At 60.0% G+C, this 57671-nt stretch carries 50 protein-coding genes (1 of these 50 running past the window's edge); 21 read left to right on the forward strand and 29 right to left on the reverse strand.

What is annotated here, in order from left to right:
• On the forward strand, nt 1–318 hold a 318-nt coding region (locus CFB10_RS24145), incomplete at its 5' end, for a hypothetical protein (protein WP_210190111.1).
• Between the two features lie 314 nt (nt 319–632).
• Nucleotides 633–2579 (forward strand): M23 family metallopeptidase, encoded by a 1947-nt coding sequence (locus tag CFB10_RS18125; RefSeq protein ID WP_020009930.1) that lies wholly within the window; start codon nt 633–635, stop codon nt 2577–2579.
• A gap of 68 nt (nt 2580–2647) precedes the next feature.
• Here CFB10_RS18125 and clpB read toward each other — a convergent pair whose 3' ends face one another.
• The 6 genes from clpB to CFB10_RS18160 all read right to left on the reverse strand — a co-directional run bounded on the left by clpB (nt 2648) and on the right by CFB10_RS18160 (nt 12524).
• Nucleotides 2648–5272, reverse strand: a complete 2625-nt coding sequence (clpB, locus tag CFB10_RS18130; RefSeq protein WP_020009931.1) for an ATP-dependent chaperone ClpB — start codon at nt 5270–5272, stop codon at nt 2648–2650.
• Between the two features lie 367 nt (nt 5273–5639).
• The gene (locus CFB10_RS18140) at nt 5640–6431 is read right to left on the reverse strand and encodes a DUF4167 domain-containing protein (protein ID WP_020009933.1); all 792 of its coding nucleotides are present in this window, start codon (nt 6429–6431) and stop codon (nt 5640–5642) included.
• Between the two features lie 397 nt (nt 6432–6828).
• Complete coding sequence (prmC, locus tag CFB10_RS18145) at nt 6829–7698, reverse strand: peptide chain release factor N(5)-glutamine methyltransferase (protein ID WP_020009934.1); 870 nt, start codon at nt 7696–7698, stop codon at nt 6829–6831.
• The gene (gene prfA / locus CFB10_RS18150; RefSeq protein WP_020009935.1) at nt 7695–8774 is read right to left on the reverse strand and encodes a peptide chain release factor 1; all 1080 of its coding nucleotides are present in this window, start codon (nt 8772–8774) and stop codon (nt 7695–7697) included. Before prfA ends, prmC begins: the two co-directional genes overlap by 4 nt.
• 29 nt (nt 8775–8803) lie before the next feature.
• Entirely contained in the window at nt 8804–11071 is a 2268-nt protein-coding gene (ptsP, locus tag CFB10_RS18155; RefSeq protein ID WP_020009936.1) for a phosphoenolpyruvate--protein phosphotransferase, read from the reverse strand.
• 175 nt (nt 11072–11246) lie between these two features.
• The gene (locus CFB10_RS18160; RefSeq protein WP_003508761.1) at nt 11247–12524 is read right to left on the reverse strand and encodes an aspartate kinase; all 1278 of its coding nucleotides are present in this window, start codon (nt 12522–12524) and stop codon (nt 11247–11249) included.
• Nucleotides 12525–12914: 390 nt separating this feature from the next.
• Here CFB10_RS18160 and CFB10_RS18170 point away from each other — a divergent pair, with 390 nt between their 5' ends.
• Nucleotides 12915–14762, forward strand: coding sequence for a DEAD/DEAH box helicase (locus CFB10_RS18170; protein ID WP_020009938.1), 1848 nt, complete (start codon nt 12915–12917; stop codon nt 14760–14762).
• 97 nt (nt 14763–14859) lie between these two features.
• Here the strand turns inward: CFB10_RS18170 and CFB10_RS18175 are convergent, their stop codons facing one another.
• The gene (locus CFB10_RS18175; RefSeq protein ID WP_020009939.1) at nt 14860–15309 is read right to left on the reverse strand and encodes a hypothetical protein; all 450 of its coding nucleotides are present in this window, start codon (nt 15307–15309) and stop codon (nt 14860–14862) included.
• A gap of 103 nt (nt 15310–15412) precedes the next feature.
• Between CFB10_RS18175 and CFB10_RS18180 the strand changes: the two genes are divergently transcribed.
• Nucleotides 15413–16054 carry a TetR/AcrR family transcriptional regulator gene (locus CFB10_RS18180; RefSeq protein ID WP_020009940.1) on the forward strand — a complete coding sequence of 214 codons (642 nt, stop codon included), beginning with the start codon at nt 15413–15415 and terminating at the stop codon, nt 16052–16054.
• A 66-nt stretch (nt 16055–16120) separates the two neighbouring features.
• On the opposite strand, the gene CFB10_RS18185 is transcribed toward CFB10_RS18180, so the two are convergent.
• Nucleotides 16121–17359 carry a saccharopine dehydrogenase family protein gene (locus tag CFB10_RS18185; protein ID WP_020009941.1) on the reverse strand — a complete coding sequence of 413 codons (1239 nt, stop codon included), beginning with the start codon at nt 17357–17359 and terminating at the stop codon, nt 16121–16123.
• 59 nt (nt 17360–17418) lie between these two features.
• Nucleotides 17419–18516 carry a carboxynorspermidine decarboxylase gene (gene nspC, locus CFB10_RS18190; protein WP_020009942.1) on the reverse strand — a complete coding sequence of 366 codons (1098 nt, stop codon included), beginning with the start codon at nt 18514–18516 and terminating at the stop codon, nt 17419–17421.
• Nucleotides 18517–18798: 282 nt separating this feature from the next.
• On the opposite strand from nspC, the gene CFB10_RS18195 reads away from it, so the two are divergent.
• From CFB10_RS18195 to galE, 3 genes are all read left to right on the forward strand, one after another.
• The gene (locus tag CFB10_RS18195) at nt 18799–19143 is read left to right on the forward strand and encodes a YqjD family protein (protein WP_020009943.1); all 345 of its coding nucleotides are present in this window, start codon (nt 18799–18801) and stop codon (nt 19141–19143) included.
• Nucleotides 19144–19153: 10 nt separating this feature from the next.
• Nucleotides 19154–19591: a hypothetical protein gene (locus tag CFB10_RS18200; protein ID WP_020009944.1), complete on the forward strand. Its 438-nt coding sequence runs from the start codon at nt 19154–19156 to the stop codon at nt 19589–19591.
• A 181-nt stretch (nt 19592–19772) separates the two neighbouring features.
• Nucleotides 19773–20756, forward strand: a complete 984-nt coding sequence (gene galE / locus CFB10_RS18205) for a UDP-glucose 4-epimerase GalE (protein ID WP_020009945.1) — start codon at nt 19773–19775, stop codon at nt 20754–20756.
• Between the two features lie 104 nt (nt 20757–20860).
• Here galE and CFB10_RS18210 read toward each other — a convergent pair whose 3' ends face one another.
• Nucleotides 20861–21433 carry a PRC-barrel domain-containing protein gene (locus tag CFB10_RS18210; protein ID WP_026363557.1) on the reverse strand — a complete coding sequence of 191 codons (573 nt, stop codon included), beginning with the start codon at nt 21431–21433 and terminating at the stop codon, nt 20861–20863.
• A 236-nt stretch (nt 21434–21669) separates the two neighbouring features.
• Here CFB10_RS18210 and CFB10_RS18215 point away from each other — a divergent pair, with 236 nt between their 5' ends.
• A complete protein-coding gene (locus CFB10_RS18215) occupies nt 21670–23394 on the forward strand; it encodes a sensor histidine kinase (protein ID WP_026363558.1) in 1725 nt (574 codons plus the stop codon).
• Nucleotides 23395–23691: 297 nt separating this feature from the next.
• Here CFB10_RS18215 and CFB10_RS18220 read toward each other — a convergent pair whose 3' ends face one another.
• Both CFB10_RS18220 and CFB10_RS18225 read right to left on the reverse strand, forming a co-directional pair.
• A complete protein-coding gene (locus tag CFB10_RS18220) occupies nt 23692–24681 on the reverse strand; it encodes a sensor histidine kinase (RefSeq protein WP_020009948.1) in 990 nt (329 codons plus the stop codon).
• Between the two features lie 94 nt (nt 24682–24775).
• Nucleotides 24776–25570, reverse strand: coding sequence for a response regulator (locus CFB10_RS18225; RefSeq protein ID WP_003508747.1), 795 nt, complete (start codon nt 25568–25570; stop codon nt 24776–24778).
• A 138-nt stretch (nt 25571–25708) separates the two neighbouring features.
• On the opposite strand from CFB10_RS18225, the gene CFB10_RS18230 reads away from it, so the two are divergent.
• A complete protein-coding gene (locus tag CFB10_RS18230) occupies nt 25709–25915 on the forward strand; it encodes a NepR family anti-sigma factor (protein WP_003508746.1) in 207 nt (68 codons plus the stop codon).
• On the forward strand, nt 25915–26481 hold the full coding sequence (locus CFB10_RS18235; RefSeq protein ID WP_003508744.1) for an RNA polymerase sigma factor: 567 nt from the start codon (nt 25915–25917) through the stop codon (nt 26479–26481). Before CFB10_RS18230 ends, CFB10_RS18235 begins: the two co-directional genes overlap by 1 nt.
• A 61-nt stretch (nt 26482–26542) precedes the next feature.
• On the opposite strand, the gene CFB10_RS18240 is transcribed toward CFB10_RS18235, so the two are convergent.
• Nucleotides 26543–27013: an Lrp/AsnC family transcriptional regulator gene (locus CFB10_RS18240; RefSeq protein ID WP_003508741.1), complete on the reverse strand. Its 471-nt coding sequence runs from the start codon at nt 27011–27013 to the stop codon at nt 26543–26545.
• A gap of 175 nt (nt 27014–27188) precedes the next feature.
• On the opposite strand from CFB10_RS18240, the gene putA reads away from it, so the two are divergent.
• Nucleotides 27189–30863, forward strand: coding sequence for a trifunctional transcriptional regulator/proline dehydrogenase/L-glutamate gamma-semialdehyde dehydrogenase (gene putA / locus CFB10_RS18250; RefSeq protein WP_020009951.1), 3675 nt, complete (start codon nt 27189–27191; stop codon nt 30861–30863).
• A gap of 45 nt (nt 30864–30908) precedes the next feature.
• Here the strand turns inward: putA and CFB10_RS18255 are convergent, their stop codons facing one another.
• The 4 genes from CFB10_RS18255 to CFB10_RS18270 form a co-directional block, all read right to left on the reverse strand.
• Nucleotides 30909–31733 carry an ABC transporter ATP-binding protein gene (locus tag CFB10_RS18255; RefSeq protein ID WP_020009952.1) on the reverse strand — a complete coding sequence of 275 codons (825 nt, stop codon included), beginning with the start codon at nt 31731–31733 and terminating at the stop codon, nt 30909–30911.
• Between the two features lie 8 nt (nt 31734–31741).
• Complete coding sequence (locus CFB10_RS18260; protein ID WP_020009953.1) at nt 31742–32521, reverse strand: ABC transporter permease subunit; 780 nt, start codon at nt 32519–32521, stop codon at nt 31742–31744.
• A gap of 15 nt (nt 32522–32536) precedes the next feature.
• On the reverse strand, nt 32537–33490 hold the full coding sequence (locus CFB10_RS18265) for a sulfonate ABC transporter substrate-binding protein (RefSeq protein ID WP_020009954.1): 954 nt from the start codon (nt 33488–33490) through the stop codon (nt 32537–32539).
• A gap of 254 nt (nt 33491–33744) precedes the next feature.
• On the reverse strand, nt 33745–35274 hold the full coding sequence (locus tag CFB10_RS18270; protein WP_026363559.1) for an aldehyde dehydrogenase family protein: 1530 nt from the start codon (nt 35272–35274) through the stop codon (nt 33745–33747).
• Nucleotides 35275–35475: 201 nt separating this feature from the next.
• Here CFB10_RS18270 and CFB10_RS18275 point away from each other — a divergent pair, with 201 nt between their 5' ends.
• On the forward strand, nt 35476–36378 hold the full coding sequence (locus CFB10_RS18275) for a LysR family transcriptional regulator (RefSeq protein ID WP_020009956.1): 903 nt from the start codon (nt 35476–35478) through the stop codon (nt 36376–36378).
• Between the two features lie 17 nt (nt 36379–36395).
• On the opposite strand, the gene CFB10_RS18280 is transcribed toward CFB10_RS18275, so the two are convergent.
• A complete protein-coding gene (locus tag CFB10_RS18280) occupies nt 36396–37364 on the reverse strand; it encodes a glutathione S-transferase family protein (RefSeq protein WP_020009957.1) in 969 nt (322 codons plus the stop codon).
• A 105-nt stretch (nt 37365–37469) separates the two neighbouring features.
• Nucleotides 37470–38357: a DMT family transporter gene (locus CFB10_RS18285; protein WP_020009958.1), complete on the reverse strand. Its 888-nt coding sequence runs from the start codon at nt 38355–38357 to the stop codon at nt 37470–37472.
• Nucleotides 38358–38739: 382 nt separating this feature from the next.
• Between CFB10_RS18285 and CFB10_RS18290 the strand changes: the two genes are divergently transcribed.
• Nucleotides 38740–40056 carry a UDP-glucose/GDP-mannose dehydrogenase family protein gene (locus CFB10_RS18290; protein ID WP_003508722.1) on the forward strand — a complete coding sequence of 439 codons (1317 nt, stop codon included), beginning with the start codon at nt 38740–38742 and terminating at the stop codon, nt 40054–40056.
• A gap of 85 nt (nt 40057–40141) precedes the next feature.
• Nucleotides 40142–41164 (forward strand): NAD-dependent epimerase, encoded by a 1023-nt coding sequence (locus CFB10_RS18295; protein WP_020009959.1) that lies wholly within the window; start codon nt 40142–40144, stop codon nt 41162–41164.
• A 2-nt stretch (nt 41165–41166) separates the two neighbouring features.
• Here the strand turns inward: CFB10_RS18295 and CFB10_RS18300 are convergent, their stop codons facing one another.
• Genes CFB10_RS18300 through CFB10_RS18310 form a run of 3 tightly spaced genes read right to left on the reverse strand, consistent with a single transcriptional unit; the run spans nt 41167 to nt 44928 of the window.
• Nucleotides 41167–42213 carry a glutathione synthase gene (locus tag CFB10_RS18300; protein WP_020009960.1) on the reverse strand — a complete coding sequence of 349 codons (1047 nt, stop codon included), beginning with the start codon at nt 42211–42213 and terminating at the stop codon, nt 41167–41169.
• Between the two features lie 10 nt (nt 42214–42223).
• The gene (locus tag CFB10_RS18305; RefSeq protein WP_026363560.1) at nt 42224–44101 is read right to left on the reverse strand and encodes a flavohemoglobin expression-modulating QEGLA motif protein; all 1878 of its coding nucleotides are present in this window, start codon (nt 44099–44101) and stop codon (nt 42224–42226) included.
• Nucleotides 44098–44928 (reverse strand): N-formylglutamate amidohydrolase, encoded by an 831-nt coding sequence (locus tag CFB10_RS18310; protein WP_020009962.1) that lies wholly within the window; start codon nt 44926–44928, stop codon nt 44098–44100. Before CFB10_RS18310 ends, CFB10_RS18305 begins: the two co-directional genes overlap by 4 nt.
• 290 nt (nt 44929–45218) lie before the next feature.
• On the opposite strand from CFB10_RS18310, the gene CFB10_RS18320 reads away from it, so the two are divergent.
• From CFB10_RS18320 to CFB10_RS18345, 6 genes are all read left to right on the forward strand, one after another.
• Nucleotides 45219–45440, forward strand: a complete 222-nt coding sequence (locus CFB10_RS18320; protein ID WP_020009963.1) for a hypothetical protein — start codon at nt 45219–45221, stop codon at nt 45438–45440.
• 18 nt (nt 45441–45458) lie between these two features.
• Nucleotides 45459–46019 carry a type 1 glutamine amidotransferase domain-containing protein gene (locus CFB10_RS18325; protein ID WP_020009964.1) on the forward strand — a complete coding sequence of 187 codons (561 nt, stop codon included), beginning with the start codon at nt 45459–45461 and terminating at the stop codon, nt 46017–46019.
• Nucleotides 46020–46080: 61 nt separating this feature from the next.
• Nucleotides 46081–46521, forward strand: a complete 441-nt coding sequence (locus tag CFB10_RS18330; RefSeq protein WP_020009965.1) for a PPC domain-containing DNA-binding protein — start codon at nt 46081–46083, stop codon at nt 46519–46521.
• A 54-nt stretch (nt 46522–46575) separates the two neighbouring features.
• Nucleotides 46576–47436 (forward strand): TIGR02587 family membrane protein, encoded by an 861-nt coding sequence (locus CFB10_RS18335; RefSeq protein WP_020009966.1) that lies wholly within the window; start codon nt 46576–46578, stop codon nt 47434–47436.
• Between the two features lie 7 nt (nt 47437–47443).
• Nucleotides 47444–47854, forward strand: coding sequence for a TIGR02588 family protein (locus CFB10_RS18340; RefSeq protein ID WP_020009967.1), 411 nt, complete (start codon nt 47444–47446; stop codon nt 47852–47854).
• A gap of 18 nt (nt 47855–47872) precedes the next feature.
• Nucleotides 47873–49099, forward strand: a complete 1227-nt coding sequence (locus CFB10_RS18345) for an FAD-binding oxidoreductase (RefSeq protein WP_020009968.1) — start codon at nt 47873–47875, stop codon at nt 49097–49099.
• Nucleotides 49100–49105: 6 nt separating this feature from the next.
• Here the strand turns inward: CFB10_RS18345 and CFB10_RS18350 are convergent, their stop codons facing one another.
• Nucleotides 49106–49591: an MgtC/SapB family protein gene (locus tag CFB10_RS18350; RefSeq protein WP_003508703.1), complete on the reverse strand. Its 486-nt coding sequence runs from the start codon at nt 49589–49591 to the stop codon at nt 49106–49108.
• 172 nt (nt 49592–49763) lie between these two features.
• Between CFB10_RS18350 and CFB10_RS18355 the strand changes: the two genes are divergently transcribed.
• Entirely contained in the window at nt 49764–50264 is a 501-nt protein-coding gene (locus CFB10_RS18355; RefSeq protein WP_020009970.1) for a ferritin-like domain-containing protein, read from the forward strand.
• 69 nt (nt 50265–50333) lie between these two features.
• Here the strand turns inward: CFB10_RS18355 and CFB10_RS18360 are convergent, their stop codons facing one another.
• The 6 genes from CFB10_RS18360 to mmsB form a co-directional block, all read right to left on the reverse strand.
• On the reverse strand, nt 50334–52670 hold the full coding sequence (locus CFB10_RS18360; protein ID WP_020009971.1) for a glucose/quinate/shikimate family membrane-bound PQQ-dependent dehydrogenase: 2337 nt from the start codon (nt 52668–52670) through the stop codon (nt 50334–50336).
• A gap of 103 nt (nt 52671–52773) precedes the next feature.
• The gene (locus CFB10_RS18365; protein ID WP_020009972.1) at nt 52774–53115 is read right to left on the reverse strand and encodes a hypothetical protein; all 342 of its coding nucleotides are present in this window, start codon (nt 53113–53115) and stop codon (nt 52774–52776) included.
• A gap of 489 nt (nt 53116–53604) precedes the next feature.
• On the reverse strand, nt 53605–54648 hold the full coding sequence (locus tag CFB10_RS18375) for a helix-turn-helix domain-containing protein (protein ID WP_020009974.1): 1044 nt from the start codon (nt 54646–54648) through the stop codon (nt 53605–53607).
• A 118-nt stretch (nt 54649–54766) separates the two neighbouring features.
• Nucleotides 54767–55552 carry a 3-hydroxybutyrate dehydrogenase gene (locus tag CFB10_RS18380; RefSeq protein ID WP_020009975.1) on the reverse strand — a complete coding sequence of 262 codons (786 nt, stop codon included), beginning with the start codon at nt 55550–55552 and terminating at the stop codon, nt 54767–54769.
• Between the two features lie 5 nt (nt 55553–55557).
• Entirely contained in the window at nt 55558–57513 is a 1956-nt protein-coding gene (locus CFB10_RS18385) for an acetoacetate--CoA ligase (protein WP_020009976.1), read from the reverse strand.
• A protein-coding gene (mmsB, locus tag CFB10_RS18390) for a 3-hydroxyisobutyrate dehydrogenase (RefSeq protein WP_020009977.1) crosses the window boundary here: on the reverse strand, nt 57510–57671 show its final stretch. It continues 723 nt past the right edge of the window; 162 of the gene's 885 nt are visible here — the last part of the coding sequence; its start codon lies off the right edge, out of view; it ends in the stop codon at nt 57510–57512. Before mmsB ends, CFB10_RS18385 begins: the two co-directional genes overlap by 4 nt.

Here is a 57671-nt window from a genome sequence, read left to right on the forward strand (position 1 = left end):
CTTGTTCAAAACGTGACCGTCAAAGTCTATTCACTAGGGTCCAAATCTCTCCAGACCCCGCAAGCTTCGCCGCCCACGTTTCTCTTTCTTCTCATATTCAATTGTCAAAAAACAGACCGCATCAAACAGTCACAAAATCAAACCCCAAAAGCATCAAGCCATTGGAAACAAACAAGCATTCAGCTCATCATCCTGATTTCTTTAGAACGAAAGTCGTCGTCGCCAGCAGCGCCGCCGCCCTCGTTCAGTGAGCGGACTTATAAATCCACACCCTCAAACAAGTCAACACAGCAATATCAAAAAAATCAAGAAATGTGACAGATTACTGATTCTAAAAGGGAATTTCGTTTTCACCGGCCGATCAACATAAAACCGCCCCACCGCGCCTGTGGTTTTGCACAGGAGAACAGGGGCCCGGGCGGCAAGGCGCGTCTTGCGCCTTCTTTTAGCCCCCTTCCTCGCTAATTGCTTTGCCAACGAAACGTTAATACGAGACACGCCTGCGCGTGTCCTTATATGGGCTGTTGCGTCATATCCGCCGGTGCGTCGACCGATTTGACTCACGGCTTTGAAAGTTGCACACCTTCGCCTGAAGTTTCTGGAGAGCGCATGACCGACGGGGCACAGCTGGTATGACTGCGGATCGCAATGTGATCCGGTCGCTAGGCACAGAACCGCCAATTCTGGCGGAAGGACGCCGTGCACCCGATCGCCGCGAAATTTCACTGCGATGGCTTTCCGGCACGTTCCTAACCGGCATTACCTCTTCCATATTGATGGGCGTGGCGCTGTTTGCCGCTCTCGACGGCCGCCAGCAGCTTGCCATTCCCGCCGAAGCCTTCGCCAAGGCGGATATGGGCAACAACGCCACGGAAGCCGCCCGTCGGGGCACACGCCTCATCGCACCGAATATCGCGGCCCGGCCATCCGACCGGTCGATCATGGAAGTCTCCACCGTTATCAATGAAGGCGACAAGGAGGTGGTCCGCAAGGTCCCCTTCTCCCACGTCAAGATTCCGCTGGCGGCAAATTACGCCAAGCAAGACGATTATCCCGCCTTCGATCCCCTGAATATTTTCGCGAGCAACGAGGACAAGGACGCATCGGCGCCCGCACCAAGCCGGACTGGAACGATCTACGGCTCCGAGGTCGAATCCGAAGTCAGCCTGAAGACGGTCGCCTTCCCCGTTCAGCACTCCAAATACCCCTTCGCCGGCTCCCTGAGCTTCGACGAGGTTGAGGAAGCGGTACGTTCGAACGGCTCGATCCTGACGGATGGCAACGAACAGCTGGCCGCGCTCTATTACATCGACCCCCGCCGTTTCGATAATGATGAAGGCGATGTCGATATCACCGCCGGCCTCGCGGCCCGCGTCGTTGAACAGAACATGTCGGTTTCGACCCCGCAGTCAGCCTCGGTGCCCGTCAAGGAATATGCCGACGACGTGATCCCTGCCCGCCAGACCGAGACCATCGAGGCCGCCCTGTTCGGCGCTGGTTATTCGAAGGCGCAATCGTCGGAAATCGCAGGCCTGCTCTCGCCGCAACTACAGTCGAACAATGTCGAAAGCGGCGATGTGCTGCGCGTCGGCATTATTCAGGAAGACGACAAGAGCGACATCGTGCGCGTGAGCCTTTACCGCAAGGGTCGCCACATGGTCACCATGGCCATTGATGACCACAAGCGTTTCATCAAGGCCAGCGAACCGCCGAAGCTCGACGCGGTGGCGACCGCCTTCGACAGCACCCCGGCACCTGCCGCAGGTCGCGATCTGCCGAGCGTTTATGACGGGGTCTACCGTGCGGCCCTGGCTTACGGCATGAACCAGAGCATGGTTTCCCAGCTCATCAAGCTTCTGGCCAGCAGCGTCGATTTTCAGGCGCAGCTCAAGCCGGCCGATACGCTGGAAGCCTTCTTCTCCGTGGAAGACGCGGATGGCAAGGCGACGGACAAGTCGGAACTGCTCTATGTCAACGCCAAGTTCGGCGACAACGAGACACGTTTTTACCGGTTCCAGAATCCTGATGACAACAGCATCGATTATTTCGACGAGAACGGCAAAAGCATCCGGCAGTTCCTGTTGCGCAACCCCGTTCCAAACGGCCGCATGACGTCAGGTTTCGGAATGCGCCGCCACCCGGTTTTGAAATTCAGCCGCATGCACACCGGCACCGACTGGGCCGCCGCCCGCGGTACGCCGATCATCGCGACGGGTAACGGCACCGTCGAGAAGGCCGGATGGGCCTCGGGTTACGGCAACCAGACGCTGATCCGCCACGCCAATGGCTACGTCTCTTCCTATAACCACCAGAGCGCCATCGCCAAGGGTGTCACCGAAGGCTCAAAGGTCCGGCAGGGCCAGGTCATCGGTTATGTGGGATCGACCGGCCTTTCGACCGGCGCACATCTGCATTACGAGCTGATCGTCAACGGCACCAAGGTGGACGCGATGAAGGTGCGCCTGCCGGGCGGCAAGTCGCTTTCCGGCGACGCGCTCGCGCGGTTCTCCGACGAGAGAAAACGTATCGACAATCTGCTGAATATTGACGAAAAGCCCAATCAGGTGGCGAGCCGGTAATTCGCCGGACCTTTACGGCCCGAAAAGCTACCAAATGAAAAGGGCTCCGTTTCCGGAGCCCTTTCGTTTTATGCTGCATCGGCCGTTTCAGCTTCGGTCTCACCCTTTGCGGGTTTGACCTTGAACAGCAGCCGATCGGTGCCCGAGGTTACCTTGACCCGTGAACCGTCAGGAACTTCGCCGCCGAGGATCATTTCGGCAAGCCTGTCCTGAACAGCCTTCTGGATCACCCGCTTCAGCGGACGCGCGCCATAAGCCGGATCGTAACCCTTATTGGCAAGCCAGTTGCGGGCATCCTCATCCAGCTCGAGCGAAATCTTGCGATCGCCAAGCAGCGAGATGAGCCGCTTCAGCTGGATTTCGACGATGGCACCCATCTCATCCCGCCTCAGGCGGTGGAAGAGGATGATATCGTCGATACGATTGAGGAATTCCGGCCGGAAATGCGACCGGACCCGCTCCATCACCAGATCACGAACCGAATCAACATCGTCATTGTCGCCCATCTGCGTCATGAATTCCGAACCGAGGTTCGAGGTCATGATGATGATGGTGTTCTTGAAATCGACGGTGCGGCCTTGGCCGTCCGTCAGGCGGCCATCGTCCAGCACCTGCAAGAGGACGTTGAACACATCCGGATGCGCTTTTTCGATCTCGTCGAACAGCACGACCTGGTAGGGCCGGCGGCGAACCGCTTCCGTCAGGGCGCCGCCCTCTTCGTAACCGACATAGCCGGGAGGTGCGCCGATCAGCCGGGCAACGGAGTGTTTCTCCATATATTCCGACATGTCGAGGCGAACCATCGCGGTTTCGTCGTCGAACAGGAAGCGGGCCAAGGACTTGGTCAGCTCGGTCTTGCCGACACCCGTCGGGCCGAGGAAGATGAACGAACCGATCGGCCGGTTGGGATCCTGAAGGCCGGCGCGCGAACGACGCACCGCTTTCGACACCGCCTGAACGGCCTCGCCCTGCCCGACAACGGACTTGGCAAGCTCGTCTTCCATGCGCAGCAGTTTTTCGCGCTGACCTTCCAGCATCTTGTCGACCGGAATGCCCGTCCAGCGGGAAACGACATGGGCGATGTTATCGGCCGTGACAACCTCCTGAACCATCGAACCGACACCGCTGCTGTCGCGGGCTTCCGCCGCAGCCAGTTCCTTTTCGAGGCCGGGAATGATGCCATAGGTCAGCTCGCCGGCGCGCTGGAACTGGCCGTTGCGCTGGGCGATCGCCAGTTCGTTGCGGGCTTCGTCCAGCCGCTTCTTCAGGTCTGCGGCGTGACCGAGCTTCTGCTTTTCCGCCTGCCAGCGGGCCGTCAGCGCATCCGCCTTTTCTTCCGTATCGGCCAACTCGTCCTCGAGCTTCTTGAGGCGGTCGGCGGAGGACTGGTCCGTCTCCTGCTTCAAGGCTTCGCGTTCGATCTTCAGCTGAATGATGCGGCGATCCAACTCGTCCAGTTCTTCCGGCTTGGAATCCACCTGCATGCGAAGACGCGAAGCGGCTTCGTCCATCAGGTCGATTGCCTTGTCGGGCAGGAAGCGGTCAGTGATGTAACGGTTGGAAAGCGTCGCAGCCGCAACCAGGGCCGAATCCGAGATACGGACCTTGTGGTGCTGTTCGTATTTTTCCTTCAACCCGCGCAGGATCGAGATCGTGTCCTCAACGGTCGGCTCATCCACCAGCACAGGCTGGAAACGGCGGGCAAGGGCCGGATCCTTTTCCACATGCTTGCGGTATTCATCGAGCGTGGTGGCGCCGACGCAGTGCAGCTCACCGCGGGCAAGCGCAGGCTTCAAGAGGTTGGACGCATCCATCGCGCCATCGGCCTTGCCGGCGCCGACCAGCGTGTGCATCTCATCGATGAACAGGATGATGCCGCCGTTTTCGGCCTGCACCTCATTGAGCACAGCCTTCAGACGTTCTTCAAACTCACCGCGATATTTCGCACCGGCAATCAGCGCGCCCATATCGAGCGCCATCAACTTCTTGTCCTTCAGGCTTTCGGGCACATCGCCGTTGACGATGCGCAGCGCAAGACCTTCGGCAATCGCCGTTTTACCGACGCCCGGTTCCCCGATCAGCACGGGGTTATTCTTGGTACGGCGCGACAGGACCTGGATAGTGCGACGGATTTCGTCGTCACGACCGATCACCGGATCGAGCTTGCCTTCGCGGGCTTCTTCCGTCAGGTCGCGCGCAAACTTCTTCAGCGCGTCAAAGCCCTGTTCGGCATTGGCGCTGTCAGCCGTGCGGCCCTTTCGGATATCATTGATGACCTGATTGAGCGCCTGCGCCGTCGCACCCGCCTTCTTCAGGGAAGCCGAGGTGGAAGCGGAGCTTTCAATCGCAAGCGCCTGCAGAAGACGCTCGACGGTGACAAAACTGTCGCCGGCCTTCTTGGCAATATCTTCCGCGGTCGAGAACACTTTGGCGAGCGGCGCGGTGAGCGAAAGGCCGCCATTTCCGCCGGAAACCTTGGGCAATTTCGCAAGCGCCGCATCATTGGCAAGACGCGCTTCCTTGGCGCTGCCGCCGGCGCGCTCGATCAGCGATGCCGCCATGCCCTGCTCGTCATCGAGCAGAACCTTCAGAACGTGTTCGGGCGAAAACTGCTGATGATTTTCGGCAAGCGCAAAAGTCTGCGCCGATTGCAGAAAACCACGAACGCGCTCGGAGTATTTTTCAATATTCATAGTCAAACCTCCATAGACCGGCCCGCCCGCTTTCGGCACGGCTCCGGGTGTTAGGGTTGAGGCTCCCTCAAAAGGCAAGCCCCGCTACGACAGCCGTGTTCAAAGGATTTCACGATCGCCGCCTCTTGAAGGTCGGTTGCCGGCGAATGCGGCTTCCGTCCTTCCTGCACGAATATGGGAGGCATTTTCATCGGTTTAAAGGGGAGAAAATCCACCGTCCGGGAAATTTTCATACGAACTGACAGGCGTCAATTCGCCGCGTGAAATCCACGCCGTCTGCCAGCGGAATGTTCATAGCCAATCGGCAAAAACAAAAAACTCCGGCAAGCCGGAGTTTTTCGATCGCAGAGTGGTTTGCAGAAGCTGCTTATTCGGCAGCGTTCTCAAGCGTGGCAGGTGCAGCGTCGTCACCGGCCGGCGCATCTTCGCCTTCGGCGCCTTCCGCAGCGGCGGTGCGGCGCGGGCGGCGCGGGCGCGGGCCAGTTGCACGGCGCGTCTTCGGTGCGCGTTCAGCCGCCGGAGCTTCCGCCTGCTGCTGCTCTTCCTCGACGGCTACTTCCATGGGAGTGCCTTCGATGACCGGCTGCGGCGCCTGGCTGGCGTCGTAAACCGGCGGCTGCTGTTCGGCGGCCACCTGCGGCTGGCGCGGCTGACGTTCCTGCCGCTCGCGGCGGTCCGGACGCTCACGACGCTCCTGGCGCGGTTCGTTCCGCTCAGTACGCTCCTGACGTTCGGGCTGCTGCGCGCGCTCGACCTGTTCGGCCTGCTGCTGCGGTGCAGCGACGCCTTCATCGCCGTCATTCACATCCATATCGTCGCCATCGGCAGCGCTATATTCGCCGCGGTCGTCGCGCTGGAAGCGTTCCTGCATCTGGGCCTGAGCCGAAGCGATGATGCGGTTATAATGTTCAGCGTGCTGCAGATAGTTCTCAGCGATCACGCGGTCGCCGGAACTCTGCGCGTCACGCGCCAGAGCCGCGTATTTTTCCGCTATGTGCTGGGCTGTGCCACGGATTTTAACATCGGGGCCGGAGCTGTCATAAGTCCTGGTGAGCGGGTTGCCGCCCTTGCGGTTGAAGTTGTTGTTGTTACCGCCACCATTGTTATTGTTGTTGCTTCCACGCCCCCGGCCGCGCTTGTTTTGCTGTCCTGGCCTCATCAATTGCTCACCTGAATTCTGTTTTGCTGACAATCTGGTTGTTTTCATGCAATTCCGGGCGGAAAACCGCTGGAAATTTTTCCTGAAATTGCTCCATCACGCGCCTTGCCGAAGATAACCCCGGGACAAGACCTCGCGTATGACGACCGGCTGCGCAAATGCTGCACCGAGCCGCCTGCGAACAAAGTTTACTGATTCACATGCCGGAAACGCCCAGCCTTTCAGGGCTCTCAAAAAGAACCCGCTTCGGGACTGACCCATACCCTGACGAATCTGTGTTCGTCCTCAGCCACCCGGCATGTGGCCGCAAACTATCCCGCTTCCTGCGGAAATCCAAGCCTTTTCTTTTGCTGTGCAAAATATCCTTGCAAAAAATCCGCAGACATATCGCGAACAACTATCTTCGGAACGTCAAAACTCTGTCGTTACCGCCATAATCCTTCACGGCGTCCAGAAGAGAGAAGCCGTGGGAAGCAAATATAGCGGAAACATCAAGCCTTTGATCGAAACCGATCTCCACACCGACAATCCCGTTTTCCACAAGAAAGCGGCCTGCATCGGCAGCGATGAGGCGGTACGGTGCAAGGCCGTCCTGACCTCCGTCCAGCGCCGCCATCGGATCGTGGTTACGAACCTCTTGGTCAAGCGTTGCTACGATATCAGTTCTTATATAAGGCGGATTCGACACAATTATGTCAAAGCTGCCGGAGATTTTTTCAAACCAGTTGCTGCGTATGGTCTCAAAGCGCGCGCCAAGGTCATTTCGGGCCGCATTCCTGGCCGCCGTTTCCAGCGCATCGGCGGAAATATCGCTGCCGATGCCGGTGGCGTCGGGGCATTCTTTCAACAGCGCCAGACAGATCGCGCCCGTGCCGGTGCCCATGTCGAGAATGCGGGCGCTGCCCTTGGCGGAGATGGCTTTCTTCAGCGCCGGCAACAGCGTGTCGACCAGAACTTCCGTATCCGGCCGGGGTTCGAGCGTCTCCTTTGACAGAAGAAGATCGAGGCCATGAAATTCCCGGTGGCCGAGAATGCGGTGAACGGGTTCGCCATTTGCCCGCCTTCCGATCATGGCGGCGATACGGGCGCTTTCTTCCGGCGTAACGGCGCGATCAGGCTTCATCACGAAATCGGTCAATGAAAAATCGATGACCTCCGCAATCAGGAGCCGTGCATCGAGAAGCGGGTCTTCGATCCCTGCCGCCTGCAGCCTTTTGCGGGCGGCGGCAAGCACGCTTGCAACGCTCGCTTCGCCCGCCGTGCTCAAAGCTGCTCGCCGAGCTGGGCAAGCTGACCGGCCTGATAATCGGCGATCAGCGCGTCCACAAGTTCATCGATTTCGCCCTCGATCATCCGGTCAAGCTTGTAGAGCGTGAGGTTGATGCGGTGATCGGTGACGCGGCCCTGCGGGAAATTATAGGTACGGATGCGCTCGGAGCGGTCGCCGGAACCCACTTGGCTCTTGCGGTCGGCCGAACGTTCGCTCTCCACTTTCTGGCGTTCGATATCGTAAAGCCGCGAGCGCAGAACCTGCATGGCCTTGGCGCGGTTCTGATGCTGGGATTTCTCCGAACTGGTGACGATAAGCCCCGTCGGCAGATGGGTGATACGAACGGCGGAGTCGGTGGTGTTGACGTGCTGGCCGCCGGCGCCCGAAGCGCGCATCGTATCGATGCGAATGTCTTCCGGGCGAATTTCGACATCGATGTCTTCCGCTTCCGGCAGCACGGCAACCGTGGCGGCCGAGGTATGGATACGGCCGCTCGCTTCCGTTTCCGGCACACGCTGCACCCGGTGTACGCCGGATTCGAATTTCAGCTTGGAAAATACCCCTCGCCCGCTGATCGTGGCGATGATTTCCTTGTAGCCGCCCGCTTCACCCTCGCTGGCGGAAAGCACTTCCACCTTCCAGCCCTTGGTCGATGCGAAGCGCTCATACATGCGGAAGAGATCACCGGCGAAAAGTGCGGCCTCGGACCCTCCCGTACCGGCGCGGATTTCAAGGATCGCGCTTTTTTCGTCCGCCGCATCCTTCGGCAGCAGCAGAACCTGCATGTCCTTTTCAAGTTCGCCGATTCGGGTCTCGATTTCCGGCAGCTCCATTTCCGCCAGGTCGCGCATATCCTTGTCCGTCGTCTTGTCAGCAAGCAACGCCTCGAGATCGGCGGCCTCGGAAACCGCCTTCTCGTATTCGCGGATTTTCTTCACCACCGGCTCGAGTTCGGAATATTCCGAAGCCAGCTTCACATAAACATCCGCTGCAGGCCCGGCCGACATACGCGCTTCGATCTCGCCGAAACGTCTTTCCAACTCGCGCATTTTTTCGACGGGAAGCTTCGCCACCAGTCACTCCAATATTGAAACAGGTCTTTTTAAATGGGAATGGAATGCGTCGCCGCAAAGCGTAACAACACCTCGCGCGCGCTTTCCAGCGAATTGTGATCGTCCAGCGCCGCATTCAGCTCATCGGCAAGGCGCGCGGCATCAAGCCCGAGCAGCATGGCCTTCACGGGGCCGATCGCCGTCGGCGACATCGAAACCGAACGGAAACCAAGACCAATCAACGCCATGGCCGAAAGCGGCTTGCTCGCCATTTCACCGCACAGCGTCACCGAAGTGTGGTGCCTTTCGCCAGCGCGCACGATATCGCGCAGAATGCGCAGGAACGGCTTGCCCAGATTATCGAAACGATCCGAAACACGCGCATTGCCGCGATCGACCGCCATCGAGAACTGGAACAGATCGTTCGAACCGACGGAGACGAAATCCACCTCCTGCATCAGCTCATCGAGCTGCCACATCAGCGAGGGCACTTCCAGCATGGCGCCGAATTGCAGCTTTTTCGGCAGCGCGTGGCTGAACTTCGAAAGATGCTGCACTTCTTTCTGCAGAAGATCACGCGCGGCGCGGATTTCGGACACTTCCGTCACCATCGGCAGCATCATGCGCAATTCAGCACCGGAGGCGGCGCGCAGCAGCGCGCGCATCTGCGTGCGCATCAGGCCCGGCCTGTCGAGCGACAGGCGGATCGCCCGCCAGCCAAGCGCCGGGTTTTCCTCTTCCTGGCCGCGCATATAGGAAACGACCTTGTCGCCGCCGATATCCAGCGTGCGGAAGGTGACGCTTTTTCCCTTCGCCTGCCGCAGAACGGAGCGGTAAAAAGCCTCCTGCTCCTCGCCCTTCGGCATGTTGGAGGCGATCATGAATTGCAGCTCGGTGCGGAAAAGGCCGATGCCATCGGCACCGGATTCCTCCAGCTGCGGCAGGTCCACGAGAAGGCCCGCATTCATCTTCAAGTTGACCTTCTGGCCATCCTTGGTGATCGGCTCGACATTACGAAGCGCGCGGAACTGCTCCTGCCGCTTGGCGCGCAGGCGAACTTTTTCCTCATAGGCGCGCTGCAAATCCGACATCGGACGCAGATGCACCTGACCGTCATCACCATCGATGATGATGGGGTCGTTATTTTCAGCAAGTGCGACGATGCCCGTCGCCTGCCCGATGATCGGAATGCCCATGGCGCGCGCCACGATGACGACATGGCTCGTCACCGCGCCGTCCTCAAGCACAAGACCGCGCAATTTCTCACGCGGATAATCCAAGAGTTCGGCGGCACCCATGGCGCGGGCAAGCACGATGGCGTCGAGCGGGAAATCCTGCTCGGGACCACGCCCGCCGAAACCGATCAGCTGGCGCAGCAGCCGGTTGGCGAGATCGTCGAAATCATGCATGCGCTCGCGAAGATAGGGATCGGTGAGCCGCATCATGCGCGCCTTGGTGTCGCTCTGCACCTTCTCGACCGCCGCTTCCGCCGTCAGGCCGTTGCGGATCGCCTCTTCCATGCGCCGCACCCAGCCCTGATCGTGGGCGAACATGCGATAGGTTTCGAGAACCTCGCGGTGCTCCCCTTCGGTCGGCACGTCGCGGCGTTGCAACATGTCGTCGATCGACAGGCGAAGCGAACCGATGGCATCGGCAAGACGCCGGATTTCCGTATCCGCATCCTCGTTCAAAAGATTGGTGACGACGATTCGCGGATCGTGCAGCACGACATGGCCGAGGCCGATGCCTTCGCCATAAGCGTCGCCATCGATGGAAACGGCGCGCGTCAGGTCCAGCTCGACGCCGGGACGGGTGATCTTTTTCAACTCGCCGCTCGCCACTATTTCGGCAATGAGCATCGCGGTTGTCTCAAGCGCTTCCACTTCATCCTCCCGGTATGTTCGGCTGGCCTTGTTCTGGACCACAAGAACGCCAAGAGTGCGACCGGAGCGCAAAATCGGCACGCCGAGGAAGGAATGATAAATTTCCTCACCGGTTTCAGGAAGATAGCGGAAAGCGGGATGCGCCTGCGCATCGGAAAGATTGAGAGGTTGGGCAGAAGCGGCAATGGTGCCGACAAGACCCTGCCCCATTTTCAGCTGGGCAAGATGCACGGCATCCTTGTTGAGACCTTCTGTCGCGTACAACTCCAGCACGCTGTCGGAGCGCAGCACATAGACCGAGCAAACCTCCGCCACCATGTTGCTGGCAATCTGGCGAACGATCTGGTCCAGGCGGTCCTGCGGCTCAAGGTGCTCCGCCATCATTTCGCGCAGCCGCTTGAGCAGGACGCGTGGACCTGCGGAAAGGTCTCTCATCGCGTTTGCTCCCCGACGCTTCCGATCCGAATGTCATAATATTCGGGAATCAAAACGTCATTTAAAAATTTATAGCGAGAGAAGCGCGTCCCGCAAGGGACACGCTTTCATGAAACGCCACATCGGAAGAACGCAACTCCGAAGAATCGGAGCATCGGGAACCGATGTCTCGGGTTCAAGCCTTATCGAGACCGTAGGCGGAATGCAAAGTGCGAACGGCAAGTTCGGCATAGGCGCCGTCGATCAGGATCGAAATCTTGATTTCGGAAGTGGTGATGGCCTTGATGTTGATGTTCTTCTCGGCGAGCGCCTTGAAGGCGCTGGCGGCCACGCCCGCATGGCTGCGCATGCCGATACCGATGACAGACACCTTGGCGAGACCCGTTTCGTTCTGCGCGACGTCAAAGCCGATCTGGGCCTTGTTGTCATCCAGAACCTTCAGAGCCTTGGCGACATCGCCCGAGGGAACGGTGAAGGTCATGTCGGTGCGCGAACCGTCTTCGGAGATGTTCTGCACGATCATGTCGACGTTGATATGCGCTTCGGCGAGCGGCCCGAAGATCGCGGCCGAGACGCCCGGACGGTCGGCCACGCGGCGCAGCGAGATCTGTGCTTCATCCTTGGCATAGGCGATGCCGGTTACGACTTCCTGTTCCACGATTTCATCCTCGTCACAAATCAAAGTACCGGGCGGGTTGATGAGGTCGCCCATGCCCGGCGCATCGGGATCCTCGAAACTGGAGCGAACGAAGGTGCGCACCTTGTGTACCATGGCAAGCTCGACCGAGCGAACCTGCAGAACCTTCGCGCCGAGAGACGCCATTTCGAGCATTTCCTCGAAGGCGATCTTCTTCATGCGGCGAGCCTTCGGCTCGATGCGCGGATCGGTGGTGTAAACGCCATCGACGTCAGTGTAGATGTCGCAGCGATCCGCCTTGACGGCGGCGGCGATTGCAACGGCTGATGTGTCCGAGCCGCCGCGGCCGAGCGTCGCGATGCGGTTGTCCGGACCGATGCCCTGGAAGCCGGCAACGACGGCAACCTGGCCTTCGCCCATGCGGTGGACGATATCCGAACCGTCGATCTCGAGAATGCGGGCGGCGCCATGCGCATTGTCGGTGCGGATCGGGATCTGCCAGCCCTGCCAGGAGCGCGCATTGATGCCCATGGATTGCAGCGTGATAGCCAGAAGACCCGATGTCACCTGTTCGCCGGATGCGACGACCGCGTCATATTCGCGCGCGTCGAAAAAGGAGGCGGCGTTGGCGCCGGCGACCTTGGCTGCGTTCTGCACCCAGTCCACCAGCTCATTGGTTTTGCCGGACATGGCGGAAACGACCACGGCCACTTCATGGCCGGCATCCACTTCGCGTTTCACATGCCGTGCGACATTGTGAATGCGTTCGAGGTTCGCGACGGACGTGCCGCCGAATTTCATGACAATGCGAGCCATAGCCTTGACCAGTACCATCCCATTTTCCCGCCGCCTCCTTCAGGAGACGGACGGACAAGAACAAACCCAGTCGGCCCTTCCTGACAAAGAGCCTCAAGTTGCGGGTCTCTTAGCGAAAAGGCGGGGGGCACGCAATGCCGTTTATGAACCATGCGGTACGCCTTTTTCGGGAGCGTGAGCATCGGACAATAGCGGGATGAAGCGCCGGCGGGATAAAGCACCCACAAAAGAGCGTACCGCAGTGCACTGTACAAACGGGCCCATTCGCAGTATGAGCGCGGCAATGCAACCGGCCAGATGGCCGAAATGGCCTGTATCGGCTGCCCCGGAGACTTTAGGACCTATTGGTTTCGGGCGGATGCGGGCAGCTTCATATCCGAAAGACGGTAGATGACAGACACCCAGGGTATCGCCCCGGCGATCGCGCAGGCGTTGGAAAAACGCGGCTACAAAGACTTGACCCCCGTGCAGCAGGCGATGCTGTCGCCGGAACTCGCCGACAAGGACGCGCTGGTTTCCGCCCAGACCGGTTCCGGCAAGACGGTCGCCTTCGGCATCGCGCTCGCGACCACGCTGCTTTCGGAAAACACCCGTTTCGGTCAGGCTTCCGCACCGCTGGCGCTTGCCATTGCACCGACCCGCGAACTGGCCATGCAGGTCAAGCGCGAGCTGGAATGGCTTTATGAGTTTGCCGGTGTTTCCATTGCCTCCTGCGTTGGCGGCATGGACATCCGCAATGAGCGGCGGGCGCTGGAGCGCGGCGCGCACATCGTCGTCGGCACGCCCGGTCGTCTCTGCGACCACATCAAGCGCAATGCACTTGATCTGTCCTCCATCCGTGCGGTTGTGCTTGACGAAGCCGACGAGATGCTCGACCTCGGTTTCCGCGAAGATCTGGAATTCATTCTGGAAGAATCGCCCGACGATCGCCGCACGCTGATGTTCTCGGCCACCGTTCCGCGCAGCATCGCCAAGCTTGCCGAAAGTTACCAGAAAAATGCCGTGCGCATCGCCACCGCTTCCGAACAGAAGCAGCATGTAGATATCGAATATCGCGCCCTGCTGGTGACGGGTGCGGACCGCGAGAACGCCATCATCAACGCGCTGCGTTTTTACGAAGCCCGCAACGCCATCGTATTCTGCTCCACCCGCGCTGCCGTCAACCATCTGACGGCCCGCTTGAACAATCGCGGCTTTTCGGTCGTGGCGCTCTCCGGTGAGCTCACCCAGAACGAGCGCACCCACGCGCTGCAGGCCATGCGTGACGGCCGCGCCCGTGTTTGCGTGGCGACCGACGTTGCCGCACGCGGCATCGACCTGCCGGGTCTCGAACTCGTCATCCACGCCGACCTGCCGACCAATTCGGAAACGCTTCTCCACCGTTCCGGCCGCACCGGCCGTGCCGGACAGAAGGGCGTCAGCGCCGTCGTGGTGCCGATCAACCAGCGCCGCAAGGCAGAACGCCTTCTCGAAGGCGCCAAGGTCAGCGCGGCATGGGTTCGCCCGCCGTCCGTTGAAGAAATCGTCGAGCGCGACGGCGCCCGTCTTCTGGCCGATCCTTCGCTGACCGAGGCCGTCGCCGAGGACGAACGCGATTTCGTCACCCAGCTGCTCGAGCAGCACGGTGCGGAGAAAGTCGCCGCCGCCTTCGTGCGTCTTTACCATGCCGGACGCTCCGCTCCGGAGGACATCACGGAAGTCGCGCTGGACAATACCCGCAAACCGCGCCGCGACAGTTTCGAACCGGTCGAAAACAATGCGCCGCGCCGCGAACGGTCGGACTTCTCCGACAGCGCATGGTTTTCGCTGTCCGTCGGCCGCAAGCAGAGCGCCGAGCCGCGCTGGCTCATCCCCATGCTCTGCCGTTTCGGCAAGATCACCCGTCAGGATATCGGCGCCATCCGCATGCAGCAGACGGAGACCTTCGTGGAACTGGCGGCCGATGCCGTCGACCGTTTCACCTCCGCCATCGGCAAGGACATGATGCTTGAGAAGGGCATTCGCCTGAAGGCGCTCGAAGGCAAGCCGGAAATGACCGGCAATGTCCGCGAAGACACCCGCCCGGCCAAGGCCCAGCGCAAATTCTCCAAATCGGACAATGCAGGCGCGCCGCGCGATGACCGCAAGGCTGAAGACAAGCCCTGGAAAAAGAAAAAGGCCTTCGGCGACAAGCCGAAATTCGAAGGCAAGAAAGACAGACCTTTCGAAAAGCGTGGGCCGAAGCCGACAAAGGGTTGAAGACTCACCCGCTTTCAGAATTTTCAAGACAAAGGTCCCGTTTGCACGGGACCTTTTTTATTGTGCCAAGCTGCGGTGTGGACACCGCTCCCACGGATCAGTCTTTTGTCGTCACTTCGACAAGCGCCGTCACGGGCTTGCCGTCTAGCAGAACGGGCTGATGGTGATCATTGGCCAGCAGAATGCCGATGACATGCCGCCCGGTCGGGCTTGGGCAATGTCCAAAACGGGCCTTGATGAGATCGCCGCCGAAGTCGCTGTTCATGCTGTTATAGGCGCGGCCGGGAATGTTGCATGTATCGCCCGAAGGGTCGATTTTCATGTGCACATGGCCGCATTGGCCGTTTCCTCCGCACTGCCCGCCGGGAAGCAGCTTGAAGTTGCTTTTCACGACGACGCCGATCGCGCCTTCCGGATCATCGCCCAATTCGATGACATCGCCTGCCTTCGGCCAGACGATTTCCAGCTTCGGGCTTTCCTCGGCCTGGGCGGCGGCGATCGGAAGGAATGAAAATACGAGAGTGATTCTTAAAAACAAATGCAGCATTGAAATCTCCATAGCTCAATGTAATCGATGCTTACATAAGATTCACTTCGACACAAGAAAATAAACAGTGCTTACATCTGGGTTCGGTGCTAACCAAAGACCTATGGAAAAGCGCCAGGATAAAAAGACGGGGCCAGCCAGGCCCTACCACCACGGAAATCTTGTCGATGAACTTGTCGCAGCGACGATCGCCATCATCGAGGAGCGGGGTGCTGAAAACGTCTCCGTGCGCGAGGCGGCCAAGCGCGCGGGCGTCTCCCCAGGAGCACCATTCAGGCATTTCCGTTCGAAAACGGCACTGATGACAGCTGTCGCGGAGCAGGCCATGAACCGGCTGACCGAATCCGTCGAAACCGCGAGAGCGCAGGCGGGCGACGAGACCCCACTTGTCATCTTTGAGGCTATTGGCCACGGTTATTTACGCTGGGCGCTGGCCAACCCGACGCATTTCGAGGTCATAAGTTCCCGAACGCTGATCGACTTCAGTTCTTCCGATATTTTGCGTGAGCAGAATGACGCCATCCGGCGACTGATGATCAGCCTGCTGACGCAGGCGCGCGAAAACGGCCAGCTGTCCCCAAGCCTCGACCTCAACCAGCTCGTACTGGGCGCTCGCGCACTGGTCTATGGCCTTGCCCGGATGGCAATCGATGGACATTTTCCGGAATGGCATGGCGCAGAACCCCCTTCGGAGGCAATGCATAAAACGCTGCATCTCTTCATAAGGCAGCTCACCAAAAGCTGAGGTCGCCATTAAAAAAGCCCCGCTTTCGCGGGGCTTTTTTGTCTCGACAGATCAGAACGCCATCGATCAGAACGTCAGCGCGCGGTCGCCGTTTTCGTCCTTGATGCGGTTCGGAAGACCGATCTTGTTCAGAAGGTTGAGGAACGGCTTCGGCGGCAGTTCTTCAACGTTCGCCATCTGCTTCACGTCCCATTCGCCTGTTGCAATCAGCATGGCGGCGGCGACCGGGGGAACGCCGGCGGTGTAGGAAATGCCCTGCGAGCCGACTTCCTCATAGGCTTCCTTGTGGTCAGCCACGTTATAGATGAAGACTTCGCGTTCCTTGCCGTCCTTGATACCCTTGACGATATCGCCAATGCAGGTCTTGCCGACATAATCGGGCGCCAGCGAAGACGGATCGGGTAGCACGGCCTTCACCACCTTCAACGGCACGACTTCAAGGCCTTCAGCCGTCTTGACCGGCTTCTCCGACAGGAGGCCGAGGTTCTTCAGCACGGTGAAGACATTGATGTAGTGATCGCCGAAACCCATCCAGAAGCGCACATCGGCGCCGTCCATGTTCTTGGACAGCGAATGGACTTCGTCGTGGCCGGTCATATAGGCCTTCTGCTTGCCGACGACAGGCAGGTCGAATTCCTGGCCGACTTCGAACATCTGGTTCGTCTGCCACTCGCCATTCTGCCAGGAATAAACGACACCGGTGAATTCGCGGAAGTTGATTTCCGGATCGAAGTTGGTCGAGAACCAGCGGCCGTGGCTGCCGGCATTGATGTCGACGATATCGACCGAGGTGACCTTGTCGAAATAGTCATCCTTGGCAAGACGCGCATAGGCGTTGACCACGCCGGGGTCGAAACCAACGCCGAGAATGGCGGTCACGCCCTTTTCCTTGCATTCTGCGGCACGCTTCCACTCGTAGTTTCCGTACCACGGCGGCGCTTCGCAAATCTTGGTCGGATCCTCGTGGATCGCCGTATCCATATAGGCAACACCCGTGTCCATGCAGGCACGAAGAACGGACATGTTGACGAAAGCCGAACCGACATTGATGACGATTTCCACGCCGGTTTTTTTGATCAAGGCTTTCGTCGCCTCGATATCCATCGCGTCAAGCGCATGGGCCTCAAGTTTCACATCTGTCTTGAGACTCTTCTTTTCGCGTACGGACTCGACAATCTTGCGGCACTTTTCCAAAGTCCGTGACGCAATATGAATGTCTCCCAATACATCGCTGTTCTGGGCGCATTTATGCGCCACGACCTGTGCTACGCCACCGGCGCCGATGATCAGAACGTTCTTCTTCATTTCAGGTGATGCCTCCTTTTCCCCGCAGGGATGAGCTTCGTTGGATGTTGAAACAGGGTTTAAGACAGGCTTTGCTCGAAATCGGCAAAGTCGAATTCACGAACGGCGCGCACGGTGCCGTCGAGTTCCTTGATGGCGATCGCCGGCATCTTCACGCCGTTGAACCAGTTCTTCTTGACCATGGTGTAACCGGCCGCATCCTGGAAGGAGATGCGATCGCCAACCTTCAGCTCCTTGGCGAAGCGGAAGTCGCCGAAAATATCGCCGGCGAGGCAGGACTTGCCGCAGACCATATAGGGATGCTCGCCCTCGTTCGGAGAAACCTTGGCGGTTTCGCGGTAGATCAGCAGATCAAGCATATGCGCTTCGATCGAGCTGTCGACGATGGCGAGGTTCTTGCCGTTGAACAGCGTGTCGAGAACCGTCACTTCCAGCGTCGTGCTCTTGGTGATCGAGGCTTCGCCCGGCTCCAGATAGACCTGCACACCGTATTTTTCCGAGAAGGCGCGCAAACGGTCGCAGAACTGGTCGAGCGGATAATTGTCGCCTGTAAAATGAATGCCGCCGCCGAGGCTGACCCATTCCGCACGCGACAACAGCGATCCGAATTTTTCCTCGATCTGCGTCAACATGCGGTCGAACAGCGAGAAATCACCGTTTTCGCAATTGTTGTGGATCATGAAACCGGAAATACGGTCCATGACCTTGTCGACCTTGGCGACATCCCATTCGCCGAGGCGGCTGAAGGGACGGGCGGGATCGGCGAGATCGAAGCTCGAGGAGCTGACCTGCGGGTTGAGGCGCAGACCGCGCGTGATGCCGGAAGCCTTGTCCGCGAAACGCTCGAGCTGACCGATCGAATTGAAGATGATCTTGTCGGCATTGGCAATCACCTCGTCGATTTCATAATCGGCATAGGCGACGGAATAGGCATGGGTCTCGCCGCCGAATTTCTCGCGGCCGAGACGGACTTCATAAAGCGACGACGAGGTCGTGCCGTCCATATATTTCGACATGAAATCGAACACCGACCATGTGGCGAAGCACTTCAGCGCCAAGAGCGCCTTGGCGCCGGATTTTTCCCGCACATAGGCAATCTTCTCCATATTGCGAAGAAGTTTTGTCTTGTCGATGAGGTAATAGGGCGTCTGGAGCATGTCGTTTCACATATTGATTGAAGTCAAGGTACGTCTCGATGATGGGCCTTATATGATGCTTGTGACAGGAAAACAAATGTCCGGCACCGAATTCCCGGAAATTTGCCCCCGAGCCGAAATGCTTGTGAAGAAAACACCTTCCCTTGCGGAACCAAGCCGGCATGGGCGCGTTTGAATGGCGGACAGGCGGGTGTTTCGGCCGCCGTAACGAAGGTTCGTGAGCGGTGGCAGTCTGTAACATGCCGCCATTCGCATAAACGATGTTCAGGAAGGACTTCACCTATGGCAAGCGTGCGTAGCAGCGTAAATGACAAGATCCAGCAATCCCTCGAAAACGGTGATGCAGCCGACGTGGCGGCGCAGCTCGCTCAGCTTCGCGAAGATCTGGCAAATCTTGCCAAGAGCGTGAAGGCGCTCGGCGTCGGAGCATCGCACGAACTGAAGGCGCAGGCAGCCCGTGTAGCCGATGACGCGCTGACCGCGTCCGGCGAAATGGCCGACAGCGTCCGCAGCGAAATCTCCACGCTGAACGACAATCTGACCGACCACGTCCAGAAGAACCCGCTGCAATCGCTCGGCATCGCCGTCGGCGTCGGTTTCGTGCTCGCCCTTCTGACGCGTCGATAAGGTCGAGCTCATGCTTGAGGCATTGCTGGTCTATCTGGGGGAGACCCAGCGCGAAGGCCGCGTCGTCACAAGGCGATTGCGCGCGACCATAATCCTGTCGGTTCTGACCGGGATATTCTTTCTGATCGCCTTCATCGCCGCGGTGGTGGCGGGGTCCATCTATCTTGCCCGGCATGTAGGCGCAGGCCCCGCAGCGCTGGTCGTCGCCGGCACGGCATTCCTGCTCAGCGTCATCATGCTGGTGGCGCTGGCGATCGTCAAACGCCCGAGGGTCTATGCCGCACGGCCGGCCGTCGCACCTTTGACGGCGCCGCCGCTTGCCGCAGCACCGCTGGCCCTGCAATCGCTGCTGACGCTGGCGATCCAGGCACGCCCCTATGCCACGCTCGCCGTCGCTGTCGCGGCCGGTTTTCTGGCCACCAGGGTCAATACGAAAAAGTCCAAGTAATTTCTTGGCGACACGGCAAGACAAACCGCGCATCCAGACCATGGATGCGCGGTTTTTTTTATGTTACCCGCGAAGGATAGACTGGTTGATGGCGTCCTGCGCCACGCCGCCCTTATTTGAACAAAGTGACATACAGTCTCGGGCAGTCTCGGCGCGTCCGTAATTTTCTGAAAGGCGATTGATGAAGAAGAAAGTCCTTGTTGTCGGCGGTGCCGGCTATATCGGTTCGCACACCTGCCTTCTCCTGTCTGAGCGAGGATATGAACCTGTCGTTTTCGACAATCTGTCCAACGGCCATGAGGAATTCGTCCGCTGGGGACCCTTCGAACAGGGCGATATTCGCGACCGGGCGCGGCTGGACGAAGTCTTCGCCAAACACCGGCCGGAAGCCGTTCTCCACTTCGCCGCCCTGATCGAAGTCGGTGAATCGGTCAAGCAGCCCGTGGCTTTCTACGACAACAACGTCATCGGCTCGCTCAACCTGCTCTCCGCCGCCATTGATGCCGGTGTCACGTCATTCGTTTTCTCCTCCACCTGCGCCACCTACGGTTTGCCGGAACAGGTGCCGATCGACGAGACGCACCGGCAGGCGCCGATTAACCCCTATGGCCGCACCAAATGGGTGGTGGAGCAGGCGCTGAAGGATTACAGCACCTATAAGGGGCTGCGCTCCGTCATGCTGCGCTACTTCAATGCCGCAGGCGCGGATTTCGAGGGCCGCATCGGCGAGTGGCACAAGCCGGAAACCCATGCGATCCCGTTGGCCATCGAGGCGGCGCTCGGCAGGCGTCAGGGCTTCAAGGTGTTCGGCACGGATTACGACACGCGCGACGGCACCTGCGTGCGCGACTACATTCACATTCTCGACCTTGCCGATGCGCATGTGCGGGCCGTGGATTATCTGCTGGATGGCGGAGAAACCGTCGAACTCAACCTCGGGACCGGCACCGGAACGACAGTGAAGGAACTGCTGACGGCGATTTCGGAAGTTTCCGGCCGCCCCTTCCCCGTTGAATATACAGGACGTCGCGACGGCGATTCCACGACGCTTGTCGCCAATAATGACAAGGCTAAAGAGGTTCTGGGCTGGGAACCGCGTTATTCCCTGTCCGATATCATCAGATCCGCCTGGGCGTGGCATTCCTCCCGCAATGCCGGTGACTGAATAATCAGCGGCCAGATACAAAAAAGACACCGGCCTTCTGGCCGGTGCCTCCCGCGGGACGGCTCATCAAAGCCGGTCCCGCTCCTGCCTCCCAGGTATGGGGATCAGGGCTTTGTGGCGGACGTCGTCGTGCTGTCGGGAGCCGCCGGTACTGCCGCATTCTTTTCGCTGGCCTTCTGTTCCAGCGTCTTGAATTCGGGAGCGGCCTTCAGCGTTTCCGCCGTTTCCGTCGTCGTCAGGCGGATCGTGCCGTCCTGCGCATTACGCGTCATCGTTACCTTGTCCATGGGAACGGCAACGTCCTTTGCGCCGATGCCCAGAAAGCCGCCGACGCCAATCACAGCCGCAACGAGACCACCATCTTCTTCCATGATCAGGTTGGTGACGTTACCGATGCTTTCATCGGCCGCTGTATAGACCGACTTGCCGATATAGTCGTTGGCGCTGACCTGCGTTTCGCCCTGTTCGGTCAGATAGGCGCCGCCCGTCGTTGCAGCCGCGCTGTCATTGGCCGCAGGAGCCGCAGGCGTCATCGGCGTGGCAGGAGCTGCCGGCTCAGTCTGCGCGCTCGGATTTGCCGGCGCAGGCTGGGTGGCGCCCTGAGCGATGGCCAGCGGCGCGAAAGCCGTCGTGCCCATCAGGGCGGCGGTGACGAGTATCGTAAGTTTCTTAGCCATTTCGTACCTTCCTTTCATCGTTCTCGACTGGCCGGCGGGGATGAATTTCATGTCCGCTTCTCGGCCGGTTCGTCTGGCAAACGGGTTGGTCGTTGAAATAGTTCCGATTTTTTCAATCACGCCGACGCAATTGTGGCCTGCCGCAACAACCGAAGGTAAAAATCAGGCATTGCTAAAGGGGGACGGCACGGTATTATCCGTGTCGTAACAATGCCATAACTGCCGGAGTTTTTTGTATGCCTCGACCCGGCGACAGACTGAAAGACATGATCTCGGCTTTGCGTCGGCGCAGTGCGAATTTTTTTCCGACCGCCTCCATCGGCACCTATCTGGTGGTGATGGCGACCGTCATCACGCTCCCGCTCATTCTTTTCGGCGGCTATCTGATGCTCCGCCTCGAGGCGGAAAAACGTGACGACCTGCAAAGGGAAACCATCGAGGATGTGCGGGTGGTCTCCCGCAACATCGACCGCCGCCTGCAGGAAATAGCCACCTCGCTCAATCTCCTGTCACAATTCCCGGAACTTGAGAGCGGCAACCTTGCTGCATTTCAGGGACGCGTCGCAGACAGCCTGAAGCGGGAAGGCCTCTACGCCATTCTCGCCACCAAGGACGGCCAGCAGCGTCTCAACACCCGGGTGCCCTATGGCCAGCCGCTCAGCAAGGTGCCGGAGGAAGCCAATCTCGCCAGGGCGGTCGACTCCCGTCGCATCACCGTCTCGGACATGTTTTTCGGCGCGACCAGCAAGGAATGGGTGTTCAACGTTACCATGCCGCTTGGCCCGGAACTGGATTCAGCCGGGGATGCCCTGATCCTGACGCAGAACGCCAGCGACCTCCGCCGGCTGATCTCCACGGAAAACCTGCCGCGCAACTGGGCGGTCGCCATTATCGACGGGACCAATCGCGTCGTCGTTTCCAGCGCGCAGGAGGAGGCGGAAGTGGGCAAACCCTTCGTCAATCCTGACGTACTCTCGGAAATGCAGGCCTTCAGCGGCAATTTTTTTGACGGCAAAGGTAATCTCTACGCCTATGCCCAATTGCCGGGATGGCAATGGAAGACCGTGATGTGGGGGCCGCTTGCAGCAAGCCAGGCCGTGCTGGTGGACACATGGCGACAGATGATGATCGGCAGCCTTGTGCTGGTGCTGATCGCCATTGGCGGCGCCTATCTGGTCGGCCGGCAATTGCGCAGCTCCATTCGTGACCTGACGCTGATGGCCGAGCGCATCGGCGAAGGCGAAATCGTCGCTCCTGTCGATACCAAGATAAAGGAAGCCAACCAGGTCGCCATCGCACTCTCCAACGCTTCCTTCGACAGAAGCCAGTCGGAAGAGCGGCTGCAATTGCTGCTGCACGAACTGGTGCACCGTTCCAAGAACATTCTGACGCTGGTTCAGGCGATGATACGGCAATTGGGACGCGAGAATAAAAGCATTCCGGAATTCCAGAAGGAGGTGGATCACCGCCTGCGTGGTCTTGGAATGTCGATCCGGGCGTTGGCGGAGGTTCAATGGCAGGGCCTGCCTATCCGCAAGCTGATCGAGACCCACCTCGATGTTTTCGGCACCGTGGCGCAGCGCGTCGTGCTGGTGGGAGATGATTTCATGCTTTCCCCGGAAGCGGCGCAGAATTTCGGCCTGGTGGTCCACGAGCTGACAACGAACTCCATCAAATATGGTGCATTGTCGGCTCCATCAGGAAAAATCACGGTGCGCTGGCAGTCACTTGAAAAGGACGGTCGGCAGATGATCCATCTCGTCTGGACTGAAACGGGCGGACCACCGGCGAGAGAGCCAAGCCGCAAGGGCTTCGGCACCACGGTCATCAAAAGGCATGCGGAAGGCGCATTCGGCGGGCAGGTGGTGACGGAATATCGCGAATCCGGCTTCGAGTGGTCTCTGGAAGCGCCGATCCGTTATTTCACGCCCAAACGATCGGAACAGACGGGCACGCATTGAGGCCGCCCGTTGGCGAACCGTCTCCGCCATGCGGACAGCAAAAAGCAGCGCAAAATGGCTGATATCTTGCGTAATGTTAAAAAAACGCATTTTTCGGGAACCGAATCCGGCCATGCGTGTTTTTACTGCAGGCCAAGCAATTCCCCCGTCCCCGCCTGAAGCTTGGCTGAAAATAAACAGGTTTCACCCCTGAAAACCTGTCATAAAAATAGCACGGCTCTTTCATGGGCCGTGCTTTTTGCTTTTTATCTTCACGAAATGGAAGTTAGACCCGGCTCTTCGAGGAGCAGGCGGATTTCAGGCGTCCGCGCTATCGCCGGAGGGAAATCTCAGCCGGTAGACGATCCGTTCGGGCGTCAACTGATACTCGGCGCTTCCCCCCAATGCGGACGGAACCACCTTTTCCAGCACGACGCTGCCGAAGCTGCCGCGCCGGGCCTCCGTCGGCTCTTTCGACGGCATCATCGGCTCATTCCATTCGACGACATAAAAATCACCCTCCTGGCGACATTGCAGGGTTATGGGCGGGTGGTAGGCAAGATTGCCGCTATGGCTGACGGTGTTGACAACCAGCTCATGGAAGGCAAGTCCGATATAGAGCGCACCATTCGGGTTGAGGAGAAGGTTCTCCCCTTCCATATGGATGAGGTTCGGATATTCCGGCACGTAAAGATCAAATTGCTGGCGCAGCAGCTCGAATATACGCGCACCCCGCCAGTCCGAATCCGTGATGAGATCCTGACTTTGGGCAAGAGCGTGCAGCCGCCCCCGGAACTTGCGCAGGAAATCATCCTTGGTGAGGCTGAAGCGGGCTGTCTGCCCGGCAAGGCTCTGGATGATCGCGAGCAGGTTCTTGGAGCGGTGGCTGACTTCACGCAACAGCGAGCGAAGAAGCTGCTCGCGCCGCCTTTCCGCCGTCACCTCGCGAATGGTGGTTTTCATCACCACCTGGTCCGTTTGGTTGAAGGTGGAATGGACCTGAAACTGGAAGACGCGATCATTGCCGGCATTGACTTCCAGCATGCCGCGGCTGCCCACGGTGTGCATGTCCTTCTTGAGTTCGGCAAGCCGCGCTGACAGATCGTTGCCAAACAGATTTTCATCTGTCGGGTGGGAATCTGCCGGAAGTTTCCAGACATCAGGCAGATTGGCCACGAATATATAGTCGCGGTTCCAGTCCTGAAGCATGACTGTCTCACCCGAATCGAGCAAGGCGAGGACGAGCGAGTCGTGAAGTTCGCTTTCGTTCCTCTCCGCGTTATGCCATGCCAGCCGATGCAAATTCATCTCCTTGCAGAAAGCCGTGGGCAGCCCCACGACCGTAACCGCCAACGTCCGGGCACCAGACTGGTTCCCGGTCAGTCCGCGGTTTCGGCAAAATTCACGCCGCCACGCGTGAGCTTTCGTTGAAAAACAGAGCCTGGCTGATGAGCGCTTTCACCATGTCCGGATTAAACGGCTTCGTCACAAGGAAGGTCGGCTCCGGCCGCTCGCCCGTCAGAAGACGTTCGGGGAAAGCCGTGATGAAGATCACCGGGAGGGTGGTCATCTGCAGGATGTCCTTCATCGCGTCGAGACCGGAGCTGCCATCGGCGAGCTGAATATCGGCGAGGATCATCTTCGGCTGGGTGCGATGGAAGAGCTCGAGAGCTTCCGTGTGGGTGCGGGCAATGCCCGTGACACGGTGGCCGAGATCGGTGACCATCTGCTCGATATCCATGGCGATCAGAGGCTCGTCCTCGATGATCATGATATCGGTCGCCACCTGCCGGGCGATTTCAGACGCCGCCTCGTCGATCAGCTTGCCGACCTGATCTTCGGAGACCTTCAGGACCTCTGCGGTTTCCGATGGCGTGAATTCTTCGACCGTCGTCAAGAGGAAAGCCTGACGGGCCAGCGCTGGCACGGCGGAGAGGTTGGCCGAGGCGCGTTTTTCCCATCCGGACAGGTTTTCATCGGTCTTAATATTGATCGTGACGGAACTAAAGATCGATACGAACAATTGATAGAGCGAAACGCGATCGCCGCTTGTCTGCGGAAAAATGCTGATATCGGCGATCAGAGCTTCGAGTGTTGCCGCAACATAGGCATCGCCCGTTGATTGTGAGCCGCAAACGGCACGCGCGAACCTGCGCAGATATGGCAGGTGCGGTGCGATGCGTGTAGAAACTGACATGGAATTCTCCCCTTTCATGCGGTCTGCAGCGCAAACCCACGATAGCAACGTGCGCATCGCAAAAATAGTTCCGGATCGCCGGAACTATTTTTTTTACCGCGCATTATTTGCCACGACACAAAAGGAATACCGGACGTTATGAACATATTTCAATCGGACCAAGAATCTCCGGACAATCCAGCCGCCCCCCAGGTCCCGCACTCCGGGCGGGCGGTGATTTCCCGTAAGCTCAGGGAGCTCTACGATGCCGTTCAGGAAGAGGGCATCCCTGACAAATTCCTCGATCTTCTCGAGAAACTCGATGAAGCCGAAAATAAAGCCAAAGCCAAGGCTTCGGAGGAATGATGGCGAAAGAGCCAGAGCAGACAGAATACAATTTCAAGCGGGAAATGCTGGCGGCGCTGCCAAACCTGCGGGCATTCGCTATATCGCTCATCCGCTCGAGGGATCGTGCTGACGACCTCGTGCAGGACACGATCATGAAGGCCTGGGCCAAACAGGACAGCTACCAGCCGGGCACCAACATGCGCGCATGGCTGGTGACGATCCTGCGCAACGAGTTCTATAGCCAGATCCGCAAATCCGGCCGTGAGGTGCAGGATACGGACGGGGTCTATACCTCGCGCCTGTCAGTCCCGCCCGAACAGCATGGTTCGGTGGATCTTCAGGATTTCCGGGCAGCACTCGCAAAGTTGCCGGATGACCAGCGTGAAGCCATCCTGCTGATCGGCGCCTCGGGTTTTGCCTATGAGGAAGCCGCCGAAATCTGCGGCTGCCCGGTCGGCACGATCAAGAGCCGTGTCAGCCGTGCAAGACTGCGCCTGCAGGAATTGCTGGGCATTGAAAACGAAAACGAGTTTGGTCCGGACGCGCAGATGAGCGCGGTCACCGCCGCAGCCACGGCGCGCTGAGAAAACCGAACAGCCAAAACGGGCAGGCAGTCGCCTGCCCGTTTTTTTTTATGTCCGCTTTTCAGATGCCGGTTTCCTTCACCGATTGCATGACCACGAATGTCGAGGTGTTGGAGACGGATGGCAGGCTGGAGATCTTCTCACCGAGTACCCTTCGGTATTTGCGGATATCGCTGGTGCGCACCTTCAGAAGATAATCGAAGGCGCCGGCGATCATGTGGCACTCCTCCACTTCCTTGATCTTGCGCACCGCCGTGTTGAACTCCTCCAGCGCCTTTTCCCGCGTATCGGAGAGTTTCACCTCAGCGAAGGCGATGTGATCGACGCCGAGCTTCTCCGGGTTGAGCATGGCGCGGAAGCCGAGAATATAGCCCTCATCCACCAGCCGCTTCAGCCGCGTCTGGCAGGGCGTCTTGGAAAGGCCTACCCTTTTCGACAATTGCAGAACGGACATGCGCCCATCCTCGCTGAGCGCCTCGAGAATCTTGAGATCGAAGTGGTCCAGACCGTCTGTTTTCTGACTGTTTGCCATGTGATTTCACGCCAAATCTGAAAAATAAAAGTTCATATTGCCTGTTTTATCCTGAAAATAGGGCCATAGCAATTTCTGCGATGATGATATTGTCTGCGACAGGATGACAAGCGGCGGGCGGAGGACACGCTGCCGCCGACGGTCTGTCTTCAACAGCTTTTTCAGGATTTTCAGAATGGCCGATGGTGCAAGCAACGCCGGTGTAATGGCGAACGGTATCTTCCAGAATTTTGCACCGCCGGTGCGCGAACAGAGCCTGCTACGCAAGGCAATCACCGCCGCCTATCGCCGCCCCGAAGAAGAATGCCTTGCGCCACTGCTCGACGCGGCAACGGTGACGGCTGAAGAGGCGAAAGCCATTCGCGACACTGCCCGAAAACTGATCGAGGCATTGCGTGCCAAGACCAAGGGCACCGGCGTCGAGGGGCTTGTGCAGGAATATTCGCTTTCCAGCCATGAGGGCGTGGCGCTGATGTGCCTTGCCGAAGCGCTGCTGCGCATTCCCGACACCGCCACCCGCGACGCGCTGATCCGCGACAAGATCGCGCGCGGTGACTGGAAATCCCATATTGGCGGCGGGCGCTCGCTCTTCGTCAATGCCGCAACCTGGGGGCTCGTCATCACCGGCAAGCTGACCTCGACGGTCAATGACAGCGGCCTTTCGGCGGCGCTCACCAAGCTGATCGCCCGGGCCGGCGAACCCGTCATCCGCCGCGGCGTCGACATGGCCATGCGCATGATGGGCGAGCAGTTCGTGACCGGCGAAACGATCGGCGAAGCCATCAAGCGTTCGAAGCCGCTGGAAGAACAGGGCTTCCAATATTCCTACGACATGCTGGGCGAAGCCGCGACCACCGCGAAGGATGCGGAGCGTTATTACAAGGATTACGAAAACGCCATCCACGCCATAGGCAAGGCCTCAGCCGGCCGTGGCATCTATGGTGGCCCCGGTATTTCCATCAAGCTTTCGGCGCTGCATCCGCGTTACGCCCGCGCCCAGGCCGAGCGGGTGATGGCGGAGCTTTTGCCGCGCGTCAAATCGCTGATGCTGCTCAGCAAGAAATATGACATCGGCCTCAACATCGATGCCGAAGAAGCCGACCGGCTGGAACTGTCGCTAGATCTTCTGGAGGAACTGGCGCTCGACAAGGACCTCGCCGGCTGGAACGGCCTCGGTTTCGTCGTGCAGGCCTATGGCCGCCGCTGCCCCTTCGTTCTGGATTACATCATTGATCTCGCCCGCCGTTCGGGACGCCGCATCATGGTGCGCCTCGTCAAGGGCGCTTACTGGGACGCGGAGATCAAGCGCGCGCAGGTGGAAGGGCTGGAAGATTTCCCGGTCTTCACCCGCAAGGTCCACACTGACGTCTCCTACATCGCCTGCGCCCGCAAGCTGCTCGCCGCGCGCGATCTGGTCTTCCCGCAATTTGCGACCCATAACGCGCAGTCCATGGCGACGATCTACCATCTCGCCGGTCCTGACTTCAAACTCGGCGACTACGAGTTCCAGTGCCTGCATGGCATGGGCGAACCGCTTTATAGCGAAGTCGTCGGCAAGAAGAAGCTCGACCGGCCCTGCCGTTTTTATGCCCCCGTCGGCACCCATGAGACACTGCTGGCCTATCTCGTCCGCCGCCTGCTGGAAAACGGCGCGAACTCCTCTTTCGTCAACCGCATTGCCGATCCCGCTGTACCGGTGGGCTCCCTGCTGGAAGACCCGGTCGCGGTGGTCAAGGCCTATGCCGTTCCCGGCGCACGGCATGACCGCATCGCCGCGCCCGCCGACCTGTTCGGCCCGGAACGTAAAAACTCCGCCGGCCTCGATCTTTCCAGTGAAACGACGCTCTCTGCACTGGACAATACCCTGAAAGCAGGTGCTGCGACCGAATGGAAAGCCACAGCGCCACAGGCAGGTGGCAACACGCGCCCGGTTCTCAATCCCGGCGACCACAATGATATCGTCGGCCATGTGACCGAGCCGACGCAGGCCGATGTCGAAGCCGCGATGCAGCGGGCGGCAGCCTCGAACTGGCCTTCCACCCCGGTGGAAGAACGCGCCGCCTGCCTGGAGCGCGCCGCCGACGCCATGCAGGCCGAAATGCCCGCCCTGCTCGGCCTCATCATGCGCGAGGCGGGAAAATCCATGCCGAACGCCATTGCCGAGGTGCGCGAGGCCATCGACTTCCTGCGTTATTATGCGGCGGAAGCCCGCAGAAACTTCAAATCAGGCGAAACGCCGCTCGGCCCGGTCGTCTGCATCAGCCCGTGGAACTTCCCGCTCGCCATCTTCATCGGCCAGGTCACGGCAGCACTGGTTGCGGGCAATCCGGTTCTGGCAAAGCCCGCCGAAGAAACGCCGCTGATTGCGGCCCAGGGCGTGCGCCTGCTGCACGAGGCCGGCGTTCCGCAGGATGCCGTGCAGCTTCTGCCGGGTGACGGCAAGACGGGGGCCGCACTCGTCGGCTCCCCGCTGACGGCGGGCGTGATGTTCACCGGCTCGACGGAAGTGGCGCGGCTCATTCAGGGCCAGCTTGCCGGCCGGGTTCTGGCCAATGGCCAGCCGGTTCCGCTGATTGCCGAGACTGGCGGCCAGAACGCCATGATCGTCGATTCCTCGGCGCTTGCCGAGCAGGTCGTCGCCGATGTCATCGCGTCTGCCTTCGACAGCGCCGGCCAGCGCTGCTCGGCGCTGCGCATTCTCTGCCTGCAGGAAGATGTGGCGGATCGCACGCTGACCATGCTGAAGGGCGCGCTGCATGAGCTGCGCATCGGCCGTACCGACCGGCTTTCCGTCGATGTCGGCCCTGTCATCACCGCCGAGGCGAAGGGCATCATCGAAAAGCACATCGAGGGCATGCGCGGGCTCGGCCACCGGATCGAACAGATCGAGCTTGCTGGCGAAACCGGCAAGGGCACCTTCGTGCCGCCGACCATCATCGAGATGAAGTCGCTCGCCGATCTGAAGCGCGAAGTCTTCGGGCCGGTGCTGCATGTCATCCGCTTCAAGCGTGACAATCTCGACCGGCTGATCGACGAGATCAACGCCACCGGCTATGGCCTGACCTTCGGCCTGCATACACGTCTTGACGATACGATCCAGCACGTCCTGTCGCGTGTCGCTGCCGGCAATCTTTATGTGAACCGCAACATCATCGGCGCGGTGGTCGGCGTACAGCCCTTTGGCGGACGCGGCCTTTCCGGCACCGGCCCCAAGGCTGGCGGCCCGCTCTATCTCGGTCGCATGACGCAGGAAGCGCCGAGGATCGACCGCGTTGCGAGCCAGCAGGATCAGGCAGCCGTCGATCTCGCCCGCTGGCTGGACGAAAACGGCGAAACCGTCGCGGCCGAAGCCGCACGGCAGGCGGCAGCACTTTCCGGCCTTGGCTTCGAAACCGAACTCGCGGGTCCTGTCGGCGAACGCAACGTCTATGCGCTGCATCCACGCGGCAAAATCCTGCTGGTGCCGGCCACTGAACAGGGGCTTTACCGCCAGCTTGCCGCGGCGCTTTCCACAGGTAACTCGGTTGTCATCGACAATGCGTCGGGGCTGGAAAAATCCATTTACGGACTGCCCGCAACCGTGACCTCACGGATTGTCTGGGCGGATGACTGGGCAAAGTCCGGTCCCTTCGCCGGCGCACTGGTCGAGGGCGATGCGGAGCGTATCGTGGCGGTCAACAAAAAGATCGCCGCCCTGCCCGGCCCGCTGGTTCTCGTTCAGGCCGCAACAACGGAAGCGCTTACCAGTGAAAGCCAGCCCTATAATCTCGACTGGCTGGTCGAAGAAGTCTCCGTCAGCGTCAACACCACAGCCGCCGGCGGCAATGCCAGCCTGATGAGCATTGGCTGATGATATTGTCCGGCGGGGCCTTCGGCCCTGCCGGTTCATCCTTTATCAGCTGACATCACCACGGCCGAAGAGCTGGTTCAGAACCTGCTCTTCCAGTCTCGCAAATTCCGCCGTGCCGTGGCGGCGCGGGCGCGGCAGTTTCACATCGAGATCGAGCGCGATGCGCCCCTCATCGATGACGACGATGCGATCCGCGAGCGCGACAGCTTCCGAAACGTCATGGGTGACGAGGACGGCGGTGAATTTCTGCTTGCGCCAGATGCGCTCCAGCAGAAGCTGCATTTCGATGCGGGTAAGTGCATCGAGCGCGCCAAGCGGCTCATCCAGCGCCAGGATCTGCGGATGGGCGACAAGAGCGCGCGCCAGCGCCACGCGCTGCTTCTGGCCGCCCGAGAGCACATAGGGCCATTCGCCCGCCCGGTCCTTCAGGCCCACCTCATCGAGAATGGCAAGGGCCTGCTCCTTTGCCGCCTCTCCTTTGGCGATGCCGGTCAGCCCCACGGACACGTTATTCGCGATACGCTCCCACGGCAGAAGACGCGGCTCCTGAAACATCATACGGGTGCGGCTCGATGGGTCTTTCGAGACGGTTCCGGTCGTCGGCGTGTCGAGACCGGCCAGAATACGCAGGAGCGTGCTCTTGCCGCAGCCGCTTTTGCCGATGACGGCCAGAAACTCGCCTTCCCGCACATCGAGATCGATGCCGCGCAGAACCGGCTTGTCACCAAAGCTCTTCGTGACGTTGCGGAAGCTGAAGGCGACCTTGCCATCGGTCGATTTCGTGCGGTGTTCGGTCTTCGCCTCCGTTTCAGGCGGAATGGGTGGCCGGGCATCGGGGCGTCTCAGCGTCGTCACATTACCGGTCGACATGGGTTACCTCAGACTTTCTTGAAGGCTGGATGCCATTGCAGGAAGATGCTTTCGAGGAAGCGGGCGAAACTGTCGGCCAGCTTGCCGAGAAGCGCATAGATGAGGATCGACAGCACGACGACATCGATCAGCAGGAACTCGCGCGCCTGCATGGCCATGTAGCCGAGGCCGGAGGAGGAAGAGATGGTTTCGGCCACGATCAGCGTCAGCCACATGATGCCGAGCGCGTAACGCAGGCCGGTGAAGATGGCGGGCAGTGCGCCGGGCAGAATGACCCGGCGAAACAGCGTGAAGGGCGACATGCCATAAGTGCGGCCCATCTCCACCAGTTGCGGATCGACACCCTGAATGCCGAGCAGCGTGTTGATGTAGATCGGGAAAAACACTCCCAGCGCAACGAGAAAGAGCTTCGCCTCCTCATCGATGCCGAACCACAGGATGACGAGCGGAATGAGCGCCAGATGCGGAATGTTGCGGATCATCTGCAGCGTCGTATCGGTGAAGCTGCGGGAGAATTTGGAGAGGCCATTGGCCAGCCCGAAAATGAAGCCGATGGAACCGCCGATGGCGAAACCGGCGAGTGCGCGGGCGGAACTGACGCCAATATTGGCGACAAGCTCACCCGAGAGCAAAAGCCGCCAGAAGGCTTCCGCGACAGCGGAAGGGGCCGGAAGCACATTGGCGGAAATCAGACCGGCGCGCGCCGCCGCCTCCCAGCCTGCAAGAATGAGTGCGGGGAGCAGCCAGCCTGTGATTCCGCCAATCTCGATACGCTTTCCGGTGCTCACGGCGTTTCCTCCGGCTCAGTTCGTCGCGCCCGACCAGACGGCATCCTTGATGCTGATCTGTTTCGGGATCAGGCCGAGACGATAAAAGCGGTCGGCGGTTTCCTGCTGGCTGGCGACGATCTTGTCGTCGATCTTTGTAATGCCGAATTCCGAGCGGTTCGCGGCCAGCGTCTGCGCCTCCAGCGGAACGCCCGTCACCTCATGCAGGGCGGCAGCAACCTTGTCGCGATTGGCGGCGGACCATTTCGCCGCCTCGCCCAGCGCATCAATGGTGGTGTTGATGGTGTCCGCATGGGATTTCGCATAATCACGATTGGCGAGGAAATAGGTGCTGACCGCAAGCACATCGCTGGTGCGGGCAAGCGTCACCGGCTTGTAGCGGGTTTCTGCGATCGCGTAGAACGGATCCCAGACGGCCCAGGCCTCGATCTTGTCGCTGGCGAAAGCGGCCGCGGCATCGGCCGGGCTGAGATAAACCACCTCGATATCGCTGAACTTCAGGCCGTTCTTCTCCAGCGCCGCGACCAGCAGATTGTGCGCGCTGGTGCCTTTGCCGACGCCGACCTTCCTGCCCTTCAAATCGGCGACCGACTTGATGCCGCTTTCGGGCTTGGTGAAGATCGCCTCGCCCTTGCCGTTAGAGGGAAGAGCCGCGACATAAACGATGGCCGAACCCGCCGCCTGCCCGAAGATCGGCGGCGCATCGCCCGTCCAGCCGACATTGATGGAGCCGACATTCAAAGCCTCCACCAGCGGCGGGCCTGCGGTGAATTCGACCCAGGAAACCTTCACGCCCTTGGCCTCGAGCGCCTTTTCGATGACGCCCTGCTGGCGGGCGATAACCGGCAGGCCGGTTTTCTGGTAACCGATCTTCAGCTCTTCCGCCGCCTGCGCCTGCAGCGGCAGGACGGAGAATGCGGCTGCAACAAAAAGGCTGGCGGAAAGCGCACGGCGGGTGATGGCTGGCATTTCATCTCCTTGTCACCAGCCCCTCTGGCCGGTTCACGATATGGAGCAATGCTAGGGTTTTCCACTAAAACGATAGAGAGACGATAATTCAATATGAGCGATATTGCGGGAATAAAATTCCGCGCAAATGCTTCTTTTCCGCAAATTGTCGCGGACGTTCCCGTCTGCCCCTTCAAATGGAAATGCCGGCGCGGATGACGCCGCGCCGGCATGGTGGATCAATTTCTCTATCGCCGATGCGATTGGAGGGTCGATTATTCGATATCGAAGGAAACGCCCTGCGCCAGCGGCAGCGCCTTGGAGTAGTTGATGGTGTTGGTGGCGCGGCGCATATAGGCCTTCCACGCATCCGAACCGGATTCACGGCCGCCGCCGGTTTCCTTCTCACCGCCGAAGGCGCCGCCGATTTCCGCACCCGAGGTGCCGATATTGACATTGGCAATGCCGCAATCGGAGCCTTCCGACGACAGGAACCGTTCCGATTCCTGCATATCGCGGGTGAAGATCGATGAGGAAAGACCAGCCGCGACGGCGTTATGGTCGTCAATCGCCTGGTCGAGATCGCTGTATTTCATGACGTAAAGAATCGGCGCGAAGGTCTCTTCCAGCACCGGTCCCGCCTGCTTCGGCATTTCGACAAGTGCCGGCTTGACGTAATAGGCATCCGGCGCACCCGTATCCACACGGCCGCCGCCATTTACCACGCCATCATGGGCTTTCGCCGCTTCGAGCGCCTTCTGCATGCCGTCGAAAGCCGCCTTGTCGACCAGCGGGCCGACGAGTGCGGAGGTTTCCAGCGGGTTGCCGACAGAAACGGAGGCATAAGCCTTTTTCAGACGCGGCACGAGCTGGTCATAAACGCTGTCATGCACGAAGAGACGGCGAAGCGTGGTGCAGCGCTGACCGGCCGTACCCATGGCGCCGAAGGCGATGGCGCGCAGCGCCATGTCGAGATCGGCGGACGGGCAGACGATACCGGCATTGTTGCCGCCAAGCTCCAGAATGGCGCGGGCGAAGCGTTTTGCCAGACGCGGGCCGACATCACGGCCCATGCGGGTGGAGCCGGTGGCCGAAACGAGCGGCACCTTGGGATTGTCCACCAATGCCTCACCCACGGCGCGGTCGCCCATCAGCAGCTGGGACAGGCCTTCCGGCGCATCACCGAAACGAGCGGCGGCACGCTCGAAGATGCCCTGAACCGCCAGCGCCGTGAGCGGCGTCTTCTCCGAAGGCTTCCAGACAACCGAATTGCCGCAGACGATGGCAAGCGCCGCATTCCACGACCACACCGCGACCGGGAAGTTGAAGGCGGAGATGACACCGACGACGCCGAGCGGATGCCAGGTTTCCATCATGCGGTGGCCAGGGCGTTCGGTGGCGATGGTGAGGCCATAAAGCTGGCGGGAAAGGCCGACCGCGAAATCGCAGATATCGATCATTTCCTGTACTTCGCCGAGACCCTCGGAGGGAACCTTGCCTGCTTCCAGCGAGACGAGACGTCCGAGATCGGCTTTAAAAGCGCGCAGCTCTTCGCCGAGCAGCCGGATCAGCTCGCCACGGCGTGGCGCCGGCACATTACGCCATGTCTTGAAGGCGGCATCGGCCCGGTCGATCACGGCGGCGACACCTTCGACCGAGATGGTCTTGAGGCTCGCGACCTGTTCACCCGTCACCGGGCTGAAGGAGGCCATATCGCCGCCGGTATAGAGATCGCGGGCAACGCCCATCCTGTCGAGCAGGGCCGCGGCTTCCTGTTTCACGTCGAGCTTCGTGGTCGCATCCATGTCCATCGTCCTTTTGGCTAAAAGGGGAGGAAAGGCCGTTTTGATACGGCGCTTTCAACTCCCGTCACTCGTCTTTCCCCGAATTTGTCATTCGTTCTTTGAAACTGGCGTTTTGCACCGTTCCATTCTTTCCCGTAATCATATATGGCCATAATGACCCTTTTCCAATGAGGAAAGCGGGTAAGTTGATGCGAGAATGGAATGGATCCGCGCAGAAGACTGGTCCCTGACATCGTCACCCTGCAGGCGTTCGAATGCGCGGCACGGCACGGCAATTTTACGCGTGCTGCGGAAGAACTCAACCTCACGCAGAGCGCGGTGAGCCGGCAGATCGGTGAACTGGAAGCGCAGACGGGAATGCAGCTGTTCGAGCGCATCCGCAGGCGGGTCGTGCTTTCGGAGGCGGGGCGCAAATTCCTGCCCGATGTGCGGCGCCTGTTGCAGCAATCCGAACAGCTGATGGTGCGCGCGGTCTCGGCCGGAACATCACACGCATCGCTTTCCGTCGCGACGCTGCCGACATTCGGCAGCCGCTGGCTGATGCCGCGCCTCTCCCGCTTCATCGACACCAATCCGGACATGACGATCACGATCGGCTCACGATCGCACCCCTTCGATTTCGATGAGGAAGGGTTCGATCTCGCCATTCATTATGGCCAGCCGGTCTGGGCGCGTGGCACCTGCACATTTTTATGCAATGAGGTGATCGTACCGGTCGCCAGCCCCGCCCTGCTGCGCCGCACCGGCGTGAACCGGCCGCAGGACCTGACCGGGCAACCGCTCCTGCACGTGACGACGCGGCCGAAACTATGGACGGAATGGCTGGAGATGAACGGGGTGACGGCTGATAATGCCTATCAGGGCAGCCGTTTCGACCAGTTCTCGATGATCATCGAGGCTGCGGCGAGCGGCATCGGTTTTGCCCTTCTGCCGAAATATCTCATCGAGGCGGAGATCGCCTCCGGCCGCCTCGAAATCGTCTTCGACATTCCCCTGCAGACCGACAAGAGTTATTACGTGGCCCTGCCCGAGGGACGGCAGGACAATGCGCTGGCCCGCGCCTTTCAGGCCTGGCTGCTCGATCAGGTCGGCAAACCGGTCTAGTCCGTTATCCGTTCACCTCACAGGGAAACGTCATCCAGCCCCGGAAGATCAGGACCGACAGGCACGATGCGGGTCGGGTTGAGCGCCTTGATGGAATAATAACCGCGCTTGATATGGTCGATATTGACCGTGTCACGCACGCCCGGAACGTTCAGCACCCGCATCATATAGGCCTGCAGGGCGGGATAATCGGCGATGCGGCGAAGATTGCATTTAAACAGGCCGTAATAGGCGGTATCAAAACGCACAAGCGTCACAAAAAGCCGGACATCCGTTTCGGTCAGGAAATCGCCGAAAAGGAAAGGTCCGCCTGAGACGAGACGGCTTTCGAGCTCCTGAAGCGTCGCAAACACATCGGCGAAGGCCTCCTCATAAGCGACCTGCGTGGTGGCGAAACCGGTTCTGTAGACACCGTTGTTGAGGCGCGGATAAATGTGGTCATTGAGAGCATTGATCTCGTCCCGCAGATCTTCCGGATAGAGGTCCACGCCATTATCGGCCAGATCACCGAAACCGGAATTCAGCATGCGCAGAATATCGGCGGATTCGTTGTTGACGATGGTTTTTGTCTTTTTGTCCCAAAGCACGGGCACGGTGGCGCGGCCGGTATAGTGCGGATCCGCGCTGGTATAGGCTTCGTGCATATAGGCGAAGCCGTTGAGCGTATCGCGGTCCGAACCCGGATAGTCGCCGAATTTCCAGCCCTCGTCGGAGAGCGCAGGCTCGACGACGGAGACCGAAATCGCCTCTTCCAGCTTCTTCAGCTTTCGGCCAATCAGCGTGCGCGATGCCCAGGGGCAAATCAGCGCGACGTAAAGATGATAGCGACCGGCCTCGGCCGCAAAACCGCCCTCACCCGTCGGCCCCGCCGAACCGTCAGGTGTCACCCAGTTGCGGAAGCCGGAGGTCTGGCGGACAAAGCCGCCTTTTTTGTCTGTCGCCTGCACCGGATGCCAGTCGGCGGTCCATTTTCCATCCACGAGCATTTGCGGCTCCCCGTTCATCTAAAGATGAAAGCCTTATGGGCCGGGTCGCCGCCGCTTCACAAGCCGCGCTTCGGTTGACGCACTGTTTCCGATCGGCGGATGGGCTCAAAGGCGATTGCGGAAAAACGGGTTCCAGCGCACGGTGCCGAGCCTTACCTTTTCGCGGATCATCGTCAGCAGCCCCGATGCGGCGATGACGCTCAATCCCAGCACCGCCATGGCGTCAGGATATTCGTGGAAGAAGGCCATGCCGATCGCCACGGCCCAGAGGATTTGCGAATAATGCGACGGCGCGATCTGGCTCGCCGGCGCGATACGGGTTGCGACCAGAAGGGTGATCTGCCCCGTTGCCGTGCAAAGCCCGATGAAGGCGAAGGCCAGAAGCTGGTGCAGATCGGGCATGACGAAATCGGGGATGGAGGCAATACCGTTGAAGGTGAGGCCATAGATCAACAGCACGCCCATGATCGAAGTCCGCTTTTCCTTGCCCGCAAGTGAGCGCAAAAGCACGATGGTCATGGCCGCCAGGAAGGCGACGCCGATGGCGGCGATATGCCCAAGTTCCAGCGTCTTGAAGCCCGGCCGCACGACGAGGATGACACCGACGATGCCGGCCAGAACCGCCGCCCAGCGCCAGGGGCCGATATTCTCCTTCAGCACGACGGCGGAAAGCACGGTCACGAAGAGCGGCGACAGGAAGATCAGCGCATAGGCTTCCGCCAGCGGAATGGTGGTGAAGGCATAGATGCCTAAAATACCGGCGAAGAGGCCGGAAATGGCGCGGCCGTGCACGGCGAAGGGCCGGCTCATGCGCCAGAATTCGCGCCATCTTTCCTCGCGCGGCTTGCTGAAGAAGATGAAGATGCCGGAAAACAGAATGCTGAAGAAGCCGATTTCGAAAACGCTGATCTGCGATCCAAGCGACTTGATGGTGGCGTCGCCCAAGGAAAAGGTCGCATAAGCGAACAGGCCGAGCAGAAAACCCTTTTGCATTTGAACGTCCCCGAACACCGACCGCAAGGCAAAGCTTCCCCCGGCCGCGTGGAACGCGACCCGGACGCCCCTTCAAGGGGCAGACAGTCTGGCAGATTTGATCCTCACCCTATGGCTAGACCCGGCTACCTATGAGTGCAAGCCGCAAAACAGGCAAAAATGCGCGATCTCACCGCATCGATGCAATCGGCTGCAAGGTGCGGCAAATTTGTCCCGCCGCGGCCATCACATCACCGTCATGGAAAGAGGTTAGCCGGTGTTGATCGTGGCGCTTGGCGACGGGCATGAAGGCGGCTAAGTATGTCATGGAATTTTTCACCCGCCGATTTCCCCGGCCGGTGCCGCTGCGTTAACATGACCTCGCTAACCGAAAGGAAAAAGAATGCGGATTGTGATGATCGGTTCGGGTTATGTCGGCCTCGTGTCCGGCGCGTGTTTTGCAGATTTCGGCCATGACGTGGTCTGCGTCGACAAGATGCCGGAGAAGATCGAAGCCCTGAAAAATGGCCATATCCCGATCTTCGAGCCGGGTCTCGATGTCATCGTCGCCAACAACGCCAAGGCTGGCCGGTTGAGCTTCACGACGGATCTTTCCGCAGCCGTCGCCAATGCCGAGGTCGTCTTCATCGCGGTCGGCACCCCCTCGCGGCGCGGTGATGGCCATGCCGATCTCGGTTATGTCTATGCGGCGGCAAAAGAGATCGCCCATGCTCTCGACGGATTTACCGTCATCGTCACCAAATCCACCGTTCCCGTCGGCACCGGTGACGAGGTGGAACGCATCATACACGAGGAAAACCCCTCGGCCGATTTCGCCGTGGTCTCCAACCCGGAATTCCTGCGCGAAGGTGCCGCCATCGAAGATTTCAAGCGGCCGGACCGCATCGTCGTCGGCCTTTCGGACGAGCGCGCCCGCCCCGTCATGACCGAGGTTTACCGCCCGCTTTATCTCAACCAGTCGCCGCTGCTCTTCACCACCAGACGCGCTTCGGAACTTATCAAATATGCCGCCAACGCCTTTCTGGCGATGAAGATCACCTTCATCAACGAAATGGCTGACCTCTGCGAAAAGGTCGGCGCCAATGTGCAGGACGTCTCGCGCGGCATCGGTCTCGATGGCCGCATCGGCCCGAAATTCCTGCATGCCGGCCCCGGTTATGGCGGCTCCTGTTTCCCGAAGGACACGCTGGCGCTCGCCAAGACCGCGCAGGATTATGACGCCCCGGTACGGCTGATCGAGACCACCATCGCCATCAACGACAACCGCAAGCGCGCCATGGGCCGCAAGGTCATCAACGCGATGGGCGGTGATGTGCGCGGCAAGAAGATCGCCGTGCTTGGCCTCACCTTCAAGCCGAATACCGACGACATGCGCGACAGCCCGGCAATCGCCATCATCCAGACCCTGCAGGACGGCGGTGCGAAAGTGGTCGGTTACGATCCGGAAGGCATGGCGAATGCCCGCCACCTGATGGAAGACATCGACTATGCGGACGGCCCCTACGAGGCAGCGGAAGACGCCGACGCCGTGGTGATCGTGACGGAATGGAACCAGTTCCGCGCACTCGACCTGCCGCGCCTGAAGGCGATCATGAAAAGCCCTGTTCTGGTGGACCTGCGCAATATCTACCGCACGGATGAAGTCGCCGCCCATGGCTTCATCTATGCCGCAGTCGGTCGTCCGCACGAAGGCGCGTAGAGGTTTCGTTTTTCAATTTCATTAAAAGGTTTTCTGCGCTTCGGTCAGACCGAAAACGCACCAACGGATTCGGGATATAATCATCATGCGTTATCTGGTTACCGGTACGGCAGGCTTCATCGGCTTTTACGTTGCGAAACGGCTGCTGGACGCCGGCCATTTCGTGACCGGCTTCGACGGCATGACGAAATATTACGATGTCAGCCTCAAGGAAAAACGCCACGCCATTCTTTCCCGCTCCAACGGCTTCCGGGCCGAAATCGGCATGCTGGAAGATACGGATGCGCTGAAACGCGCGGCGGAGGCCGCCGAACCTGAGATCATCATCCACCTCGCAGCACAGGCGGGCGTCCGTTACAGCCTTGAAAATCCGCGCGCCTATATCGATTCCAATCTCATCGGCTCGTTCAACATGCTGGAGCTCGCCAGAAGCCTTGATGTCAAGCACCTGATGCTGGCATCAACCTCCTCCATCTACGGCGCCAACGAGAAAATCCCCTTCGCTGAGAGCGACAAGGCCGACGAGCCGATGACGCTTTACGCCGCCACCAAAAAGTCGATGGAGCTGATGGCGCACAGCTATGCCCATCTGCACAAGCTGCCCACCACCGCCTTCCGTTTCTTCACGGTCTATGGCCCGTGGGGACGGCCGGACATGGCGCCGATCAAATTTGTCGACGCCATCTCCAACGGCAGAGCGATCGATATTTACGGGCAAGGCAATATGAGCCGTGATTTCACCTATATCGACGATCTGGTCGAAGGCATCGTCCGGCTAAGCACGGTCATCCCTTCCGAGGAAAACCGGGTCACGCAGGAAGGAGTCACCGATACTCTCTCGCACCACGCGCCCTTCCGCGTGGTCAATATCGGCGGCGGCCAGCCGGTGGAGCTGATGCATTTCGTTGAGACGGTCGAAAAGGCGGTCGGGAAACCCGCGATCCGCAACATGCTGCCGATGCAGCAGGGCGATGTGCCCCGCACCTTCGCCTCGCCTGATCTTTTGAAGGCCCTGACCGGCTACGTGCCGCAAACCCCGGTCGAGGAGGGCATCAGGGCCCTCGTCGCCTGGTATCGCGAGATGCACCCGGCCGAATTACGGAAATAACCTCACAGCGTCGCCAGCAGGCGGTTGGAGATGGTGCCGCCGGAAGCGCTCTGCATGCTGATCTTGGTTTCCACGGCCTCGATGATCGTGTCGCTGAAATCCATCTCGGTGAGATCGCGGATATTGGAAAGGCCGCCCGGCGAAAACACGTTCACTTCCAGTATCTTGTCACCGACAATGTCGAGCCCGACGAGGAACATGCCGTCCTCCACGAGCTTCGGCCGCACCATCTCGGCAAGCGCCACGATTTCATCCGTCACCTTCACCGCCTCGGCGGTGCCTTTGGCATGGATGTTGGAGCGCAGGTCGTCCTTGGCCGGCACGCGGCGAAGGGCGGCATATTTGCCGTCACGCATCAGCGGCCGGCCATTCATCATGAAGAAGCGGATATCACCATCCTTCGCAGCCGGCAGATAGGCCTGCGCGATCAGATAACCCTCAAGGCTGACCGCCTCGAAAATCTGGTTGAGATTGGCCTCCTTGCTGGAGCCGATCTTGAAGACGTTCTTACCGCCGGAACCCTGCAGCGGCTTGACGATGACGCCCTTGGGGTGGCCATCGGCAAAGGCGCGTATTTCATCGACATTGCGCGAGATGATCGTGGTGGGGCGGACGATTTCAGGAAAGCTCTGGAAATAGAGCTTGTTTTGCGCCAGCGCCAGTCCTTCGGGATCATTCAGCACCACGACGCCGCGCTGTTCTGCAAGCCGCCCGAACAGGATGCCGGCATGCACCGCCCACGGCCGCGTTGTCTGGTCGAGCGAGGGGTCGTTGCGCAGCATCAGCGCATCGATTTCCTCCACATCCATGGTGCGCCGCTCCAGCGCCTTGTCCTGAAGGGCGGCATGGAAGCCTTCCGATTTCTTGTATTTTGTCTTCGGCAATACGGTGGCATGGATGGTGAGGCTGTCATCCGCGCGCAGGGTAAAATCCCCTGGTGTCAGATAGACCACCTCATGGCCGCGATTGAGTGCCGCCATGGCAAGCAGGCCGGTCGCGTAGTTCGGCCCCTCGGTTTCGATGGAATTGACGAAAAATGCGATACGCATGAAGCCCCTCCTATAAAGTCGCCAGTTCGGCAATGGATAATCCCGCCCGTATTTTTTCCAGCCGCTCATTGGCCCTGGCGGGCAGCAGAAATGCGGGTCGGACACCCGGCGGACGAAGCAGGCCGCGCAGGGCGAGCTCCTGCATGACAGGAAAATGGGCGGCGGCGATCTTGCCCATCCAGAATGGATCGAGCGCGCCGCCCCTGCGCAGATGGTCCATCACCTCGGCCAACCCGCGCAGATAAATCGCATCCTTGGAAAGACCGCCGCCGCGATAGATGCGCAGCACCATGTTGAAGGCCGCGGCCTCGTCGAAACCGTGTTCGCGGGTCATGATGCGGAAAGTGTCCACGAAGCTCGCACCATCCAGCATGGCGGCGCAGCCAACGACGCGGCCGGCGATCAGCCGCAGGCGCTCGCGCGTCATGCCGCCGGCCAGATGTTCCGCCAGCACCGCCAGCCCCTCCTGTACGCCCTCATAACCGGAAAGACCGGTGCGGAAGAGCCGCAGCCCCTGAAATGAGCCGTTGAAATAGGTCAGAAGATGCACACCGATCTCGTGCGACAGGAGCGCCTCGACACGGCGCTGTTCCATGACGGTATGGCGGGAGATCAGGAGTTTCTCACCTGTCACCATCAAGCCGGGTGGCAGGTCATCACGGATTTCGACGCGGGCCTTGAATTCCGGCTCCTCCCCCAGATAAGCCTCGACCATTTCGCGCGACTTCCTGGCGACCACGTAACAATCCACCATAGCGATTTCGCCGCTTTCTTGCCCGCGCGGGCAATCCTCAAGCACGCGAAGCGCCAGCGTCAGAAGAGCGGGTTCGACGGCGCCATAGAGGGCGCGTGAAAAATCGGTGAAGGTGCGATGATGCAGGCTCGCCAGCATCGTCAGCTGCAGATCGATCTCCCGCTGTTTCTCCCGGTAAAGATGATAGAGCACCGGGTCTTCAAGATGGTCGAAGACGACGGAATAGAGCTTGCGCTTCTGCTCCTCGACATCCACGCCCAGCGGTCGGTAAAGCAGGCGCGGCGCGTACTGGAAGCTGCCATCGCGAAACTCCTCGAACGCCCGCCGCGCATTGATGGGCGTGACGGAGAGAAGAAAATCGAAGGAGGAGACAATGTCGTCGATCGAGCGGTCGGCGCGTTTGACGGCATCGACAAATGCCTTGCGGCCAAGCGCCCGGTGACTGGTGACCTTCAGCGCATCCATACCGGAGGAAAAGGACGAAAAGGCCTGCAGGCCGGCATCGAAGAGATCGGCGATCATCGTCTCACGCAGGCCGGGATAATCCGCACCGGATTCCGGCTGGCGATAGATTGGCGCGAAGCGCACGCTGATGCAGGGAAAATCCAGTCCGGCATTCTGAAACCGCAGGACCGGGTCGGCTTCCGGCTCCGGCCGGGTGATGCGCGGCGTGCGAAAGCGCACTTCGGCATCACAGACCGCCTTGATGAAGACCCGGCGCGCTTTCTGGGTTTCCGGTTCTGACGTCGCCGAGACCGAAACCTCATAATGCGGCAGGAAGGGAGAGTCGTCGGCGAGCAGGATGTCGTGTTCAAGCTCGCCAATATCGAGAACGATGAAGGCGCCGAAACGCTCGCGCATGACCGCGCCGACCGCCTCGATCAGCGGTGCGGCCTCCTGAATGTTCGAAGCGATGAGATAGGAGGCATGGGCGGCGGCGATGTCGCGCGCGGCGAGATCTTTCGTGCCGCCTGTCAGATGCAGGCAGAGGAACGGCAGCGGCCGGTCGATGTGCAAACGGCCGTCTTTTCCGACATCGCGGCGGATGGCCTTGCCGGCTTCGAGGCAGGACACGACGTCATCGACCAGATCGGCGATGGGGGAAGGCGCGCTGCGGGCGGATGAGAGGTTCATCGCCGCGACCTCAGACATTCTTCGAGGACCGGCTGGAGTGCTGCGATCGCTTCACGAATATCAGCCACCACACGTCGATCCGGCTTTCCCGTCCACTCATCCATGAAGAATTTCTTGAACTCGATCGCGATGGCGCAGCCGTTTTCGGCGAAACGCTCGTGGATGAAGCGTGTCTGCTCGCCCTTGCCCTGAAACGCCACATTCTCGCGAACATCGAGACGGCGCCCGCCGATGGTCGCAGACGCGAAATGATGACCGACCGCGCTGACGACATCACCCCAGCGGCTGCGATCCATGGAAAAGGTGCCGATATTGATATCGGGCGCTTCCGCCTGCGCCGTCGCCGGTGCGTCGGCGCCCTGCCGGCGATGATTGTAACTGTGCACATCCAGCACCACGAAAGCACCATGCCGTCGCTCGAGCGTTGAGAGAACGGTTTCAAGCATCGCATAATAATCGGCGTGGAAATCGAGCGATTGCCGGCTGGCCTCCTCCGGCGGCGTCTGGTTCCAGACCTCCAGCCCCCAGGATTGTTCCGGTTTCAGATAGATCGCCTGATCGGTGGCGCGATTGAGATCGACTTCAAAACGGGAATGGTGAACGACGATCCGGTTCGTCAATCCGGCGACCATCTCGCCGGTAAAGGGATCCTCCTCTCTCAGCCGCTTTTCCGGCGAAAGAGCCATCAGATCTGCTATATCCATGCGGACGAAATGACCGTCATGTATGGCCGTGCCGACAACAGGCGAATTGCCGAAATCGATCGACCAGAAGCCCCTGTTTTCGTTGTTACCCCGGTATTCGCCGTCACTCTGTGTGGCTGCCATGCTGCCTCCCTGCATCGGGGATAAAACAACACGACATGTCCGTTTGTTCCGGTAAAAATTGCGCACTATTCATTTGTGCCGGGCAATGATGCCGCCCGAAAAAACTGCGGAACCATCCTTTAAAGCTCACGTTGTTCCAGCAGGAGGGCCGCCGTGTCAAACGGACACGATGGTGCCGAAGAACACCGGGATTTTTCCGTTTTCTCCCGGTGGCCAACGAAATGGCAGCCGAGCTTCTTACCCATCCGGCGCCCCTCCGTTCCCGTTTTCCACGCACAAGGAGCTGCGACATGGAAAAGACCGAAACACGCAAACTTGCGGAAGAATATCTGCGGCTCGGCGGCACCCGCAAGGTCATGATCGACGACAACAAGACCTTCGTGCGCCAATGGAAAGCCGAACCGGCGGAAGCCGAGCGATTTTGGCAAACCAACATCGAAAATCTCGATGAGAAGCGCCTCAAGGACGTGGAATTCTTCCTCCCCTCCATGAATTCCGACAAGGACGACTGAACCCAGAAGGAGACAGATATGACTGCCATCAACGCCGCAAAAATCCTGATTCTCGCAACGGACGGATACGAACGTTCCGAGCTGCGGGTGCCGTATGACCAGTTGAAGGCCAAGGGTGCGGACGTGAAGATCGCCTCCATCAAGGAGGGCGAAATCAAGAGCTGGGATAAGAAGAACTGGGGCGACAGCATCACCGTCGATCTCTCGGCCAAGACCGTAAAAACCGAAGATTTTGACGCGCTGGTTCTTCCCGGTGGCCAGATCAACCCGGATATTCTGCGCCATGACGAGGATGCGATGCGGGTGGTTCGCGATTTCGTCAAATCGGGCAAGGTGGTTGCCGCCATCTGCCATGCGCCGTGGCTGCTTGTCGAAGCGGACGCCCTGCGCGGCCGCGACGCCACTTCCTATTGGTCGATCAAGACCGACCTCAAGAATGCCGGCGCCAACTGGAAGGATGAAAAGGTGGTAACGGACAAGGGTATCATCACCTCCCGCAGCCCTGACGATCTCGATGCCTTCGTCGCCAAGATCGTGGAAGAGATTGAGGAAGGCCGTCACGAACGTCGCGCCGCTTAAGACACGAACGACATTCCCGTGCCGCCGGTTTCCGGCGGCACTTTTATTTTGGAGGAAGAATATGAAAAGCAGATTGCTGGCAAGCGGCGCGGAGCGCACCTTCATCCTCGTCATCGATCCCGAGGAAGAAGCCTTCGAGGCCATCAGGCGTTTTGCCAGGGCCGAGAACATCAACGCCGCCTCTGTCACCGCGATCGGCGCCTTCGCCACGGCAACGCTCGCCTTTTTTGATCTGTCCACGCAGGACTACAAGGAAATACCGGTCACCGAACAGAGCGAGGTCCTGAGCCTGCTTGGCGACATTACGCTTGACGAGAACGACACGCCCAATCCGCACCTGCATGTCGTTCTGGGTTTTGCCGACGGGTCCACAAAAGGCGGCCATTTTCTGAAGGGCGTGGTTCGTCCCACTCTGGAAGTCGTCATTCGCGAAACGCCCGCAGAATTGCGGCGCAGCTATAACAGGGAATTCGGCATCGCCCTTATTGACCCTGCGAAATAAACCCAACGGAACCGGAAAAACGCCATTGCGTTATCCTTCGCACGAGGGGACGGCATGGCGGCTACGGTCAATCAAAAACATGGGGAAGATGACGAGGTCAGGCAGTTCCTGATCGGCCTTGCGCGCGGCACAGCGGGTGCATTGCTGTTTGCCCTGCCCATGCTGATGACCATGGAAATGTGGTTCCTCGGTCTTTACGTCAACTCATGGCGGCTTCTGCTGCTCTGCATCCTCAACCTGCCGCTGCTTCTTCTTCTCGCCCGCCGCATCGGTTTTGAGAATATCAATTCCTGGAGCCAGGCCCTGCGAGACGCGATAACCGCCTATGGGCTGGGCATCGCTGTCAGCGCGGGCGTGCTCCTGCTGTTCGGCATTCTGAACGACCAGCTCACCGCCTCCAATATCGTCGCCAAGGTCGCGCTGCAATCCGTTCCCGCCAGCATCGGCGCGCTGCTCGGCCGCAGCCAGCTCGGCCAGCATTCCGACGCAGAGGATGAAGAGGAAGGCGAGTATTCCGGCGAGACAGGTTATCTGCACGAGCTTTTCATGATGGTGGTGGGCGCGCTCTTCCTCAACCTCAATGTCGCCCCGACGGAGGAAATGATCCTGATCGCCTACAAGGTGACGCCCTATCACGTTCTGGCCCTTTGTCTGCTGTCGATCGCCATCATGCATGGCTTTGTCTATGCGCTTCACTTCAAGGGCTCGCATCAGCTGCATGAAGGACAGCAATGGTGGCAATCCTTCATCCGCTTCACCCTGCCCGGCTACGTCATCGCCATCGCCATCAGCATCTATACGCTCTGGACCTTCGAGCGCCTCGACCACACCTCGCTGTCGCAGATCATGAATGCCGCCGTCATTCTCGGTGTTCCAGCCTCGATCGGCGCGGCGTCGGCCCGGCTGATCCTGTGAGGACAAGATGACGATATCGAAAAACGGAAAACAGACGGAAAGCGCCGATCCGCATTGGATCGAATGGCTGACGGGAACCATCTGCACCTTGCTCGTCGCCGCGATGCTCGGCTGGATCGCCTATGACATCTATCGCTATGTACCCGAGGATGCCCGCTTCGACATCGCCGTCACCAGCGTGGAGGGGCAGCCCGGGCAATATCGGGTGAAATTCGACATCCGCAACCTCTCCATGACCACCGCAGCGCAGGTGCAGGTGCGCGGCGACCTGCAGCGGAATGACGCCGCGCCGGAAAACGCCGATGTGACCTTCGATTATGTCGCCTCGGAATCGAAGGACAGCGGCACGCTTTTTTTCCGCAGCGATCCCCGCAGCGGAACGCTCACCCTCACTGTCGCCGGTTATACCGAGCCTTGACCCATTCAGGACATCTTCATGACGACACCGGAACTGACGAAAGAACGCGATCTCAGGGATTCAAAACCGGTCTGGGCCGATAGCCCGCGCATCGGCATCCGCAGCGGGCACACACCCGCCGCCGACCATTACGACACGATCGTCGTCGGCGCCGGCATCAGCGGCGCACTCGTATCCCACGCCCTGCAAAGGCCGGGTCAATCCATGCTCATCATCGACCGGCGCGAACCGGTCATGGGCAGCAGCGTGGCAAGCACCGCGATGATACAGCACGAGATCGACACGCCGCTGACGGAACTCAGAAAGATGATCGGCAGGCCCGCGGCCGACAGGGCATGGCAGCGTTCCGCACGCGCCGTCCTGCGTCTGGAGGAAGTCGTCTCCTCGCTTGGCATCTCCTGCAGCATGAAGCGCAAGCAGGCGCTTTATCTCGCCGGAGACGACATGGGATCGCGCGCGTTGAAAGCCGAAGCGGCCGCGCGCGAAGAAGCTGGCATCGAAGCCCGCTTCCTCTCCGCTGCAGAACTGCGAGAGCAATATGGGCTGGACCGGACCGCCGCCATCCTCAGCGATATCTCGGCCTCCGCCAATCCCGCACAGCTGACGGCCGGCCTTTTGCGCCATACGGCCGGCGCAGGCGCCGAAATCGTCTCCCAGCTTGAGATCACCGATCTTAGAAACCTCGGCAACGAGGTTGTCCTCGCCACCGCCGGCGGCAAGATCCTTTCCGCACGCAATGTCGTGTTCTGCACCGGCTATGAATTTCTGAAAATGCTGGAGAGCCCGAAACACCAGATCATTTCCACCTGGGCTCTGGCGAGCAAAAAGCGGCTCGATCTACCCGGCTGGCTGGAGAACCATATCGTCTGGGAAGCGTCCGATCCCTATCTTTACCTGCGCACCGACCGCGAGGGGAGGATGATCGCCGGAGGCGAGGACGAGGAAAACCCCACCGCCTATCTGTCGGAGCGCAAGCTTTCCGCGAAGGCGAAGACGATCAGCTGCAAGATCGAAAGGCTTCTTGGCGTCGATATGGGAGAGCCGGACTATCGCTGGGCCGCGGCCTTCGGCACCACCACCACCGGCCTGCCGCTGATCGGCGCGGTGCCGGGTATGAAAAACGTCTATGCCGTGATGGGTTTCGGCGGCAATGGCATCACCTTCAGCCAGATCGCCGCCGAAATCGTGGCGGCCGCCGTTAATGGCGGCAAGGACCCGGACGCCGATCTCTTCCGCTTCGACTGATGCCCGTCAATCCTCCTTGATGCCGGTGGCCACCTGCAAGCGCCGGAGCGTCCAAAGGACAACGATACCGGCGCCGGCGGCGACAAGGGCAAGCGGCCACATGCCGAGACCGGCCGAGAGGCCGATTGCCGCCGAAAGCCACATGCTGGCGCCCGTCGTCAGGCCTTTGACATCCCCTCTCGTATAAACGACCACACCCGCTGCGAGAAAGGCGATGCCCGCCGTCACGGCTTCCACCAGACGGATAGGATCGAGCCGCGCGGCCTCATGACCTTCCGCCATCGTCTCCATCATATGAATGGTGATGATGCAGAAGGTGACGGCAGCAAGGCCGATGAGCATGTTGGTGCGCAAACCGGCCGTGTTCTTGTGAAACTCCCGCTCCAGACCGATCAGGCCGCACAGGATGACCGCGCCGAACACGCGCACCAGCAGTACCTCGAAGGGGATGGAAATATTCATGGAAAATTCTTCTGCAAGGCTCTGGGGCACGTCATGTCTCCTCCCGACATTTATTCCCACTAAGTTCGGAAAGGCTGCGTTGGTTCCGCGCAGCAATATAAACGTTGCGCGCAACCGAGCCGGAACCATGGCAGCGGCAAAGGGTTTGTCTCCCGTGCGCATGGGCGCACATCATGCATTTTCACACATGGGAGAAGGACCAATGGCCGAGAAGAAACTCGACGACCTGTTTTACGACACGCTGAAGGACATCTACTACGCCGAAAGGCAGATCCTGAAGGCCCTGCCGAAAATGGCGCGGGCGGCAACCGACCCGAAGCTGAAACAGGCCTTTGAAAAGCACAAGGAAGAAACCCAGGGCCACGTCGAACGCCTGCAGGAAGTGTTCGAGATCATTGGCAAGCGCGCACAGGGCAAGACCTGCGAAGCCATCCAGGGCATTATCGCCGAGGGCGAGGAGATAATGGAGGACTTCAAAGGCACACCCGCGCTTGATGCCGGTCTCGTTTCATCAGCACAGGCGGTCGAACACTATGAGATCGCCCGCTATGGGACCCTGAAGGCCTGGGCGGAAAAGCTGGGCCACACCAAGGCGGTTTCGCTGCTGGATGCCACGCTCAAGGAAGAGGCAAAGACCGACGATGCGCTGACCGCGCTCGCCGAGACTTCGGTCAACGCCGCCGCCCAGAAAAAGGCCGCGTAATACCCTCAACAACAAAAACCGGAATGGTCACCCATTCCGGTTTTTTATGTGTCTTGAAGACTGCAGAGATTACGGCAGGGTATAGGCGATCACATAATCGCCCGGCTTGGTTCCGACGGAACCGTGACCACCCGCAACCATCACCACATATTGCTTGCCGCCCTCCAGCGCATAGGTCATGGGCGTTGCCTGGCCGCCGGCCGGCAGGCGCGCTTCCCATAGCTGCTTGCCGGTGGTGAGGTCATAGGCGCGCAGATAGTTGTCGACGGCAGCACCGAGGAAGGCCACGCCACCCTTGGTGATCATCGGCCCGCCAATGCCAGGCACGCCCACCTTGAAGGGCAGCGGCAGCGGCGTCATGTCATAGACCGTGCCGTTCTTGTGCTTGTAGGCGATATCGCCGGTGCGCAGGTCGGCACCCGTGACATAACCCCATGGCGGGGCCTGGCAAGGGATTTTCAGCGGACCGAGGAACGGACCCATGAACACGCCGTAGGGTGCGCCATCATTGCGGTTCAGGCCCTGTTCGCTACCCTTCTCGTCCTGACCCTTCGGCGGAATGTCGGCGCGCGGCACGAGCTGCGAGGTGAAGGCGAGATATGTCGGCATGCCGAACATGACCTGGCGTTCGGGGTCGACCGCCACGCTGCCCCAGTTGAAGGTGCCGAAATTGCCGGGATAGATGATCGAGCCGGTCAGTGACGGCGGCGTATAGCGGCCCTTGTAGCTCAGCTGATGGAAGCGGATGCGGCAGGCGAGTTGGTCGAACATGGAGACGCCCCACATGTCCTTTTCCTGCAATGGCTCCGGCTTGAACGACAAGGCCGTCGTCGGCTGCGTCGGTGAGGTGAAGTCCTCAGGGATCGCACCGCCCGGCGCCGGCTCCTCCGTGATCGGCAGAAGCGGTGCGCCGGTGCGCCGGTCGAGAACGTAGATATCGCCCTGCTTGGTCGGGCCGACGAGAGCCGGGATGGTCTGGCCGTCCTTGGTGATGTCGAGCAGCACCGGCTGGGCCGGCACGTCCATGTCCCAGAGATCATGATGAACCGTCTGGCGCACCCAGCGATCCTTGCCGGTGTTAATATCGAGCGCGACGATGGAGGAAGAATATTTCTCCACATTCTCGCTGCGGCCCATGCCGAGCTGATCGGGCACCTGATTGCCGAGCGGGATATAAACGAGACCGAGGCCTTCATCATAACTGAAGACCGACCAGCTGTTGGGCGAATTGGTGGTGTAGGTCTCACCCGCCGCAATCGGTTCGGTTTTCGCCGGATTGCCGGAATCCCAGTTCCAGACGAGCGCACCGCTATTCACATCGAAAGCGCGGATGACACCGGACTGTTCCTGCGTGGAATAGTTGTCGTTCACCGCGCCGCCGATGATGATCTTGCCCGCTACGATGACGGGCGGCGAGGTCGAATAATAATAACCGGCAGGATTGTATTTCATGCCCTGCTCGAGATGCAGCACACCCTGATCGGCAAAGGACGTGCAGACCTGACCGGTGGCGGCGTCAAGCGCGATCAGCCGCGCATCCGAAGTCGGCAGGTAGACGCGCTCGGCGCAGGCCGTGCCTTGAGCGGCATTCGGCTCGGCATAGTAGGAAACGCCACGGCATGTCTGGTGCTGACGGTCCGGATTGAGACCGACATTCGGGTCGTATTTCCACTTTTCCTTGCCGGTGGCGGCATCGATGGCAATCGCCCAATTATGCGGCGTGCAGATATAAAGCGTGTTGCCGATCTTCAGCGGCGTCACCTGATAGGTGGTTTCGCCCACATCATCGGGCAGCTTCACATCGCCCGTCTGGTAACGCCAGGCTTCCTTGAGCTGCGAGACATTGTCGACATTGACCTGGGTGAGCGGCGAATAACGCTGGCCATAGGGCGTGCGGCCATATTGATGCCAGTCACCGTCAGGCACATTGCCGCCATAGGCGGGCGTGGCAGAGGCCGTTTCCTGAGGCAGGGAACCTGCCGTATCGTGCGGATCCTGCGCCATGGAATATCCGGCCACGACGATGGAGGCGAGGACGGAGAGCGCAAGCGGCCAGGCATTCGGCCCATAGCTAAGCCCGGTCGGGCTCGAAAAACCGAGCGGCTTTCTGACCCAGGGAACCAGAAGCCAGAGACCGATGAGAATGATGATGCCGCCGCGCGGGCCAAGTTGCCACCAGTCGAAGCCGACTTCCCATATGGCCCAGGCGAGCGTCGCGACAATGAAGACGGCATAGACGTGAAGGGCTGCGCGATTGCGCTTGAACAGCAGAACGGCCGTCAAAAGAAAGGCCAGTCCGGAAAGCACGTAATAGAAGCTCCCGCCCAGCATGACGAGCTGAGAGCCGAAACCGAACAGCGCAAGACCGATCAGCGTGAGAACAACTGCAGTGACGGTGACTGCCATGAATGAAACCCCCGATTCCTGTCACTTTGCGTGAAATGAAATCCGGCGCGATCTGGTTCCATGAAAATTATCACCGGTGCGAAAAAACTTCACGCCATGGTGGTCACGGGTTTTGCGGTGCTCCGGTCGAACCCTGCGGCGCGGGATTTGTCTCTGTCGATGACGGCGGCTGGGCGCGGCCATTCGCCGGATTATTGTCGAAGCTTCCGGATCCGGACGGCTGCTGCGGCACGGGCGCAGTCTCGGTCTGCGGGTTCTGCGGCAGGTTTTCGTCGGGTTCGAAAACCGAATATTCGACAACGGCCCACACCACCAATGCAAGAAGCACGCTGACGATCAGAATGACAAGCACGGGACGGCCGCGCGATCCCTGCCGCGCACGCGTTGCCGTTTCGCTTTTAGGCGCATCCCGACCGTCGAGATAGCTGGCATTTTCTCTGGCCATGTCTTTCACTCCCTGTAACCCTGTTGATCTAATCATTGGGGTCAGGGTTTTGTTCCAGACTTGGAAAAACGACGTTAGCCTCACTCGGCCGGCAAACGCGCCCTGTCACAGTCCGCCATATCCACCGCGCTAAAGCTTTGCCCAAGGCCGAGCCAGGAAACCGGCCGCCGCGCTCCATCATCCGTTTCCGATGGATCGTCTGCGGGGCTGTCTGAATTCGCCAATGGCAGGGGTGATGGCCGCCTGCGAAATCGGGGGCCGGAAAAGGAGAGGTGTTGTTTCAACGCATGGCGCCATTGGCGACACAGGTCCAGAAAAGCGAGGATTCTCAGCATCATGATTGTCAGGCAATATATTGATAAAAATAACCTGCCCTGTTTGGCACGTCTGGAAGACATGCGCATCCCCATCGCGCCGCAGCCGCAGCGAATGGTCGGATTATGCCAACAAACCGTCATAAAGTGTCAGATAGAACCCGGCAAAGCGTGATCAGCGGCCGAGCTGCACGATCCAGCGCGTCCATTCCGCGCTATCCGGCTTCAGAATATCCGACGTGAGGTCACGGTTTTCCGAAGCGAAATGCCGCATCTGACGCGGCGAAAGGCCGAAGGTCTTCTTGAAGACGCGGCTGAAATTTTCCGGATTGGTGAAACCATAGGACGCGGCCACCTCGGCAATCGTCATATGCGCCGATTGTGGCGCCCGCAGGAAATCCATAGCGCGTTCGAGACGTCGGTGGGTGATGCAGGCCGAAAACCCGCCCAGCGGCTCAAAGAGCCGGTAGACGGTGCGTCGCGACACGCCGAATTCGCCCATGACCTTTTCCACTGACAGGGCGGGATCGAGAAGGTGATTGTCGATATAACGCCGGATGGATGCCCTGAGCGCCCGCTGCACGCCCTGCGCATTGTCGTGCCCGACATGATTGTTGATGGCGGCCGCAGCCAGTTCCAGAAGCGGCGAGACCGTGGCTGCGCCCTCGCTGGCGTTCATGACGTCGAAATGGCGATAGATGCTCATCATCGTTTCGCGCAGCAGCGATACCAGCGGCAAACCGGCCGGCAGCACGCGTTCATGATGATTGCCGGAACCGCCAAGCCTGCCTTCCAGCAGCCGGCGCGGCACGACGAGGCTGAGATGATCATGATCCGACGTGGCAGTGGCCAGCGGCTGCGCCATATCGATGAGATAGAGGTCGCCGGGGCCTGCGGTCTCGCCCGAACCGCGCCGCGACATGCTCTTCCCGCTGGCGTAAAATTGCAGGAGAAAACCATCCATGCCGTCGCGGGCAAGCTTGTGGCGCGAACGGTCGAAATCCTGCGCCGAGGACTGGGTGCGGCCGAGCGCGACATTGCCGATGAAAGCGGCGTCCACGCTGGCGAAAAAACCATCATCCTGCGAGCGGCGCAGGCGAGCATCAAAAAGCACGTTGATCGAATCCCGCCACAACGCCATGGCGTCGCGTTTCGGCACTTGGCGCGTATCGAAGCGCGAACGCGCCAGCGGCGCTTCAAAAGACCCTGTGTTCATCATGCCGCTTTTCCGTGAACACGGCGCTGACCCCGCCGTCCACGAAAACTATACAGGATTGAAATCGCCTAACAATACCGGAAACCGGCGCGATCGTTCGCTTCAAGCGCATGTGCGAAATTTATTTCGCCGTCCAGCCGCCATCGATGGAAATGGTGGTGCCGGTGATGGAGCGCGCCATATCACCAGCGAGATAAAGCGCCATTTCCGCCACTTCTTCCGGTTGCACAAACCGTCTGGTCGGCTGCGGCGCAAGCATCACCTTCTTCACCACTTCCTCCTCGCTCATGCCGTGCACGCGTGCCTGATCGGCAACCTGGGCGGCCACAAGCGGCGTCCAGACATAACCGGGGCAGATGGCGTTGCAGGTAATGCCGAGTTCGGCGACTTCCAGCGCCACGCTTTTCGTCAGGCCCACCACCGCATGTTTGGTCGCCACATAGGGGCCCTTGAAGGGCGAGGCGCGCAGGCCATGCGCAGAAGCGATGTTGACGATGCGGCCCCAGCCCCTTTCCTTCATGCCCGGCAGGGCCGCATGGATGGTGTGAAACGCGCTGTCGAGCGAGATGGCGACGATGCGGGAGAAATCGGCGAAATCGAACTCGTCGATCGGCGCGACCTTCTGAATGCCGGCATTGTTGACGAGGACGTCGATATGACCGAATTCGGCGATGACGGTTTCCGGCAGATGGGCGCTTTCATCATAATTCGCGAGGTTGGCGGCAAAATAGACCGGCCTGTGCTGCGCCACCTTCGCGACCGCCTCCAGCGCCTGCGTCGCCTCCTCCGTCGTTTCTATGCCATGCACCGCGACCAGATAACCCGCCTCGGCGAAACGCTTGGCGATGGCAAGCCCGATGCCGCTGGTGGAACCCGTGACAAGCACGGTTTTCGGTTGATCCTCCATCGGCCTTAGTCCTTCAGCTGCGGCAGGTTGCGGAAAAGTTCGAGCGCTTCGGGATTGGCGAGCGCATCGGCATTCTTCACCGGCCGGCCATGGATGGTGTCGCGCACCGCGATTTCGGAAATCTTGCCCGAACGGGTGCGGGGAATGGCGCTGACGGCAATGATCCTTGCCGGCACATGCCGCGGTGTGGCGCCCGAACGGATGCGGCTGCGGATGGTCTTTTCCAGCTCTTCCGTCAAAACCGCGCCGCCCTTCATGCGCAGGAAGAGGATGACCCGCTGGTCGCCCTCGATATCCTGCCCCACGGCAATCGCCTCCTCGACCTCAGGCACGGTTTCCACCTGCCGGTAGATTTCCGCAGTCCCGATGCGAACCCCGCCGGGATTGAGCGTCGTGTCCGAACGGCCATGGATGACATAACCGCCGGAGGGGCGCATTTCGGCGAAATCGCCATGCGCCCAGATGCCGGGGAAGCGGTCGAAATAGGCGGCCTGATAGCGCGAACCATCCTCATCGCCCCAGAACTTCACCGGCATGGACAGATGCGCATTGCGGCAGACGAGTTCGCCGGCAACACCGCGAACGGAACGGCCCTCATCGTCCAGCGTGTCGATATCCATACCGAGCATCGCACCCTGCAATTCGCCGCGATGCACCGGCTGCAAAGGGTTGCCGCCGAGGAAACAGGCGCAGATATCCGTGCCGCCGGAAATGGAGGCGAGGTGCACGTCGGCCTTCCAGTCGCGATAGATATAATCGAAGGATTGCGGGATGAGCGGCGAGCCGGTGGAGAGAATTGTCCGCAGCGATGAAAGATCGTGGCTTTCGCGCGGCTTCAGCCCGGCCTTCAGGCAGGCGTCGATGAACTTCGCCGACGTGCCAAAAGTGGCGATCCGTTCGGCGTCGATGAGGTCGATCAGCCGCGCAGGGTTGGGATAACCGGGATTGCCGTCATAGGTGACGAGCGTAGCGCCAAGCGCCAGACCGGAGACCTGCCAGTTCCACATCATCCAGCCGCAGGTGGTGAAATAAAAGAAGCGTTCCCCATCCTGAATATCGCATTGCAGCTTCAGTTCCTTCATGTGCTGAAGAAGCAAACCGCCGCCGGAATGGGTGATACATTTCGGCTTGCCCGTCGTGCCGGAGGAATAAAGAATCGCCAGCGGCGCCTTGACGGGCAGACGGTTGAAGGTGATCTCACCCGCCGCATAAGGCGCGACGAAATCCGTAAGCGTCACGCAGCCGAGATCGGCAAGGCTTTCGGGCACGGCGTCGCCGATCAGCACGATCCTTTCAGGCGCCGCATTTTCCGCCACGGCGCGGATGGTGGGCCCGACATCGATGCGTTTGCCGGCATAACCATATTCCGGCACGGCGATAAGGATTTTCGGACCGATCTGCGACAGGCGGTCGGAGGCTCCCGCCGGGCCGAAATCCGGCGAGCAGGACGACCAGATCGCCCCGATGGCGCTCGCGGCCAGATAGCTAACGATCGCCTCGATATCATGGGTGACGATAGCGCCGACGCGGTCGCCTTCGCTCACACCGGCTTGGGCAAGCGCCTGCACCATGCGGGACACTTCGTCGTAAAGCTCTCTGCGGGTAATCTCGCGCCTTGTGCCATCGTCGCGATGGGCGATGATGGCCAGCCGCCCGTCGGCATCGCGCAGCAGGTTTTCGGCATAATTGAGCCGCGCGCCCGGATAGAACTCAGCCTCCCGGATCGTCGCGCCCGGTTTGAATGCGGTTTCGCCGCGCGTGCCGATAATGCCGAGTTCGTCCCACAGCGCATCGTAAAATTCATCCGGCGCGTCGATGGACCAGCGCAGCAGGCCGGCATAGTCATTGGCGGCCTGCCCGTGCAGCTTTGCCGTTCTCGTCGCGAAGGCGAAAAGCGCCGAACGCTCCCGCCTCTTCTCCGGCGGCACCCATAAGATGTCGGATGGCGCGGCGTCCGTCATGCTTCGCCCCCGCGCAGCATTTCGACAATGGCGGAAAAATCGCGCCCGCCGCTTCCTTCGCCGACGAAGTTCTCGTAAAGCGCCGCCGCCGCCGCACCGAGCGGGGTGGAAGTCCCCGCTCCATTCGCGGCCTCCTGCGAAAGCTTCAGATCCTTCAG

The sequence above is a fragment of the Agrobacterium sp. 719_389 genome, assembly GCF_900188475.1.
Lineage (GTDB): Bacteria > Pseudomonadota > Alphaproteobacteria > Rhizobiales > Rhizobiaceae > Agrobacterium > Agrobacterium radiobacter.

Excerpts from the sequence above, each read along its gene's own strand:
- galE (WP_020009945.1), top strand. The coding sequence starts at position 19,773 with ATGAAGAAGAAAGTCCTTGTTGTCGGCGGTGCCGGCTATATCGGTTCG.
- CFB10_RS18160 (WP_003508761.1), bottom strand. The coding sequence starts at position 12,524 with ATGGCTCGCATTGTCATGAAATTCGGCGGCACGTCCGTCGCGAACCTC.
- CFB10_RS18230 (WP_003508746.1), top strand. The coding sequence starts at position 25,709 with ATGAACATATTTCAATCGGACCAAGAATCTCCGGACAATCCAGCCGCC.
- CFB10_RS18365 (WP_020009972.1), bottom strand. The coding sequence starts at position 53,115 with ATGGCCAGAGAAAATGCCAGCTATCTCGACGGTCGGGATGCGCCTAAA.
- CFB10_RS18200 (WP_020009944.1), top strand. The coding sequence starts at position 19,154 with ATGCTTGAGGCATTGCTGGTCTATCTGGGGGAGACCCAGCGCGAAGGC.
- CFB10_RS18175 (WP_020009939.1), bottom strand. The coding sequence starts at position 15,309 with ATGCTGCATTTGTTTTTAAGAATCACTCTCGTATTTTCATTCCTTCCG.
- CFB10_RS18265 (WP_020009954.1), bottom strand. The coding sequence starts at position 33,490 with ATGCCAGCCATCACCCGCCGTGCGCTTTCCGCCAGCCTTTTTGTTGCA.
- CFB10_RS18180 (WP_020009940.1), top strand. The coding sequence starts at position 15,413 with ATGGAAAAGCGCCAGGATAAAAAGACGGGGCCAGCCAGGCCCTACCAC.
- CFB10_RS18220 (WP_020009948.1), bottom strand. The coding sequence starts at position 24,681 with ATGAATTTGCATCGGCTGGCATGGCATAACGCGGAGAGGAACGAAAGC.
- CFB10_RS18225 (WP_003508747.1), bottom strand. The coding sequence starts at position 25,570 with ATGTCAGTTTCTACACGCATCGCACCGCACCTGCCATATCTGCGCAGG.
- CFB10_RS18335 (WP_020009966.1), top strand. The coding sequence starts at position 46,576 with ATGGCGGCTACGGTCAATCAAAAACATGGGGAAGATGACGAGGTCAGG.
- CFB10_RS18360 (WP_020009971.1), bottom strand. The coding sequence starts at position 52,670 with ATGGCAGTCACCGTCACTGCAGTTGTTCTCACGCTGATCGGTCTTGCG.
- CFB10_RS18195 (WP_020009943.1), top strand. The coding sequence starts at position 18,799 with ATGGCAAGCGTGCGTAGCAGCGTAAATGACAAGATCCAGCAATCCCTC.
- CFB10_RS18280 (WP_020009957.1), bottom strand. The coding sequence starts at position 37,364 with ATGCTCGTGGATGGAAAATGGACCGCCGACTGGCATCCGGTGCAGGCG.
- CFB10_RS18375 (WP_020009974.1), bottom strand. The coding sequence starts at position 54,648 with ATGATGAACACAGGGTCTTTTGAAGCGCCGCTGGCGCGTTCGCGCTTC.
- CFB10_RS18380 (WP_020009975.1), bottom strand. The coding sequence starts at position 55,552 with ATGGAGGATCAACCGAAAACCGTGCTTGTCACGGGTTCCACCAGCGGC.
- CFB10_RS18210 (WP_026363557.1), bottom strand. The coding sequence starts at position 21,433 with ATGGCTAAGAAACTTACGATACTCGTCACCGCCGCCCTGATGGGCACG.
- CFB10_RS18340 (WP_020009967.1), top strand. The coding sequence starts at position 47,444 with ATGACGATATCGAAAAACGGAAAACAGACGGAAAGCGCCGATCCGCAT.
- CFB10_RS18355 (WP_020009970.1), top strand. The coding sequence starts at position 49,764 with ATGGCCGAGAAGAAACTCGACGACCTGTTTTACGACACGCTGAAGGAC.
- CFB10_RS18305 (WP_026363560.1), bottom strand. The coding sequence starts at position 44,101 with ATGAACCTCTCATCCGCCCGCAGCGCGCCTTCCCCCATCGCCGATCTG.
- putA (WP_020009951.1), top strand. The coding sequence starts at position 27,189 with ATGGCCGATGGTGCAAGCAACGCCGGTGTAATGGCGAACGGTATCTTC.
- CFB10_RS18345 (WP_020009968.1), top strand. The coding sequence starts at position 47,873 with ATGACGACACCGGAACTGACGAAAGAACGCGATCTCAGGGATTCAAAA.
- CFB10_RS18125 (WP_020009930.1), top strand. The coding sequence starts at position 633 with ATGACTGCGGATCGCAATGTGATCCGGTCGCTAGGCACAGAACCGCCA.
- CFB10_RS18310 (WP_020009962.1), bottom strand. The coding sequence starts at position 44,928 with ATGGCAGCCACACAGAGTGACGGCGAATACCGGGGTAACAACGAAAAC.
- ptsP (WP_020009936.1), bottom strand. The coding sequence starts at position 11,071 with ATGAGAGACCTTTCCGCAGGTCCACGCGTCCTGCTCAAGCGGCTGCGC.
- CFB10_RS18330 (WP_020009965.1), top strand. The coding sequence starts at position 46,081 with ATGAAAAGCAGATTGCTGGCAAGCGGCGCGGAGCGCACCTTCATCCTC.
- CFB10_RS18140 (WP_020009933.1), bottom strand. The coding sequence starts at position 6,431 with ATGAGGCCAGGACAGCAAAACAAGCGCGGCCGGGGGCGTGGAAGCAAC.
- CFB10_RS18215 (WP_026363558.1), top strand. The coding sequence starts at position 21,670 with ATGCCTCGACCCGGCGACAGACTGAAAGACATGATCTCGGCTTTGCGT.
- CFB10_RS18290 (WP_003508722.1), top strand. The coding sequence starts at position 38,740 with ATGCGGATTGTGATGATCGGTTCGGGTTATGTCGGCCTCGTGTCCGGC.
- CFB10_RS18385 (WP_020009976.1), bottom strand. The coding sequence starts at position 57,513 with ATGACGGACGCCGCGCCATCCGACATCTTATGGGTGCCGCCGGAGAAG.
- CFB10_RS18170 (WP_020009938.1), top strand. The coding sequence starts at position 12,915 with ATGACAGACACCCAGGGTATCGCCCCGGCGATCGCGCAGGCGTTGGAA.
- clpB (WP_020009931.1), bottom strand. The coding sequence starts at position 5,272 with ATGAATATTGAAAAATACTCCGAGCGCGTTCGTGGTTTTCTGCAATCG.
- CFB10_RS18325 (WP_020009964.1), top strand. The coding sequence starts at position 45,459 with ATGACTGCCATCAACGCCGCAAAAATCCTGATTCTCGCAACGGACGGA.
- CFB10_RS18275 (WP_020009956.1), top strand. The coding sequence starts at position 35,476 with ATGGATCCGCGCAGAAGACTGGTCCCTGACATCGTCACCCTGCAGGCG.
- CFB10_RS18295 (WP_020009959.1), top strand. The coding sequence starts at position 40,142 with ATGCGTTATCTGGTTACCGGTACGGCAGGCTTCATCGGCTTTTACGTT.
- CFB10_RS18235 (WP_003508744.1), top strand. The coding sequence starts at position 25,915 with ATGGCGAAAGAGCCAGAGCAGACAGAATACAATTTCAAGCGGGAAATG.
- CFB10_RS18320 (WP_020009963.1), top strand. The coding sequence starts at position 45,219 with ATGGAAAAGACCGAAACACGCAAACTTGCGGAAGAATATCTGCGGCTC.
- nspC (WP_020009942.1), bottom strand. The coding sequence starts at position 18,516 with ATGCTCCAGACGCCCTATTACCTCATCGACAAGACAAAACTTCTTCGC.
- CFB10_RS18185 (WP_020009941.1), bottom strand. The coding sequence starts at position 17,359 with ATGAAGAAGAACGTTCTGATCATCGGCGCCGGTGGCGTAGCACAGGTC.
- CFB10_RS18255 (WP_020009952.1), bottom strand. The coding sequence starts at position 31,733 with ATGTCGACCGGTAATGTGACGACGCTGAGACGCCCCGATGCCCGGCCA.
- CFB10_RS18285 (WP_020009958.1), bottom strand. The coding sequence starts at position 38,357 with ATGCAAAAGGGTTTTCTGCTCGGCCTGTTCGCTTATGCGACCTTTTCC.
- CFB10_RS18270 (WP_026363559.1), bottom strand. The coding sequence starts at position 35,274 with ATGGATGCGACCACGAAGCTCGACGTGAAACAGGAAGCCGCGGCCCTG.
- CFB10_RS18300 (WP_020009960.1), bottom strand. The coding sequence starts at position 42,213 with ATGCGTATCGCATTTTTCGTCAATTCCATCGAAACCGAGGGGCCGAAC.
- CFB10_RS18240 (WP_003508741.1), bottom strand. The coding sequence starts at position 27,013 with ATGGCAAACAGTCAGAAAACAGACGGTCTGGACCACTTCGATCTCAAG.